The organism is Staphylococcus equorum (genome assembly GCF_029024965.1).
Classification (GTDB): Bacteria; Bacillota; Bacilli; order Staphylococcales; family Staphylococcaceae; genus Staphylococcus; species Staphylococcus equorum.
Genome location: NZ_CP118982.1, coordinates 2,652,886 through 2,698,219 on the forward strand (window position 1 = coordinate 2,652,886; position 45,334 = coordinate 2,698,219).

At 32.1% G+C, this 45,334-nt stretch carries 45 protein-coding genes and 2 pseudogenes (1 of these 47 cut by a window edge); 19 read left to right on the forward strand and 28 right to left on the reverse strand.

Annotated features, from left to right (window positions below):
• Both PYW44_RS12890 and PYW44_RS13415 read left to right on the forward strand, forming a co-directional pair.
• Positions 1 to 210: the 3' end of a hypothetical protein gene (locus PYW44_RS12890; RefSeq protein ID WP_002506166.1), read on the forward strand. Its footprint begins 411 nt before the window's first position; only the last 210 of its 621 coding nucleotides appear in the window; the start codon falls outside the window, past its left edge; it ends in the stop codon at positions 208 to 210.
• Positions 211 to 740: 530 nt separating this feature from the next.
• Positions 741 to 1,058 carry an FCD domain-containing protein gene (locus tag PYW44_RS13415; RefSeq protein WP_236582974.1) on the forward strand — a complete coding sequence of 106 codons (318 nt, stop codon included), beginning with the start codon at positions 741 to 743 and terminating at the stop codon, positions 1,056 to 1,058.
• A 133-nt stretch (positions 1,059 to 1,191) separates the two neighbouring features.
• On the opposite strand, the gene PYW44_RS12895 is transcribed toward PYW44_RS13415, so the two are convergent.
• Both PYW44_RS12895 and PYW44_RS12900 read right to left on the reverse strand, forming a co-directional pair.
• Complete coding sequence (locus tag PYW44_RS12895) at positions 1,192 to 1,287, reverse strand: type I toxin-antitoxin system Fst family toxin (RefSeq protein WP_021339293.1); 96 nt, start codon at positions 1,285 to 1,287, stop codon at positions 1,192 to 1,194.
• Positions 1,288 to 1,513: 226 nt separating this feature from the next.
• Positions 1,514 to 2,885: pseudogene (locus tag PYW44_RS12900) on the reverse strand (CitMHS family transporter).
• Positions 2,886 to 3,322: 437 nt separating this feature from the next.
• On the opposite strand from PYW44_RS12900, the gene PYW44_RS12905 reads away from it, so the two are divergent.
• Entirely contained in the window at positions 3,323 to 3,736 is a 414-nt protein-coding gene (locus PYW44_RS12905) for an NADPH-dependent FMN reductase (RefSeq protein ID WP_002506170.1), read from the forward strand.
• Between the two features lie 115 nt (positions 3,737 to 3,851).
• On the opposite strand, the gene PYW44_RS12910 is transcribed toward PYW44_RS12905, so the two are convergent.
• Positions 3,852 to 4,190 (reverse strand): MerR family transcriptional regulator, encoded by a 339-nt coding sequence (locus PYW44_RS12910; protein ID WP_002506171.1) that lies wholly within the window; start codon positions 4,188 to 4,190, stop codon positions 3,852 to 3,854.
• A gap of 102 nt (positions 4,191 to 4,292) precedes the next feature.
• Between PYW44_RS12910 and PYW44_RS12915 the strand changes: the two genes are divergently transcribed.
• The 6 genes from PYW44_RS12915 (at position 4,293) to PYW44_RS12940 (ending at position 8,822) form a co-directional block, all read left to right on the forward strand.
• On the forward strand, positions 4,293 to 4,499 hold the full coding sequence (locus PYW44_RS12915; RefSeq protein WP_021339295.1) for a hypothetical protein: 207 nt from the start codon (positions 4,293 to 4,295) through the stop codon (positions 4,497 to 4,499).
• Positions 4,466 to 5,296, forward strand: a complete 831-nt coding sequence (locus PYW44_RS12920) for an aldo/keto reductase (RefSeq protein WP_021339296.1) — start codon at positions 4,466 to 4,468, stop codon at positions 5,294 to 5,296. Before PYW44_RS12915 ends, PYW44_RS12920 begins: the two co-directional genes overlap by 34 nt.
• Positions 5,297 to 5,497: 201 nt before the next feature.
• On the forward strand, positions 5,498 to 6,646 hold the full coding sequence (locus PYW44_RS12925; RefSeq protein WP_046465660.1) for an alcohol dehydrogenase catalytic domain-containing protein: 1,149 nt from the start codon (positions 5,498 to 5,500) through the stop codon (positions 6,644 to 6,646).
• Between the two features lie 396 nt (positions 6,647 to 7,042).
• The gene (locus PYW44_RS12930; protein WP_021339299.1) at positions 7,043 to 7,435 is read left to right on the forward strand and encodes a hypothetical protein; all 393 of its coding nucleotides are present in this window, start codon (positions 7,043 to 7,045) and stop codon (positions 7,433 to 7,435) included.
• Entirely contained in the window at positions 7,425 to 8,132 is a 708-nt protein-coding gene (locus PYW44_RS12935) for a peroxiredoxin (protein ID WP_021339300.1), read from the forward strand. The genes PYW44_RS12930 and PYW44_RS12935 overlap by 11 nt, the downstream gene beginning before the upstream one ends.
• Positions 8,133 to 8,204: 72 nt before the next feature.
• Positions 8,205 to 8,822 (forward strand): flavodoxin family protein, encoded by a 618-nt coding sequence (locus PYW44_RS12940; RefSeq protein WP_021339301.1) that lies wholly within the window; start codon positions 8,205 to 8,207, stop codon positions 8,820 to 8,822.
• A gap of 53 nt (positions 8,823 to 8,875) precedes the next feature.
• Here the strand turns inward: PYW44_RS12940 and PYW44_RS12945 are convergent, their stop codons facing one another.
• The 11 genes from PYW44_RS12945 to PYW44_RS12995 all read right to left on the reverse strand — a co-directional run bounded on the left by PYW44_RS12945 (position 8,876) and on the right by PYW44_RS12995 (position 20,795).
• Entirely contained in the window at positions 8,876 to 10,252 is a 1,377-nt protein-coding gene (locus PYW44_RS12945; protein ID WP_031266008.1) for an MFS transporter, read from the reverse strand.
• Positions 10,253 to 10,360: 108 nt separating this feature from the next.
• Positions 10,361 to 11,161 (reverse strand): Cof-type HAD-IIB family hydrolase, encoded by an 801-nt coding sequence (locus tag PYW44_RS12950; protein ID WP_021339303.1) that lies wholly within the window; start codon positions 11,159 to 11,161, stop codon positions 10,361 to 10,363.
• A gap of 299 nt (positions 11,162 to 11,460) precedes the next feature.
• A complete protein-coding gene (locus PYW44_RS12955; protein WP_002506180.1) occupies positions 11,461 to 11,811 on the reverse strand; it encodes a PTS glucitol/sorbitol transporter subunit IIA in 351 nt (116 codons plus the stop codon).
• 21 nt (positions 11,812 to 11,832) lie between these two features.
• On the reverse strand, positions 11,833 to 12,849 hold the full coding sequence (srlE, locus tag PYW44_RS12960; protein ID WP_021339304.1) for a PTS glucitol/sorbitol transporter subunit IIB: 1,017 nt from the start codon (positions 12,847 to 12,849) through the stop codon (positions 11,833 to 11,835).
• A gap of 10 nt (positions 12,850 to 12,859) precedes the next feature.
• A complete protein-coding gene (gene srlA, locus PYW44_RS12965; protein ID WP_002506182.1) occupies positions 12,860 to 13,411 on the reverse strand; it encodes a PTS glucitol/sorbitol transporter subunit IIC in 552 nt (183 codons plus the stop codon).
• Positions 13,395 to 13,868: a transcriptional regulator GutM gene (locus tag PYW44_RS12970; protein WP_002506183.1), complete on the reverse strand. Its 474-nt coding sequence runs from the start codon at positions 13,866 to 13,868 to the stop codon at positions 13,395 to 13,397. Before PYW44_RS12970 ends, srlA begins: the two co-directional genes overlap by 17 nt.
• Positions 13,869 to 13,871: 3 nt before the next feature.
• A complete protein-coding gene (locus tag PYW44_RS12975) occupies positions 13,872 to 15,755 on the reverse strand; it encodes a BglG family transcription antiterminator (RefSeq protein WP_021339305.1) in 1,884 nt (627 codons plus the stop codon).
• A 22-nt stretch (positions 15,756 to 15,777) separates the two neighbouring features.
• Positions 15,778 to 16,572, reverse strand: a complete 795-nt coding sequence (locus tag PYW44_RS12980; protein ID WP_002506185.1) for an SDR family oxidoreductase — start codon at positions 16,570 to 16,572, stop codon at positions 15,778 to 15,780.
• Between the two features lie 521 nt (positions 16,573 to 17,093).
• The gene (locus PYW44_RS12985) at positions 17,094 to 17,876 is read right to left on the reverse strand and encodes an SDR family NAD(P)-dependent oxidoreductase (RefSeq protein ID WP_002506186.1); all 783 of its coding nucleotides are present in this window, start codon (positions 17,874 to 17,876) and stop codon (positions 17,094 to 17,096) included.
• Between the two features lie 20 nt (positions 17,877 to 17,896).
• The gene (locus PYW44_RS12990; RefSeq protein ID WP_002511887.1) at positions 17,897 to 19,144 is read right to left on the reverse strand and encodes an MFS transporter; all 1,248 of its coding nucleotides are present in this window, start codon (positions 19,142 to 19,144) and stop codon (positions 17,897 to 17,899) included.
• Positions 19,145 to 19,199: 55 nt separating this feature from the next.
• Positions 19,200 to 20,795, reverse strand: a complete 1,596-nt coding sequence (locus PYW44_RS12995; protein WP_002506189.1) for a xylulokinase — start codon at positions 20,793 to 20,795, stop codon at positions 19,200 to 19,202.
• Between the two features lie 402 nt (positions 20,796 to 21,197).
• On the opposite strand from PYW44_RS12995, the gene PYW44_RS13000 reads away from it, so the two are divergent.
• The 3 genes from PYW44_RS13000 to PYW44_RS13010 all read left to right on the forward strand — a co-directional run bounded on the left by PYW44_RS13000 (position 21,198) and on the right by PYW44_RS13010 (position 22,929).
• Complete coding sequence (locus PYW44_RS13000) at positions 21,198 to 21,419, forward strand: hypothetical protein (protein WP_021339306.1); 222 nt, start codon at positions 21,198 to 21,200, stop codon at positions 21,417 to 21,419.
• 416 nt (positions 21,420 to 21,835) lie between these two features.
• On the forward strand, positions 21,836 to 22,144 hold the full coding sequence (locus PYW44_RS13005) for a hypothetical protein (protein ID WP_002506191.1): 309 nt from the start codon (positions 21,836 to 21,838) through the stop codon (positions 22,142 to 22,144).
• 176 nt (positions 22,145 to 22,320) lie between these two features.
• The gene (locus tag PYW44_RS13010; RefSeq protein ID WP_021339311.1) at positions 22,321 to 22,929 is read left to right on the forward strand and encodes a stage II sporulation protein M; all 609 of its coding nucleotides are present in this window, start codon (positions 22,321 to 22,323) and stop codon (positions 22,927 to 22,929) included.
• A 79-nt stretch (positions 22,930 to 23,008) separates the two neighbouring features.
• Here the strand turns inward: PYW44_RS13010 and PYW44_RS13015 are convergent, their stop codons facing one another.
• Positions 23,009 to 23,656, reverse strand: coding sequence for an SdpI family protein (locus tag PYW44_RS13015; protein ID WP_002506194.1), 648 nt, complete (start codon positions 23,654 to 23,656; stop codon positions 23,009 to 23,011).
• Between the two features lie 16 nt (positions 23,657 to 23,672).
• Positions 23,673 to 23,930, reverse strand: coding sequence for an autorepressor SdpR family transcription factor (locus PYW44_RS13020; RefSeq protein WP_002506195.1), 258 nt, complete (start codon positions 23,928 to 23,930; stop codon positions 23,673 to 23,675).
• A 529-nt stretch (positions 23,931 to 24,459) separates the two neighbouring features.
• Between PYW44_RS13020 and PYW44_RS13025 the strand changes: the two genes are divergently transcribed.
• On the forward strand, positions 24,460 to 25,383 hold the full coding sequence (locus PYW44_RS13025) for an SMP-30/gluconolactonase/LRE family protein (RefSeq protein WP_002506197.1): 924 nt from the start codon (positions 24,460 to 24,462) through the stop codon (positions 25,381 to 25,383).
• Positions 25,384 to 25,540: 157 nt separating this feature from the next.
• Here PYW44_RS13025 and PYW44_RS13030 read toward each other — a convergent pair whose 3' ends face one another.
• A complete protein-coding gene (locus PYW44_RS13030) occupies positions 25,541 to 26,962 on the reverse strand; it encodes an APC family permease (protein ID WP_021339313.1) in 1,422 nt (473 codons plus the stop codon).
• A 257-nt stretch (positions 26,963 to 27,219) separates the two neighbouring features.
• Between PYW44_RS13030 and PYW44_RS13035 the strand changes: the two genes are divergently transcribed.
• The gene (locus PYW44_RS13035; RefSeq protein ID WP_021339314.1) at positions 27,220 to 27,318 is read left to right on the forward strand and encodes a type I toxin-antitoxin system Fst family toxin; all 99 of its coding nucleotides are present in this window, start codon (positions 27,220 to 27,222) and stop codon (positions 27,316 to 27,318) included.
• Positions 27,319 to 27,583: 265 nt separating this feature from the next.
• Positions 27,584 to 28,417, forward strand: a complete 834-nt coding sequence (locus tag PYW44_RS13040) for an aldo/keto reductase (protein ID WP_002506199.1) — start codon at positions 27,584 to 27,586, stop codon at positions 28,415 to 28,417.
• Positions 28,418 to 28,932: 515 nt separating this feature from the next.
• Here PYW44_RS13040 and PYW44_RS13045 read toward each other — a convergent pair.
• Positions 28,933 to 29,229: a hypothetical protein gene (locus PYW44_RS13045; protein WP_002506200.1), complete on the reverse strand. Its 297-nt coding sequence runs from the start codon at positions 29,227 to 29,229 to the stop codon at positions 28,933 to 28,935.
• 458 nt (positions 29,230 to 29,687) lie between these two features.
• Between PYW44_RS13045 and PYW44_RS13050 the strand changes: the two genes are divergently transcribed.
• From PYW44_RS13050 to PYW44_RS13065, 4 genes and pseudogenes are all read left to right on the forward strand, one after another.
• Positions 29,688 to 29,882: a FeoA family protein gene (locus PYW44_RS13050; protein WP_472548845.1), complete on the forward strand. Its 195-nt coding sequence runs from the start codon at positions 29,688 to 29,690 to the stop codon at positions 29,880 to 29,882.
• A pseudogene (gene feoB, locus PYW44_RS13055) lies at positions 29,875 to 31,871 on the forward strand (ferrous iron transport protein B). The gene PYW44_RS13050 and the pseudogene feoB overlap by 8 nt, the downstream one beginning before the upstream one ends.
• Positions 31,872 to 31,883: 12 nt before the next feature.
• Positions 31,884 to 32,024: a FeoB-associated Cys-rich membrane protein gene (locus PYW44_RS13060; RefSeq protein WP_002506203.1), complete on the forward strand. Its 141-nt coding sequence runs from the start codon at positions 31,884 to 31,886 to the stop codon at positions 32,022 to 32,024.
• Between the two features lie 12 nt (positions 32,025 to 32,036).
• Positions 32,037 to 32,357 (forward strand): CDP-glycerol glycerophosphotransferase family protein, encoded by a 321-nt coding sequence (locus PYW44_RS13065; protein ID WP_021339317.1) that lies wholly within the window; start codon positions 32,037 to 32,039, stop codon positions 32,355 to 32,357.
• 189 nt (positions 32,358 to 32,546) lie between these two features.
• Here the strand turns inward: PYW44_RS13065 and PYW44_RS13070 are convergent, their stop codons facing one another.
• The 10 genes from PYW44_RS13070 to rpmH all read right to left on the reverse strand — a co-directional run bounded on the left by PYW44_RS13070 (position 32,547) and on the right by rpmH (position 44,584).
• A complete protein-coding gene (locus PYW44_RS13070; protein WP_021339318.1) occupies positions 32,547 to 34,481 on the reverse strand; it encodes a right-handed parallel beta-helix repeat-containing protein in 1,935 nt (644 codons plus the stop codon).
• 14 nt (positions 34,482 to 34,495) lie between these two features.
• Complete coding sequence (locus PYW44_RS13075; protein ID WP_002511875.1) at positions 34,496 to 35,929, reverse strand: MFS transporter; 1,434 nt, start codon at positions 35,927 to 35,929, stop codon at positions 34,496 to 34,498.
• Between the two features lie 526 nt (positions 35,930 to 36,455).
• A complete protein-coding gene (locus tag PYW44_RS13080; RefSeq protein ID WP_115075882.1) occupies positions 36,456 to 37,016 on the reverse strand; it encodes a helix-turn-helix domain-containing protein in 561 nt (186 codons plus the stop codon).
• 231 nt (positions 37,017 to 37,247) lie between these two features.
• Positions 37,248 to 38,702: a carbon starvation CstA family protein gene (locus PYW44_RS13085; protein ID WP_002506208.1), complete on the reverse strand. Its 1,455-nt coding sequence runs from the start codon at positions 38,700 to 38,702 to the stop codon at positions 37,248 to 37,250.
• 204 nt (positions 38,703 to 38,906) lie between these two features.
• Complete coding sequence (locus PYW44_RS13090; RefSeq protein WP_064783314.1) at positions 38,907 to 39,746, reverse strand: ParB/RepB/Spo0J family partition protein; 840 nt, start codon at positions 39,744 to 39,746, stop codon at positions 38,907 to 38,909.
• A 41-nt stretch (positions 39,747 to 39,787) separates the two neighbouring features.
• Positions 39,788 to 40,507, reverse strand: a complete 720-nt coding sequence (gene rsmG / locus PYW44_RS13095) for a 16S rRNA (guanine(527)-N(7))-methyltransferase RsmG (RefSeq protein WP_064783315.1) — start codon at positions 40,505 to 40,507, stop codon at positions 39,788 to 39,790.
• 1 nt (position 40,508) lies between these two features.
• Positions 40,509 to 42,386 (reverse strand): tRNA uridine-5-carboxymethylaminomethyl(34) synthesis enzyme MnmG, encoded by a 1,878-nt coding sequence (mnmG, locus tag PYW44_RS13100; RefSeq protein WP_002506211.1) that lies wholly within the window; start codon positions 42,384 to 42,386, stop codon positions 40,509 to 40,511.
• Between the two features lie 16 nt (positions 42,387 to 42,402).
• Positions 42,403 to 43,782 (reverse strand): tRNA uridine-5-carboxymethylaminomethyl(34) synthesis GTPase MnmE, encoded by a 1,380-nt coding sequence (gene mnmE / locus PYW44_RS13105; protein WP_031266010.1) that lies wholly within the window; start codon positions 43,780 to 43,782, stop codon positions 42,403 to 42,405.
• Positions 43,783 to 43,943: 161 nt separating this feature from the next.
• Positions 43,944 to 44,288 (reverse strand): ribonuclease P protein component, encoded by a 345-nt coding sequence (rnpA, locus tag PYW44_RS13110; protein ID WP_002506213.1) that lies wholly within the window; start codon positions 44,286 to 44,288, stop codon positions 43,944 to 43,946.
• A 158-nt stretch (positions 44,289 to 44,446) separates the two neighbouring features.
• Positions 44,447 to 44,584 carry a 50S ribosomal protein L34 gene (rpmH, locus tag PYW44_RS13115; protein WP_000240855.1) on the reverse strand — a complete coding sequence of 46 codons (138 nt, stop codon included), beginning with the start codon at positions 44,582 to 44,584 and terminating at the stop codon, positions 44,447 to 44,449.
• Positions 44,585 to 45,334 lie beyond the last annotated feature (750 nt).

Sequence of the window (45,334 nt, forward strand, 5' to 3'; positions counted from 1 at the left end):
AGTGTGATACCTAATTATGAATTATCAACAACTAAGCCTGATAGTACAAGAATATCTTTAGAAGGCCAACGTAATAAATCAAGCATTGAATTTTATCAAGATATTTATAATATATTTCCTTTAGAGACTAGAGAAGAAGATATTGAATATTATACAAGTCTAAGAGCTGAAAAAATAAAAAGCTTTAATGAAAAGTTAAAAGCTATTTAGAGAGTTAACAGCAACTATCCGTAAGCATTGTTATTAAGTATAAATTTGATTTTGAAACAATTAAGAGACCCCATTAAAAAATGAACAATAAAATCAGGTGAAAGAGATTTTTAAAGGAAAGGTAAGAAAAGAACATGATGAAAGAGATAATAGCTATAATAGTACTGTCTTACGGCATCATTACAGGTGTATGGTATTTATACGTAAGTCATGGAGAATTAGAAGGCTTGAAGAAAAAGATAACCACTGCCCTTTCAATATTAAACAGTCTTATAGTAATTATATTTGGGGGATTAACGCTTTTAAACCTTTTATAAATAATAAGTTATGATCAACCTTTAATATTATCAGCACTATCGATGTTCCAACTGTCCATATTAGAAGAAAATAAAATTAGAGCGTTTTATATTTACTTTGGTTTAGCCCTCCTTATAATAAATCTCTTTATACGTTAGATGGAAAAGATAAAAATATTGATATTTATTTAGTGTATTACTTTTAATTCCTTCGATTACTTTTAAAATAAAATAATTGTAGCCCAAAAGAAACATCTAGAGCAAGGCGACTTATATCAATGGTCAAAAGAAGACGATGCATTCCATGAAAAAATCACTCAATTAGCTAATAATTCTAAACTTATCAATATGAGAAATATACATGGTGATCAACTTTTTAGAGTTCGTTTATACACTATTAATGAAAGACCTATACCTGAATTTTCAGTTGAAGAGCATGAAGCCATGTTAACTTGTATGAAAATTGGCGATGCAAAAACCGCAAGACAATTAATGGAATATCATAGAAAAAGAGCTTGGAAGGAAATAAAACAGGTTCTAAAACACTTATAGATATATGGCTGTATTTTGCATTTCCAACCCTTATGATGTTATAATTCACTTAACAAGGAATCCAATATGGATACACCAAGCCCCTCACTATTACGAGTAGTGAGGGGCTTTTTGTAGGTGTGGCTATTGTCGCCTATTTTTCATTACGTTTACGCAGCCAATGCGTAAATAACGCAATGATACAATCACTGATGACTGTGATCGTCATGTGAACAAGGAATTCCAACATAGATAACACCTCCTCTCTACGTCGGCTTGACGCCTGAGAGATAGGCTACTCAACTATTATACCATCTGTAAATACGCAAGCATATGGACTTCCGATAAGTTGAATTATGCTGAATAGATTTCTAACAAACTATGATACATTTATAATCAAAAAGCGTATTCGCATTATAGTGTCTAGTTGATTAAATTTGTTCAATTGCCCGTTCAATTGCCCGTTTAATTATCCATTAAACTGTTACTACACCCATTAGAATAGCAATTATCAACAGAATAATCGCAAATCCCCAAATCCAGAAAAATGCATATTTAATATAAGTACCCATATTCGCTTCTGCTAATCCAATAGCTAACCACAAGGCTGGAGAAAATGGACTTACAAATGTACCAATAATATTACCTATAACCATAGAATAGGCAGTTGAAATAGCGGGCACGCCAAATTGACTTGCTGTTTGTTCAACTATAGGTAAGACTGCAAAATAATAAGCATCTGTACTTGTGAGTAAATCAAGTGGCACACCAAAAATGCCAACAATAATATGTAAATAAGGGCCTACAGCGTTAGGAATAATATGAATAAAGTTAACTGCAATAGCTTCTAACATACCCGTTTCATTCAATACTCCTAAGAACATTCCTGCTGCAATAATCACAGCGGCCATCATTAATGCATTTGGTGCATGTGCTTTCAAACGACTCATTTGTTCATCTACATTGGGAAAATTAATAACTAATGCGATTGCTACACCAATCATAAAAGCAAATTCTGGAGGCGCGATGTTTGCTAACATTACTACGATAATTACAATTGTAAGTAAAGCGTTAATCCAATTCATCCATGGATTATTAATAGCTACACCACGTACCGGAAATTTTATATCTTGGTCACGCTCATAATTTTCAACTATCTTATTTATATCTAAGTGTTGTGTATCAGCTACTTCACCTTTATTAATAGCTTGATTAATACGTAATTTTTCTCTAAAACCTAAAAATACTGCGAAAAGTAACACCAGAATAAATCCTGTGATTTGTATAGGAATGATACCATACCATAACTCATTAACATTTTTAACACCTAAAACTGATGCAGTACGTGCCATTGGCCCTCCCCAAGGCACCATATTCATAATTGCAGCACTTAAAGCAAGTAGTAATAATAGTAGATAACGGTTCATGTTAAGTGCTTTATATTAAAGGTAATAAAGCAGGAATAGAAAGTAAGAAAGTCGTAGCTCCAGCACCATCAAGTTGAGCAAAAGTGCCTATTAATGCGGTTACAATACAAACAACAATTACATTGCCTCTTGTTAGCAAAATTAATTTCTTTACGAGAGGTTTAAATAAACCACTATCACTCATAATACCAAAGAAAATAATAGCAAAAATAAACATAATAACGACATTTATCACTTGATCCAAACCACTATTGAAAAACTCAACTAAATCTCCAATACTATAACCTAATACTAATGCCCCAACACTAGGTATTAAAATCATACCTACCACTGGACTAATACGTTTTGCAATTAACAAACCTACAATAGATATGATAATTATCAATCCAACAATTGTTAACCAAATACTATCTTGTTGCATAAAAATCCCCCTTTAAATTATAAAAGCGCTAACATTAAATGTTAGCGCTTTTATATAAACATAATAATATTTGTTGTTAATTGTAACAAAGAATCGGAATAATTACACAATTAACTATATTTTTATACAAATCTAAGAAATTTAATAGATTTTTAATGAAAAAGTTATTTTGCTATTATTTAAAAAATATTATCATTCTGCAATTTTTGTTTTCTATTTTCTAGATGCTAAAGTATCTGAAACAAATTTTTAGTGGAGTAAGATTAATTTTTGTATAATTTTAGTTAAGCTAATAATGGCTAAGGTATGAAATATAAAGCAGTTGTAATTGAATATGACCCGTTTTTTAGCATTATGTGGAAGTAAACGCAAAAATTCACTAAACAAAAAGTTATTAATTGATATAGCAGAACCTCTCAGATGAACACACTTTTGAAATGTATGATGAAATATATGATTTTCCATTATTTCATTCTGGTATAGAATACGAAGATTACCCGAAGATTATAAAAGAATATATAGCTAAATTAGACAAAAGTGATCATATTGTCATGGCAATACCTGAATATATTCGGGGTGTCCCAGCTACTCTAAAAAATGCAATTGAATGGCTATTAGCCTCAAATATACTTTATAAAAAGCCTGTTTCTTTTAAAGTAAGCAGTGCGCGTGGTGACGCATGTTATGATAACTTGATTACATTTTTAAAATTCCTCAACCCAAAACTTCATGAAGATGGCATGCTATTGTTATCAGGAGGAAAAAGATTACGTGATGAAAATGGTCAATTCTTTTATACAGAGACTAACAATAAATTGCAAAACTTTGTCCAACATTTAGAACAAAATTAAAATAAGATGTAGAGATACTTAAAACCTTTATTAAATTTAAGTGATGCTATTATTTGGAGCGAAGTAATTGATAAGTTTCTTATATTACCGCTAAATATAAAGTTTGATTATGAAATTAAAAAGAGGCTTCCTTTTTAAGGAAATGAACTCTCTCTTTTGCTTCTTCCAATTGTTTAGAAGCGATATCTTTTAAATCCAAAAACATGTCATAACGTTCTTGAATTGTACTATCCCCTTGTAGGGATAAGTGAACATAATCTTGGGTTTCCTTAATAGACATGCCACACTTCCTTAAATGTTTAATACCAATTAACCAGTTTATAGATTCTTGATTGAATAAGCGTTGATTATTTTTATTACGCATTAATGATGGAATAAGTTCACAGTCTGCATAATAACGAACTGTATGTTCACTTATATCGACAGCTTTCGAAACTTCTTTAACTGTTTTCATTTTTTCCTCACCTTTATCATTCTTGACTTAGAGTAACTCTCAAGTAGTAAAGTAAGCATATCATATGAATATGATATACATATTTCAAGGAGGTTATTTAATATGAAAACACGAAACGTTAGAAGCTTAGAAGTTTCTCCGATAGGAATGGGATGTATGGGGCTTTCTCATGGATATGGCGAAGTTCCTGAAAAAGATTATAGTATAGAGGCGATTCGAAAAGCATATAAAAAGGTTGCACATTTTTCGATACAGCAGAAGTTTATGGTCAAGAGATGTTTTACCTTGGTCATAATGAAGAAATTGTAGGCAAAGCTATAGAACCATTTAGAGAAAATATAATTCTAGCAACGAAATTCCATATTGATGAAGACGAGCTTTCAGAAGATAAGGATTTATATACAATTATACGTGAACACTTAAATATTTCACTTGAAAATTTAAAAACAGATTATGTAGATCTTTATTATTTACACAGAGTAAATGAAGAAATACCATTAAAAGATATTGCAATAGTTATGGGTCAACTGATTGATGACGGGCTTATTAAAGAATGGGGTCTGTCACAAGTTTCTATAGAGATGCTTACTGAAGCACATGAAATAACACCTGTAGGCGCTGTTCAAAATCTATATAATATGATGGAAAGAGATTGCGAGGAAAAAATCATACCCTATTGTATTGAAAATGGTATTAGTCTTATACCATTTTCTCCAACAGCTAGTGGCTTTTTATCAGGTAAAGTTACAACAGAAACTAAATTTGAAGGTGACGATGTGCGTAAATTTGTGCCACAACTATCTAAAGAAAATATTGTTGCGAATCAACCAATCTTAGATATTTTAGAAAAATTTGCAAATGAAAAAAATGCAACGAACGCACAAATTTCACTTGCATGGATGCTTCACAAATATCCAAATATTATTCCAATTCCAGGTTCAAAAAACCAAGAACGTATTTTAGAAAACCTTGATAGTTGGAATGTTGAATTAACAGATAACGAGTTTGAAGAAATTGAATTAGCACTCAATTCAGTTGAAGTTTATGGACACAGAGGACATGTGGAATCACATCAATCAGGGTTTGGAAATAATTGGAAAAACTAACCATTTTAAATATCGTCTGTCACCATTAATTTTTGTACTTAAATATAATTTTCAAGACTCAACGAATAGACTATAACCTTCCACTTCTTTATAATTCCATAAAGTTTAGTCATATAGGCGACGGGAATATATTGTAAAGAAACAGATTATATTTATGCCACTTGATCACGAGAAATTCTATGAAAATTGTGAGCGTTATTTATGAAAGCTGTTACTTTTCAAGGTCAAAAACAAATGGAAGTTAAGCAAGTCAGTGACCCAAAGATTGAAGATTCAACAGACGCTATTATTAAAATAACGGCATCAGGTATCTGTGGTTCTGATTTACATTTATATCATCAAGGTGATTTAATGATGGATCCAGGATTTGTCATTGGTCACGAGCCAATGGGCATCGTTGAAGAAGTTGGTAAAAACGTTAAAAAACTTAAAAAAGGTGATCGTGTAGTGATTCCTTTTAATATAGGTTGTGGTGATTGTTACTATTGCAATCACGAAATGGAATCTCAGTGTGATAATTCAAATCAAGAGCAAGCCAATTGGCAAATGGATAATGGTGGTTTGTTTGGTTTCGGCAGTATGCACGGTAACCATTGGGGCGGCCAAGCTGAATATTTAAGAGTCCCTTACGCAGACTTTTCTTCGTTTATTGTTCCAGACAATGATATGAAAGATGAGGACGTTTTATTTTTATCTGATGTCGCACCTACTGCATATTGGAGTGTAGAACATTCTGGCGTTAAATCAGGTGATACAGTTGTCATCTTAGGCTGTGGTCCAATCGGGCTTATGGCACAAAAATTCGCAAAGCTTAAAGGTGCGAAACGTGTCATCGCTGTAGATAATATTGAGCACAGACTACAACATGCCAAGGAATATAACCAAGTCGAAATCTATAATTTTGATAAAGAAAAAGAAATCGGTAAATTACTGCGTGATACCACGCATGGTGGTGCGAATATCGTGATTGATTGTGTAGGTATGGATGGGAAAGTCAAAGCATCCGAACGTGACTTGAGTTCAGATTCTGCACAACGTGGCACAATCAGTCCTATTGATACTGCCGCAGAAGCTGTAAGTAAATTCGGTACGATTCAATTAACAGGTATCTATGCGACGCCAGCCGATGATTTCCCACTCAATTTGATTTTCAACCGTAATGTCCAAGTTAAGACCGGCCAAGCACCAGTGATTCATCTTATGCCAAAATTATACGAGATGATTCGCGAAGGTACATTTGATCCAACTGATATTCTTACCCATACGATGCCATTAGATAAAGCGGCAGAAGCTTATGAAATATTCGATCAGAAAAAAGAAAATAATATTAAAGTGATTTTAAAACCTTAAACAAAATAAAAAATTAATAACACTATTAACGTCTCCCTAATTCACAAAGAATTTGGGAGATATTTTTAATTGTTACACAAAACAATAAATATAATACGTATTTATTGCGAAAAGTTTAATATATTAAAATTGTGGAATATATACACCATAGCAGTAATTTCTCTTAAGTGTTTGAAGATTTAAATCTCATTCACAGTATATAGTTTATTAAAAACAAATAATCATATTTCCTCAATCTTCAATATAACTATTAAAATTCATGTCTAATAAACAAACGACTCAATATATTCCTTTTGTATAAACGACTTTTTTAACCTTTTTAACAATTTCCATTACAGTTTTAAATTTTCAATTCCAAAGCTACGATATAAAATTCAAAGTTTAGGTGTGATAATTATGAAAATAGAACAATGTATAGAAGATTTTATAAAAAGTATTATTAAAAAAGACCCAGAGTTATTTTGTAGTTTATTATGCCCTAAAGATTTATCTCTTTTAAGAAAAAAACTATATATAAAAACAGGACACCTTGGTGTAAATCGTTATATAAAAGATAAATACTTAAAAAAACTCACACGTTTAGTAACTACTTTTTACAAATACGAGTATTTTAAAGATGGCGATAAATATATAGTGAAATATTCTTTTGATCAAAACAATTCTTATCTTAAGACAGAATTCAAAATCGTTGACGATCAAAATACGCCATTATTTAATTTGAATATAAATAAAATGCAAGTGAAATTTTTCAACCATCCTTCTACTGTAGGTGATGTACATGCCACTTAATTCAGATTTACATTCCGAAACACAACGTCTGCCACGCATTGGAGAAAAGGCTCCATTTTTTAAAGGTCAATCCACACAAGGTGAAATAACTTTAGATGATTATAAAAATGACTGGGTGATTTTATTTGCTCATCCAGCTGATTTTACGCCAGTTTGTACTTCAGAATTTGTAGCATTACAAAATCAATATTCGGAATTTCAAGATTTAGGTGTGAAACTGGTTGGTTTAAGTGTAGATAGTCTTGCCTCACACGTGGCATGGTTAAACAGTATCGAAGAGTCTTTTGATGTACAAATTGAGTTTCCACTTATTGCAGATGCCAACAAGGTAATATCAGAAACTTATGGTATGTTGGCGCCTGAATCAAATAATACAGAAAGCTCAAGAGCAGTATTTATTATCGATGATGATGCTGTGGTTCGTGCCATGATTTACTATCCAATGACTACTGGTCGTAATATCGACGAACTTTTACGTGTTACTAGAGCGATGAAGACCTCTGATGAAACAGGAGATAACACACCTGCTAATTGGAAAAAAGGAGATAATTTATTAGCCGCCCCACCAGAAACGCTTGAAGATGCTAAAAAACGAATGAAAGATTCCAATTATGACTGTAAAAATTGGTATTATTGTGAAAAAGATGATGAACAAAACTCTAAAAAATTTTATAACCCATTTTTATATAATAATTAGTCCTACTCCAATAAGATGAGTTATTACTTCTCTCTATTATTCAAAATTAAAAGATAAAATGGAGGCAAAGTTATGACCTTGAAAGCAATTATTTTAAATGCATCTCTAAAACACGGTGATGAACTATCCAATACAGAAGGGTTAGCGCAAGAAGTCACTGACATCTATCATAAAGAAAATGTAGTGAGTGAGATGATTCGATTAAGTGATTATAATATTTCTTATGGCATCTCTGATGATATGGGCGGTGACGACGAATGGCCCCTCATTTTAGAAAAAATTAAAAACGCAGATATTTTAATTATTGGTACACCTTTATGGCTAGGTGAGAAAAGTAGTATCGCAACGCTTGCCATTGAACGTCTTTATGGCAGTACAAGTTTAACCAATGAAGACGGTCAATCCATTTTTTATAATAAAGTGGGCGGTGCGATTATTACTGGTAACGAAGATGGCGCAAAAAATGCCGCGGCTTCAATACTATATGCCCTATCTCATATTGGCTTAACAGTACCTCCAAATGTTGACGCTTATTGGGTTGGTGAAGCAGGCCCAGGCCCTTCTTATTTAGACATCGAGCACGTAAACGAATTTACCAAAAAACACGTTGAAATGCTCGCTTATAATACAATGCACTTAGCTAAAATTTTCAAGGATAATCCAATTCCGAATAAGGGTAATCAATTATAAAAAACAATATTAAAAAGCCAGTTGCTTCATGCAACTGGCTTTTCGCGTAGTATTTAAGCTTTTATATTTTTCGGTATAATAATCTGCGCTAAAATCACACCAATGATCATTAACATTATACTTGCCATGAAAGACCAAGTCGCTGCCACGCTTGCACTATGTGTCACTTGTACCGCCGCAAATATTGTTGTATTCATTGCAATGCCAAACGCCCCACCGAGTGAAGAAGTCATTTTATACAGACCTGAAGCTAGGCCAATTTTTTCATCTGGAATCGTTAAAATAGCTACAGTTAAACCAGGTGTCGCACATAAACCATTGCCAATAGCAAAAATAACAAAACCAAATGTTACAGCTACAATATACCAGTCAGATGGCAATACGGTTAAACTGGCGAAAATAATGCCTATTGCAGGAAATAATGGTCCTACAAGTAACATTGGTTTACCTCCATGACGCAGTGATATTTTTTCCCCTAAGCGAACCATTAACACTGCCATGATGACATACGGCACTGTCACTAAACCTGATTGAAAGGGCGTTAAGCCCAATTCTGTCTGAGCATAGATATTAAATACTGTTGTTACCCCTATACCTGTATTAAGTACAAAGTTAACCAAAGATGACCCAACGAACCCACGGTTACGGAATAATACAAAATCAATAAATGGGGCACGCTTTCGACGTTCAAAAAAGTAAAATACAATTACAGAAATAATAAATACACTACCACAAGTAATTGAAAAAGGACTCGTCCAGCCTTGTTCAAAGCCTTGCGTTGCAAATAAGGTGATGCTCCCTATTAAAACGGCAAAGATTAACATACCTATATAGTCGAATGGTCGATTATCGATTACTTCCTTAGCTTCTTCTTTCGTACCAAGTAATAGTACAAATGCTATGATAGCGATAATAATAGACAAGATGAAGTTAGACTGCCAATTGATATATGTAGCGATAAATCCACCAACCAATGAAGCGATACCTACGCCTCCAACAGTACCAATCATTAAGTAACTAATCGCTTTACGTAAATCCTTACCTTCAAATTGATCTTTCAGCACACCTACTGTTGCAGGTAAGAGTATGGCTGCTGATATACCTTGTATGACTCTCCCTATAATAAGTAGTGCCGTAATATCAGAAATAATAATTAATAATGAGGCGATAATACTTAAAATGATGCCCAAATAGGTCATTTTAAGTCGCCCTATTTTGTCTGACACATCACCTGCACCCACCATAAAGATACCAGTTGCGAAAGATGTGATACTCACTGATAAATTAATAATACCAGGCGTTGTTTGATATGTTTGTTGCACTGGCGTAGATATATTTATAAACGATTGAGCAAACAGCCAATACGTTAATACACTTAATACAATAGCTAAAATTAATTTGTTGCCAGATTGTTGTTTCGTACTCATGATGTTCTATGCCTCCATCTTATATAATTCATATATTTAAAAAACATATGTACTAGATAGATAATATCACATAAACAACTACTTATTGTTAAAAACTATTATATATATTTATTATTTAAAATTTAGTAATAAATTCAATGTTTGTACTACGCTATCAGCATTATTATTTATAGCTATTAAATTGGCTTCTGCTTTCAACTCTGGGTATGCGTTATCCATGGCCACTTTATATTTCGCTGCTTTAAATAAATCAATATCGTTTAAGCCATCGCCAAATGCAATTGTTTCTGCTGGACTGATTTGAAGTAAACTTTGAATTCGGTTAATAGTTGTCCCCTTGTTAACCCCTAAATCTGCAATATCAATCCATTCTTCATCAGATGCGATGATATAAACCTCTGACTCATAGTGTTTAATCTGCTTTGCAGTCTCTTTACACTTACCTGTTGCATCGTGTACAGAAATTTTTAAAATATCTTCTTCAATTTCATCATAACTATTAATATAAATTACATTTTGGAATGAGCCATGTACCAATCTCTTCTCTGATTCTTGTGTATCTTGTAAGACATATGCACCAGATGCAGTACATGCAAGTACAGTTTGCGCTGGATCAATATCTTTAATTACTTGAATAATTTCTTTAGCTTTACTATTTGCAATCGTGGCATTATAAATAAAATCACCGTTAAATTTAATTCTTGTTGCGCTATCTCCTACGATAAACGTATCTTGTGCTAAATCCCCAATAATACTTTCGACACGCTCACACTGTTTCCCCGTACAAAACACAAACCGAATATTGTGTTTCTCGCAATTTTCTTTTAATAATTGAAACGATTCACTATTAAATTGACTTTCATTATTTAAAAATGTTCCATCCATGTCCGCAACAATCAGTTTAATATCCATTGTAAATTCCCCTTTAATCATAATTAATATAATTGTATCGGTTTATAAATGAAAACCATAATATTTATCTTTATTTGATACGTCAAGCCAAATAAAAAAGGTAACTCAATGAGCTACCTTAGACTGTCTATATTGATTTGTGCATAGTTTAGTTGGAAATAAGTTTCAACTATTTCTTTATTAACTAGTCAGGAATTGCCTCAAATTACCTTAAGGATTTAAATGACTCTTAACTATACTCAAAATTAACATAAACAAAACTATGAGTTAGTAGATTATTTCCCGGGAATTAATTGAAATTACTTAATTACTATCTCTGAACCTTCTTTAATAATTGGAATATCTTTATCTTCAACATATAGTGTGCCAGATTGCTCTGCCACTGTGCCGCCATCAAATTTCACCGTTATATGACCTAAATCATTTAAATTTTTATTAACTGCTGAACCTACTTTGGTAATATCAAATGCTGTATTATCTATATAAAAATTTTGTTCCTCAGTAATACTATCTTCAACAGATTGCACTTCAATAATATAGCAGTAATCTGCTAATTCTTCAGGGGCATTGTCTCCAAATAATATAATCATTTTTTCTTCTTCAAATGCTCCTGCATCTTGCCCGATTTTTTTTACTAACGTTTTATACAATTTTAAAACCCTTTCTTCAATTTATTTATATAATCCAAAACTTGCGATCCAAGCTACAAATACACGAGGCATACCATTCAAGAACCTTGAATATAAAACAGAGGGAACGCCTACTTCGATTGTTTTCGTTTCCGCTTCTGCTAATCCTAAACCTACAGGGATAAAATCAGCACCATTTTGTGTGTTAATTGCAAACAAAGCTGGTAATGCTAAATTCGGAGGAATGTTGCCTTTACCAATTTCCACACCTATTAAAGTACCTAATACTTGGCCAATAACCCCACCTGGGCCTAACAAAGGACTTAAGAATGGCAATGAACAAATGAATCCTATAGCTAATAGCCCCCATATATTTCCAGCAAGAGGTGACATAATTTGTGCGAAAAGGTCACCGATACCAGATCCTTGGATAATACCAATCAATAAAGCTACGAATCCCATAAATGGAAGTATGGTATGTAGCATTGTATCTACAGCATCACGAGCAGCTTGGTAAAAAGTGTTTATAACCTTTCCTGCACCCAAACCAATTTTAGTTAAGAATGACTTGTTTACTTCTCCTTCTCGTGTTTCCATAATTTTTTTATCTTTAGAATAAGTGCCATCTACCTTTTCAGCTGATGTATTATCTTTTTGAGTTGTACTCTCACTCAAAGATGTTTCTTCTGTTTCCGACACTTCTGATACTTGTCCTTCATCTACGTTAGAAACATAAATATCTTCCGTAATATATTGACGCAATGGTCCACTTTTGCCTGTAGCCATAATATTAATAGTAGGTATTCCTTTTTTAGGATAAATACCACATCTTAGTGTCCCACCACAATCTATAACAGTTGCCATTACTTCTTCATCTGGCACTGATGTCTCAAATCCATTAACAATTTCTGCTCCTGTAATATCAGCAATTTTATCCACAACTGCAGGTTTATGCCCACCAGTTATATAAACTAATTTATTCTTTTTGCCTGCTACAGCAATTTTCAGTGGACCACCAAATCCTCCAGAACCTTTTACGATTTCTACTTGTTTACTCATTTTTTTCACCTCAACCTTCCAAATTAATTTCTTTACTCAGTTTAACTTTCTGTTGCTTTTCTACGTAACTTGTTGTGAAATCAGTAATCCAACCACCAATAAAGTTCATAACTAAACCTACTAATAAGTAACGCACTGCTAAGTCAGCTGTTGGTAAACCTAATTGTTGTATTCCATTGGCAATACCTAAGAAAATAAATAATTCAGCTGGGTTTATATGTGGAAATATACCATTACTTGTATGAGCGAACTGTGCTGCAGATGCATAATAACTCGGTTTGTATTTTTCTGGCATAAATCTTCCTAATGAATGAACCATCGGATTTGCTAACATAAATGATCCTAAAAATGGTAAAACTAAATATCTCATAAATGGGTTACGTGCTGATTTTTGTGCAATAATATTAATACGGTCTTCACCTATCAGTTGAATTAGAGTATTCATAGCTATTAATAACATAAGTACTAATGGAACTATTGTCCCCATCCAATCAATAAATGTATCCGCGCCCGTTTGGAATAATTTTATAAATCCTTCTGCGAATTTAACGATGTAATCCATGTTTCATACCCCTTTCATTTTTAAATAATTTGTTTACCTTTTTAACTGCTTTCATCAAAGGCGATGGAATTTTTTCAATTTCTCCACCTTTATCAATAATATTGAGTGTGTGTTGAGCATCTAATATTGCTTTAACTAGTAATTTATTATAATTTTTCAAATCTTTATCAGTAACTTTATTTAATTTAAAACCTTCTAACCCTTCTAGCTTACGAAACTTAGAAAATACTGTTACCCCTTGCATGTAACGGCCTTCTTCAATTTCATTTTTTCCGTTTAATTGGAATAAAACCAATGTTCCTGCTTTAAATATTGAAGGTCTTCTCCCAATCGCCACGCGACCATTACTACGTAAATCTGTATAATTTTTCGTGAAATTTTTTATCTGCAAAAGTCCCAATAAATATTGAACAACAAAACCAACTGCAGCTAATACGATGAGTATTATGAAAAACATAACTTAATTCCTCATTTCTTGATTTAATAATTGTGCAAAATCAGCAAAGGTAGTTTTCTCAGAAAACTTATTAATTAAAAATGCATTTGTTGATAAATTCAATATTTCCTCATACGTTCGAATTAATAATGCTTCATTTACAACTCTTTCAGGAGTAGCTATAAGTACGACAATTTTTAATTCAGGATAATCAATACACCCTTTTTCTAAAATTGCGACCTTGATATATATACCTTCTCTATTTTGACTAGCATGTGGGAAACCTAGATTTTTATTAACTGTAGATTTTCTTTTTTCTCTTTCGATAATATGTGCTTTGAAAGTGTCCTCAACTTTATTTTCGTGATATAAAATATCTACCATTTTCCCAATTACTTCTTCATAACTAAGTAGTTCATTTATATAATGCAAATCGTTATCAGACATGCTGTCAACAATGACACTTTTGTTAAAAATAGTTTTACTTTTTAAATCTTTATAGATTAAAAATTGTTCTACTTTGAGTTTTAATAATTGTTCATCGAATGCATCTTCTATATAAATAACTCTATTGAAAAGTCTGTTTTCTTTAGTCGTTGATATGATTAGCTCATAGTCATTTACTACATGTTCATTAAATTCTACCTTTTCAATCGTAGTAATATTGATGTTCGATCCAAAAACTTTATACAAATTATTTTTCAACAGTTTAAGGGTACTTAATCCATAATCTGTCACTATTGCAATATTAGAAATTTCATTTAATTCTTGTTCTAATTGCTCCAAATAAATACTGAAGTAAATGGTTAAGAATCCTAATTCTTGTTCTGAAACATCCAAACCAATCTCTTTCGTGATATTTTCACCTAATACTTTTGACAATTCATAAGCAAAGGGAAAACGTTGTTTCATATCATAAGAAATTTCGTTATTAAGTCTAATGTCAAAAAGCATACGGTTGATTAAATGTTTTATATGTAACCGTATATCTTTGGTAAATAACGAATAATCTATTTCTATTGCAAAGTTTTCAATAACGTCATCTACTGTGTTTGAAATAATACGATTAATTAGTGCTTCATCTGTGGATGAAATTAATTCATCTAATATAGAGGCACGTCGTCCCATTAATTGTATGACGATTAAAATCATCTCTTTATCTACATCAATATTTGTATATTTTTCATTCAAATAATCTCGAATAAAAAGTATTTCCTTATAGTCATTTGAAGAGAAAATATGATTGTCTAAAGTGATATCATCATCTATGAGTTCACTTTCTTCTATTCGCTCTATTGTCACCAATATAGAAACAAGAAAACGATTATAAGATTGTTCATCAAGCTTTAACGTCTCGCGAAGTTTAGTTAGATGTATAGATAATTTATCCTCTATTTCAGTATTGTTATACCGATCCATGAATTTCTCAATAATTAATTTTCGAATATCATACTCAAACCCACCGATAGATAAACCTACATTGGTTTTACCAATGACTGAAACATCGTATCCATCTATTTCTATTTTGAGATTACTCAATAAATTATTCACGCTCGTTTTACTCATAAAATAATACTCTGCAAGATCATCAATAGTAATGGGATGATTTTTTAGTATTTGAAAAAATATATCAACCATGGCGTTATAATTAGAAAAGTTATTTTCCTCATTATTTCTCACTAAATCTTCAAAGTGATTAAAAAACGCTTGCTCTTTCTTAATATAAAGCGTTAGAGTTCTATGATATTTAGATATAACAACCAAACCATCAAAATAATGATTAATTTGTTTTATATAATTTAAAATAGTCTTTTCTGAAACTTCTATGTTAAATGATAATTTCTCGATAGAAATATTGTCATTGAGCAGTAATTCAACTATTTTTATATGTTTTTCACTTAATTTCATAATTTCCCCCTATTTTATGGGGTTACCCTCTGGATTTACCACCTGAAATGTTAATTGTTGTACCAGTGATATAACTTGATTTGGTAGAACTCAAATAACATACTAAATCAGCAATTTCTTTCAATTGCCCCACTCTTTTTAGAGGAATGGATTTAGAATAATCCCCATTTAATTTATCTACAGTTGTATTTCGACTATACGCTAATGCCTCTTCATATTGAGAGGTGCGTAATCCAGTTTCTTCAATTATTCCTGGTGCTATAGCAACAACACTAATATTGTGCTTGCCTAACTCCTTAGCCCAACTTCTAGTTAAACCAATTAATGCAGCTTTAGTTGCTGAATATATACTTTGACCCTCAGAACCTTCTTGTCCCGCTTCACTTGAAACATTAACAATGTGGCCATGTTCTTGTTGAATAAAATATTTAGCAACTGCTTGGCTGAACCAGATAGGACCTTTTAGGTTTACATCAAACATAAAGTCCAAATCTTTGTTATTGATTTCGTATTCAGGATGTTCTTCTTTCTCATCCACTAATACACGTGGTAAGTTAATACCCGCATTATTGATTAAAACATCTATCTTACCTTCTTTGGAATAAACTTCATCTACAGCATTTTGTACGATGTCTCTATTTGTTACATCTACTTGTAAAAAATTGTATTTTTCATTATTTACTTCACTATTTTTCAGATCTGCATTATAAACAACCGCGCCATTATCTAATAAGTTATTAACGATTTCATTGCCTATGCCTGAGCTCCCACCTGTAACAATTATAATTTTACTTTCTAAACCTAACCAACTATCCATAACTGATGTCCTCCTACTAAAATTGATTTGTCCTCATTATATTTGTAATCGTTTACATAATTAATACAAAGATTTGTGCATATTTAAGAAAAGTTACAAATAATAGAAGAATTGTTGATAGTGTTTTCAATAAATTAATTAAGTATAAGGCTATATTCTTTAGGAAAATTCAAATTATAATGGAACCATTGACTGAAAGTCATTAATAAAATCCAAATCAAAAAGGTAACTCTATGAGCTACCTTAGACTATCTATATTGATTTGTGCATAGTTTCCAATGGTTCCACTTTAGAATATATATCGCCATTATTACTTTTCGTATATGAGTTACAGATCTTGCATAAGAACTACTTGTATTCATAAATGAGGTAGTGATTCTTTAAAAGCTTAATATAAGTGCATTTTCAAAGCAGTCAGCTACCCCGACATAATAAATGAGGCTAAGACATGTATGATGTCTTAGCCTCATATTAGATACTTTGAAGTAATTTCTACTATTTAATAATTATCATATGTTGAATTAAAGTGCCGTATAACCACCGTCAATAGTAAATACACTACCTTGTGCAAATGAAGATGCATCTGATGCTAAATAAACAACAATACCACCTAGTTCGTCTGGCATACCAGGACGTCCCATTGGTGTGAAGCCCATCCAATCTTCGATCATTTCTCCACCTTGATCAAAGAATGGTTTTGTTAGTTCTGTTTTCATGTAGCCAGGTGCAATAGTATTAACTTTGATATTATATTTTGACCATTCCATTGCTAAACTTTTCGTTAACATGATTACTCCAGCTTTAGAAGCATTATAAGAACTTTGCTCTTGAGGTTTATTCGCAATTAAACCTGACATTGAAGATGTATTAATGATTGAACCATATCCTTGTTTAATCATGACACGACCAACAGCTTGTGCTACTAAAAAGATGCCATTTAAGTTTAAATTGATAACCTTATTCCAATCTTCAAATGACATTTCTTCTGCTTTTGCATTAATCGTCATCCCTGCATTATTTACTAAAATATCAACTTTACCAAATTGTCCTAAAACATCTTCAACCATTTTATTAACTGCATCAGGATCTGTAACATCAACTTTTAATCCAATTGCTTCAACATTTTCGTTTTTCTTAATTTCTTCTGCTGTTTCTTCAGCTACCGCTATATTTATATCTGCAATAACTATATGTGAACCTGCTTGCGCTAATGCTGTAGCCATTGATTTACCTAGACCCATTGCGCCTCCTGTTACGATTGCTACTTTTTCATCTAATTTAAATTGTTCTAAAACGTTTGTCATAATATATCACCTTTCTATAATTAATGATTAGGTTGGTTAACTTTCATAAAGAAAGTTAAAATAAATCCTATAAAATAAATAATTGCATATGTCCAAATAGTTAATTCAGGCCCTGCTATAGGAACTGTTATTGTTGCAATAGCAGGGCCAATGAAGTTACTTAAGCCTGCGGATAAATTATGAATAGATACCGCAGCACCTTTATGATTAGGTTCTAAAATAGGGAAAATCGCAGACATCGGTACAAAAGCTGCTACAGCAAAACCGAACATAACAGCTACACTGCCAGCAATCCAAATATTAGGTCCTGACCAAATAGGTAAGTAATAAAAGGCTAATGTTGAAATAACCATACCTATACACCCAAACCACCGAACTTGTCTAACCCAACCGATCTTATCACCAACAACACCCCAAAATAGATTAGTGAAAATAGTTACAATGTACATGAGACCCCATATACGTAACCATTCTGATGTTGTAAATCCTACGGTGTCTGTAAATACAATCGGCATAATAACGACTAAGCCAAAGAGGGCTAATTGATTAATGGTTCTAACAACACTTGCAATTGCTATTTGAGGATTTTTCAAAATGGTAATACCTCTAGCAAACTCAATTAACATTTCTTTTGCTGTTAATTTATCAGCTTCTTTGTCTTCACCTTTTTTATCTTTAACTAAGAACATCGCCATCAATCCACCGATTAAAATAAAGATTATTGATGACCACAATGTTCCCATAAAGCCAATCCAAGGAATGGAAAAGCTAGGTATATATGTTCCTAAGAAACCTATACCAACAGAGTACATGGCCCAAAACCATCCCATCGCAGAAGCTAAACGATGTCGTGGTGCTGAATAAGTAATCCACACAACGAAACTATAAATAAACATTGGATATGCGAAGCCACGGATACCATACATGATCAGCATCATTGTATAGCTATGCTGCTCTATACCTAAAGTTAAGAAACCAACATGAAAGACAATCCAAATAATGAAAGCTAATATCATAATTTTTCTTGGACTAAAAATTTCTGCTAAAATACCAGAAAGCCATGATGCGATTGCTACTACTAAGCCGTAAAGCGTTAAAACGGTAGAAGCTTGATGGGCTTCAAACCCAATATTAACAATGTACTTAGATAAAAAGGCCTGCTCTATTCCATCACCTGTCATAAAGATGGCTATTGCAACATAACCCCAAATCAAAGTTCTCGGTAAACCTAAAAATTGCTTCGGCTTATCTGCATTTAATGATTCCACACTAATCTCTCCTGTGTATTAAAATATGCTTTATTCACTGTAACTAACACTTACATTAAGCGTGTTCATCTACTTGTTGTTCCAGTTGAAGAGATGATTTGAAACGTTGAATGTATTTTTTAAAGCTCTTTATATCATTCTCGTTAGGCTCTATAGTAAATTGCTCAGTATGTTTAAAAGCGTGGATACTTAAATAATCGGTTAAATTATTATGCTGTTCTTCTACCAAATATCGTGCTAATACAGCTATCCCCCATGCGCCGCCTTCACTTGCTGTCTTCATCACACTAACCGGACTCTCTAATGCTGCTGCTAAAAACGATTGCGCTACTTTTTCTGTTTTAAAAATACCTCCATGACCTAACATGGTATCTATTTGAATATTTTCTTTTTCTTTTAATAAATCAATACCTATTTTCAAAGTACTAAAAGCACTAAAAATATGTGTTTTCATAAAGTTTTCTATATTGAAATCGCTATTAACATGACGTAAAAACATTGGATAACCTTGTTTTACATCTGTTATAAATTCACCTGAGATATATCCGTATGATAATAGCTTGCCTAGATCTTCGTCTCCATTAAAAGCGCTTTCAAACAACTTTGTAAACAACTCATTTTTATCGTATTTCACATTCATTATTCTAAATACATCTTCAAAAAGTCCAATCCATGCATTAATATCAGAAGTACAATTATTCGCGTGAACCATAGCAACATCATAACCATCTGGTGTTGTTACTATGTCTACTTCTGGATATACATTTTTAATTGGTTGCTCTAATACAATCATCGAAAAGATACTTGTTCCCGCTGAAACATTGCCTGTTTTAGGAGCGACACTATTTGTAGCAACCATACCAGTAGCTGCATCGGACTCAGGAGCACACATTGGGCAACCTGATTTCAGCTGGCCATTTGGGTCAATCAATTTTGCACCTGTTTCTGTTAAATATCCCGCTGACTCACCTGCTACAATTACTTCTGGCAGAATATCTTTAATATCTTGTTGATACCCTAATCCTTGAAATAGTGTGTTAAAGCGCTCCATTAAATCTTCGCGTAACTCTTTTTTATCAGTATTAATTGGAAACATACCAGATGCATCGCCTATACCTAACACTTTTTTGTCTGTTAAATACCAATGAACATAACCAGCTAACGTTGTCATATATTTTACTTTGGATACATGATCTTCGTTGTTTAAAGCTGATTGGTATAGTTGGGCAATACTCCAACGTTCAGGGATATTTACATTAAAATCATTTCGTAATAATTTAGCGGCTTCATTCGCATTGTTATTTCTCCATGTTCTAAAAGGTACTAATAAGTCATCATTTTTATCAAAAACTAAATAACCATGCATCATTCCACTAATGCCTAAAGATGACAAATTAGTGATAGGTATACCGCATAAATTTTTAATTTTTTGAGCCATTTCATTATAACTTTTTTGAATACCTACCCAGACATCATTCATTGAATAAGTCCAGTAACCATTTTCATATTGATTTTCCCATTCATAAGAACCTGTAGAAACTGTATTGCAATGGGGGTCAATTGCTACAGTCTTAATTCTTGTCGAACCAAATTCAATGCCTACTGAAAGTTGACCAGTGTTAACATAATCCTTCAAGACTTCAATATCCATTTGCTTACCTCTTTCTTTATAATATGTAAACGGTGTCAAAAACGTAGATTACGCTTAAATTTCTTGAAAGTCAAAGTTTTGCCCTTATAAAAAAATTAAAATTTAAAGTAGACTATATTTTTATTCATAAGTCCTATATGATATTAATTTTGAATTAAAAAGGAAATTTCAAAAAAATATATAGTATCTACTTTTACAAATCTGTCTTTTAGATGGAATAATATAGCAATATTTATATTACATAAGCAATTATTATTATCTTTTTAAGCATTATATTTCTAACAATATATGTAAAATTAAGTATTAAAACCAATAGATTCATGTTAATTTAATTATAAAGTGTTTTTTAATTTTTGTTTTGGTATTAATTGATAAAGTAATTGTTTGGAGGCAATTAAAAATATGAATAGAACTAAATTAAGATTTTACATGCATATAGGGCTATGTATATATGCCATCGCTTACGGCATATTATTACTGTCGACTGACTGGATTTCTTCTGGTTGGTCACTAGCATTCGTATTAAGCTTTGCTGCTATCGGTATCTTAAGTGATATTGTCGCTCCAAAAAGGCGTAATAACTCTGAGAATAGTCAAAAGCGTCAAAGAGATTATATAAAATGAAAATAATTGAGTTAATAACTATTATAGCCATGATTTTATTTACTATTTTAGTAGCTATTGCTGTACCCAAATTCATTGCAGATAAAGACTATATAGTACTTATATTTGTAAGTATTTCCTGGGTAATTTCTATCAATTATTGCTTTATCTTTTTAAAACCAGAAAATAACAATAATTAAAACAGTGACAATTAAATGAATCAGAGGAGTATATCATATGAACTTACTTAAATATTTTATATTTAATTTAATCGTATTCTTTATTATATTTAGCATACTGCTCCTAATTTTTATAAATGAATATAACATTATCAAAACTATTCTAACGACTATTTTATTCGCATTTATAATGACTGTTTATAAATATGCAGTAAATCAATATAAAAAGAAAAGGAAAAGAAGGAGATGATGAACGTAATGATAGAAATACTTGCACTAATTTATGGTATCGCCATAAGTTTGTGGTTTTTATTCATAGATCGTAACGAGTCAGAAGGATTAAAGAAGAAAATAACCGCTATGTTTTTAATGTTAAATAGCGTTTTATTAATTATATTTGCAGTCATAGGGCTTTTAAAAATTATTGAACTGTCAAATTTTGAAGGAACTTTAATATTATTAGGAATAGCAATGATTCAACTTTCTCTATTAAATAAAAAGAAAGTTAAACCGATTTATATTTACTTTGGTCTAGCTATGCTTGTAATAAATGTGCTTATTAGTTAAAAAATTTTGTATGTTACATGAATCAAAGGAGGAAGTCACATATGTTACCTAAAATGTTAGTCGTTTGTTTATTACTTTTTTATCCGATTTTTGTTAAAGCTATGAATAAGAAAAAGAAAGATAGCTATGAATCATTAAAATAAAAAAGTTAAATAAATGAAAAGAGAAAGGTTCTTATGCTGAATATCAAAGATTCTAATTATTTTAAGAGATCGATAAAAATTTATATTATAACTGTTATTATTTTTATCCTTACTTTTATTTTAGCCATTATTTTTAGCCCATCCTATGAAACTTTGAAAAGCTTAGGCAGTTCATCACATAAAGGTATATCTGAAGCTTATGGGTTAAATAAACTTTGGCAATACATAATAAATAACGGTTTTAGAGTGCCTTTACAAATGTTTATACTATCATTGCTCCCTATTCCTTTTCTATACTATGTAAACCTATTATCAACGACGATAATGACAGGTATTGTATTTGGTTTTGTTGTTCATTTTGATTTATATAAAGGCAGCACAATGGTTATTTCATCTTTTCCACACTCAATAATAGAAATACTAGCAATGTGTTTTGTTATCAGTGGATTATATAAACTGAACAAATCAATAATAAGAAAAATCACAAATATTTTCAGAAATAATAATAAACCAAATCTTTCTTTTAAAATAGCTATAACTAATTTATTGAAAGTTTATATATTAATTGCACTACCCTTATACATTATCTCAGCATTCATGGAAACTTATCTTACTCACTTCATTTATAATCTACTCAACTAGTTATAGTACATGGCACCATTAAAACGCTCGCTTACTATAATATTAGTAAACGAGTGTTTTTTATGGATAAATTTTCCAATTATTCAGCAACAAATTTTTGATATAAATAATATGAATAGCAAAATGGTAACAGAATTAAAATAATGCATAAAGCTATAGTTATAACTGAATTAATTACACTAAATAAACCTAAGATTAAAAATGCTAAACCAACACTGATATAAACACGCGAACTAAACCTTTGGGCCTTTTTCCAAACTGCTTCACTACTTTTAACCCATTTATTTTTAATACCAAACAAACCATTTCTAGGCGCTTTGGGTAAATAATTACCTACAATAATTAATAAAATACCTAAAAAAATTGAAACTAAAAATTCTACAGATACAGATTGTCCTAAAGCACTGAAAATCATAACCATCGAAATTATATATATAAATCCATGTACTAATGGATTAAGCAATCGATTCAAAGATTCGTTATTCGAAAAGGTCGTTTGATTTTTATCTTTAAATATTTTGATATTAGTAATGATATAACAAAAAATCATAATCCCAATCATTGTTATGAAAGCCAAAAATTTATTAGCTGACCAATTTACATCTCCATTTGAATTGTATTGCATTGGAATAGAATTAGGTAAAAATGGTAGTGCAATTAACCATGTTACAATTGCTAAAATAATGATAGATAAACTTGTTTTTGACTGTCTCAGTACTTCTTTCAAAAGCGTACCCTCCTATTTATTCTTTATTAAATTGAACAATCCATTTAATAACTTCCTCAAAAACGGATAAATTCAAGTGATAATAAATATACTTTCCTTGCCTTTCTGTATAGACTAAATCGTTAAACTTCAATACTTTTAAATGCTGTGACACACTTGCTTGACTCATATCAAAGTGATTCGCAATTTCACTTGCTGTTAATTTGTTATCTTTAAGCATTTCCAAAATATCTCTTCTAGTTTTATCTGATAACGCTTTGAAAACGTCTCTCATAAATCCCACCTTCAGCCTTTCATTTAATCATTTAAGTATATACTTAAATGATATATTTTAATTTTCACATTGTCAAATAGCATCTTTAATTAAATGAATAGAAATATATCAAAAGCGCTTAACAGAGTATAAACTGTTAAGCGCTTTTGATCGGATGTTGTTATGAAAATATATTTTTTATCACAGTGATTAAGCCTCTAATTATTGAAAGTAATATATCTAGAATAATAGTCATAATACTAAATTTATCTTCTTTATCAAATTTTCTTTTTTTGTCTTTATTGGTCATATAAATTCACAATCCACCTTTTAGAAAATCAAAGTACGCTTAACTATGCTTTCTTTACCTTTATTAATTAAATTATAAACAACTTTGCTATGTGCTACTTAGCAATATTGGTAATTCAAGATTAAATATTGATAGTATGAGATTAGAAACCTTTTAGGTAATTTCATTTATCAACAATCTGTTTACTATAAGATGCTTTTCCTATAAGACACTTTTGTAGAAAAAATTAGGAGGAACATCATGCAAGCCAAATTACTACAAGAAAGTGTACAATCAACTTTTGCAGAAGGTCCTTTATGGGACGATGAAAATCAAAGTTTATTTTGGATAGATAATGTAGAGAATAAAATTCGCGCATATTATCCTCAAACTAATCAATATACTTTTTACCAACTCGAAAAATCTCCAATGTCACTTGCAAAATACTCACAAAATGAACTTATAGTGATTATGAAAGATGGATTTTATCTGTATAATTTAGAAGAAGAAACGTTAAAAGAGATTTTCAAACCAATGGATTTAAATAACAAAATACTTTTAAACGATGCTAAGTGTGACCCTCTAGGTAGACTTTGGGCAGGTACAGTTAATGATGATTTTAGATTGTTTAAAGAAAGCCAAGATAGCACTCAAACTGAATTTCATGGACAAATCGCTAGGCTTTATCGCGTAGAAAAGGATTTTTCTAATATTGAAACAGCAAAAGAGAAAGTAACACTTTCTAATGGGCTTGATTGGGACCCTGTTCGAAATATTATGTATTATATCGATTCTGCTAACCAATCCGTGAGTCAATTTAATTATGATTCGAAAACCGGTCAAATTTCAAATGAAGAGACTGTTTATACTTTTAAAGAATCAGATGGCTTACCCGACGGCATGACAATTGATCAACAAGGCATGTTGTATGTTGCTTTATTCAAAGGCGGCGTAGTAGCAAAAATTGACCCTTTCCAGAAAAAATGGATAGACAGTATTACTTTACCAACTTCTACCGTTACATCTTGTGCATTCGGTGGAGAAAATTTAAAAACTTTATTTATGACTACGGCATTGGCACCATTAAATGATTATGAAAAATACCAAGAACCCATGGCAGGCCACATGTTCTCAGTCGATTTAGAAGTTGGTGGATATAAAACGAATATATTCAGAACAACTTAGAAAGTATTGCAGTTTATTTCACCAACATAATTTAGGATATGCTATCAAAAACTGATAAAATCCCCTTCACTTTAGCTACTAGTGAAAGGGATTTTCATGTATTTTATAAAGCCTAAAGGTATAATACGTATTTACACATTTACCAATAATTAGCTATCTATTTCTGCTGACCATTCATCTTAATGGCATAAAATAAATAATATACAATACCAATAATAAACCAAATCAATGTATAGAATTTAGCTTGTCCGCTTAATCCCCAAAACACTGCAAATACACAGATAAAAATAAATATCGGCATAACAGGATAAAATGGTAATTTAAATGCTGGTTCTGGTAAATCTTTACCTTCTCTTTTGCGTAATGCATAAATTCCAATTGTCACAAACATGAATGCGACGAGCGCACCTGCCGAAATCAATTCCGCTAAAAATCCAAATGGAAATACAGATCCGATAACGACTGCGACAATTGTTAATATGACTAAAGAACGGTTAGGTTGATTCTTGGTATTTAACTTGCCTATCCAAGCCGGAAGAATGCCATCACGGCCAAATGAATAAAGCAAACGTGAACCCGCAAGCATCATACCAATAAGTGCCGTAAACATACCTATAACTGAGACAGCCTGTACGATAACAGCAACTGTGCCGTATCCACTCATACGTAATGCCCAACCTACTGGTTCTGCGTTATCTTTGTATGCTGAGTAATCAAACATACCTACTAACACGAGTGATACAGCAACAAATAATCCAACTGCAATAAGTAGTGACCCTAAGATACCTCGAGGCATTGTTTTCTGTGGGTTAATTGCTTCTCCGGAATTGGCTGCAATAGAATCAAAACCGATATAAGCAATGAAAATAACTGAACTCCCTGCGTATATACCTTGCCAACCACCAAAGGCACCTGCTGCTGTTTCTTTATATTCAGGAATAAACGGTATGTAGTTTCCAAGATTAATAACAGATAAACCTACAATAAGAAATAAGAAAATCGCTAATATTTTTAACACAACAAGTATATTTTGTACGCGTGCTGTTTCTGATGCACCTCTCGCTAACAAGAGTGCTGTGATAATAATTACAATTGCTGCAATAATATCCATTATGCCACCGTTAGTTCCAAGTGAATTGGATAAAGCGTTTGGCAATGATATATCGAAGGGGTCTAAAAGCCCTCTTAAATTGGCTGAAAAGCCTGACGCTACAAAAGAAACTGCAATAATATACTCTGCTATGAGCGCCCACCCTACTATCCAACCAAAAAACTCGCCGAATAATATACTAATCCAAGTATAAGCCGAACCTGCAAATGGCATCACTGAAGCCATCTCTGCATATACGAAAGCTATGAGTGCCGCTACTATAGCTGATACTAAAAATGACAGTGTTACAGCAGGTCCTGTATGATCTGCAGCAACAACACCTGGTAGTGTGAAAATAGCAGTCGATACAATCGTTCCGACACCTAATGCTAAAAAGTCTCTCACACGAAGTGTACGTTCTAAATTTGAATCTTTATTTTGATAACGGGATAAATCTTCTTTCCGAAATACTCTTTTAATGATACTCATTTTGTCTAACTCCTTGTTGTTTTAAAAATAAACATGTTTTTAAGTATAATGATTTTCTAATACAATGTACATGTTGTTTTAAGAAGAAATTAAATAAATTGAGAATGATATTCGTTTTAATTTGTATAATTGAGGAAATATTTGAAGATAAAGTGACAAACTCAAACATATGATAAAAGCGTCGACTTTCTATTATATAATATGGATGTCGCCTATCTCTCAGGCGTCAATTTAGACGTTGAGAGGAGATGAGCTGAATGGGCATATTTTTTATAAATGTCTTAGCCACAATCATCAGTGGTTGCATCATTGCCATGTTTACGCAATGGCTTCGTAATCGTGGCGAAAAACAATAGGCGATAGCGTAAGCCACACCATAAAAAGCCCTCACTATTATAGCGAATAGTGAGGACTTGGTGAACTAAATGGTCATATTTTTTATACCTATATTATAATCACATCGATTTAAAAAATCAATTGAAAATATGATTATTCATAAAATAGATACCTAGGTTACTTTAAAGTGCGTACTTACATTTCTAATCAATCAACGGTAATATAATTAATATAAACATTATTTGAAAATAATTTTAAATCAAAAACAGAAAAGGGAGAACAACTATGCAATATATTGATTTTCATAATGGTAATACTATGCCTCAACTTGGTTTAGGTGTTTTTAGAGTAGAAAATGATGACACTGCAAAAGATGCAGTGAAGCATGCAATTATTAACGGCTATCGCAGTATTGACGCCGCATTAGTTTACGGAAATGAAGAAATGGTGGGCCGTGGTATACAAGAAGGTATGGCTGCAGCCGATATTCGAAGAGAAGATTTGTTTATTACATCAAAACTTTGGTTTGATAGCTTTGGCAAAGACAATGTAGAACAAGGGTATCAAACTTCTATAGATAACTTAGGTCTAGACTACTTAGATCTTTATCTTATTCATTGGCCGGGTACAGATGAGTCTGTCATGATTGAAACTTGGAAAGGGATGGAAGCTTTATATGAATCAGGAAAAGTTAAAAATATTGGTGTAAGTAACTTCAATATTGAGCATTTAGAAGTGTTAAAATCACAAACTTCTATTAAACCTGTCATCAATCAAGTCGAATTTCATCCCTACTTTACACAACAAGAATTAAGAACTTACCTAGATACTGAATCTATATACATGGAGTCATGGTCTCCACTAATGAACGCGGAGATTTTAACAGATGAAACAATCAATGCGATTGCAGCAGAAATTGGAAAATCTCCAGCACAAGTTGTTATTAGATGGAATATAGAACATGGTGTCGTAACGATTCCTAAATCAATTACACCTCATAGAATAGAAGAAAACATTAATATCTTTGATTTCTCATTAACAGCTAATCAAATGGAACGTATTGATGCATTAAATGAAAATAAGAGAATTGGACCTAATCCATTAGAATTAAATGGTTAACAAAAATACAAATATATTATGCTATAACAGAACATAGACAAATCAAATGTGTACAGAACTAAAAAGCTGTACTTTGGGTTAGTATATAATTTTAAAGGTTTGTCTCCTATATTTCGTAGGAGGCAAGCCTTATATTTTTAATTGATTTGTTCATTGTTATAAAAATGTTAGTGATTTAGACCGACTCCTGTGGAGAAAGCATCAGCCGAAGACTACACGCTAAAGCTGAGCTGCTGGAAAGCACGCACAAAAAAGTACCACCTAACAATTACACAGTAGCAGTCTGATATCTACTCAGTCTTATGGGAATAGGAAAACGAAATCAAATTTCAACTTTTGATTTCGTTTTCCCGTTCCTTTTTTATGTTCTCATTGATATTTCTCATCATTTTTAACATTATAGACGTACTTTAGACAGCCTATCATACTAAAAAGGCTACTGATATAGTTCTAATTACTCCCTATCAATAGCCTTCATATGCTCATTTTATTATTCAATTGTATGACTTTAATCACTATTTCATGCGGTCCAGTATCTCTTCTTGAATTATTTGCAACGCTTCATTATAATCCGTATTGGTATTTTCTTTTGCATTTACAACTAATAAATCTATAAGTTCAATGTCACTCTTTTCACGAACTTCATTTTCAAATTGGTGTAAATGCTCTTCTGAAGTTTCCGTGTTTTGCTTTTCTATTTGATAATATTGATCGGCTCCCAGTCCGCCTTCCTCAATCATCACAGAAATACCGCTAGAACGTGTTTCATTTAATCTTTTGACTTTGATACGTTTATTTTCACGAATAACCATTTGAATCCCTCCTACATTATGCGCATTTTACAAATCCTTAATGCCTATAAACTATTTACATATTACTACTGATTGGATTGAATACAAATCGTCTTGGTGTCTTTATTTTTATGTATTAAAAACTATATTTACGAATCAAAATATCTAAAAAACTGGACCGCTTCATTTCAAGTTTGATTCGAGTGTAATACCTTAAGTGTAAATATACAATGTTTTTGCTCACTTATCTATACCCTAAATTCAAGGTTAATATATATTTCTGATAAATTTTATTATAAGTTTATTGAAATCTATGAACATTGCAATATTTTTTAACAAAATGTCCACAAAATTAAACTCTAAAACTCTTTTATAGTACAAAACTAAGTTGTATAATTGAAAACGATTATTATTTACAATTAAGAAAGAGTGATGACTATGCTAAATATCGAGACAGCGACTTTGGAAAACGTTATAAAATTAAAGAGCTAAACATCAAAAATCAGCATATGTTACAACGTTTAAATGCGTTAGGTTTAAATTACGGGACAGATGTGAAAATTAAGCAAAAATGTTTATTTAAAGGACCTTGTATTTTAGAAGTTAATGATCAGTGTTTAAGTATACGTGGTTGTGATGCATGTCATATTTTTTTAGAGGAAGCACATGAATAATAGCTATTGTATCCTAGGAAATCCTAATGTAGGTAAGACCTCATTATTTAATGCGTTAACTGGCACTTACGAATATGTAAGCAACTGGAGCGGTGTTACCGTTGAGAAGAAGGTCGGCCGTCTAAAAGAGAATGCTGGTAGCCTTATAGATTTACCTGGTATATACGAACTATCACCTATTTCTAAAGATGAAACTGTAGTAACCGACTATTTATTAAACAATGAGTTCTTAGGTATGATTAATATCATAGATGCAAGCCAACTCAAACGAAATTTACAATTAACAGTTCAATTAATGGAATTAGGTGCACCCATTATTATCGGCTTAAATATGATAGATGTAGCCACAAAACGTGGTATTCGTATTAATCAAACTGCTCTAATGAAAAAATTAAAACTACCTTTATTACCTATCATAGCTAGAAGTGGTAAAGGCACGACTCATTTATTACATTCGCTTAAAGACCATTCATTATCAAAATCTAGACCTTTGAAAATAAATTATGGCGATAAATTAGAAGATACAATATCTCGTATTGAAAAATATTTATCTGAACATACTTCTTTCGATAAACAGCTTTTCAGATTTATCGCTATACAATTCCTTTTAGATAATCCTAAAATTCATGAATTACTCGATAAAACCGTGTTAGAAAAAATCATCCCATTACGTGAAACATTATCTGATTTACTAGACTGTTCTATTCGTGAATTAGTACAACGTAAACGTAGCGACTACATAGCTCAATTATTAGACGGTGTGATTGAATATCCTGATGAAGAACAACAATATCTTTCTAATCGTATAGATAAATTGCTAACACATAGAATATTAGGTATCCCTATCTTCTTAGGCATAATGTGGCTCATATTCCACATTACATTTACATGGGTTGGTACACCATTATCTGATCAGCTTGATGAATTTCTTGGTGGTACATTTACCGAAACAGTTAAGTCAGCCATGGACAACCTTGGTGTTGTAGCTTTCTTACAGGACTTAATTACTGACGGAGTTATCGCAGGTGTTGGGGGTGTATTAGTATTCGTCCCTCAAATTATCGTACTTTTCTTCTTTATTTCTTTACTCGAAGATTCAGGCTACATGGCACGTATAGCTATATTGATGGATAGAATTATGGAAACCTTTGGCTTAAGCGGTAAATCCTTTATTCCTATGATTATTGGTTTCGGATGTAACGTGCCTAGTATTATGGCTGCACGTAGTATTGAAAGTGAGAAAGAACGTCTTACAACAATTTTAATTGCACCATTTATGTCATGTTCTGCAAGGCTACCTGTATATGCATTATTTGTTGGTGTTTTCTTCGAGCAAAATCAAGCGCTCATTGTGTTAAGTCTTTATGTACTTGGTATTGTCATCGCATTATTAACAAGTTCTTACTGACTAAAACTGTATTAAAAAATGATGATTCAGTATTTATCGTTGAATTACCAACATATCGTTTACCTTCTATCAAAACACTTTGGAGAAGTACCTGGGAAAAAGCAAAAGGATTTGTTAAAAAAGCAGGAACATTCATCTTTGCAGGTTCAGTCGTTATTTGGCTATTAAATTATACAGGAGCAAGTGGTTTCAATGTAGATGTAAACGACAGCTTTTTACATTCTATCGGAAGTTTCTTTGCAGTTTTAGTTGCACCGTTAGGATTCGGAACTTGGCAAGCAGGTGCGACACTTATTCCAGGATTCTTAGCTAAAGAAGTCATAGTTAGTTCGATGGCTATTATTTACGCTTCAGATGAAGACGGATTAGTAAACATCGTTCAAGATCAATTTACGTCATTATCAGCCTATGATGCATTTATGATATTTATCCTATTGTACATCCCTTGCTTATCGACTGTAGCAACCATTCGCAAGGTAACCTATTCTTTAAAATGGACCATATTCGCAGTAGCCTACCCTTTAATTGCTGCCTATGTACTGACATTCATCTTCTACCAAGTTTGCCAATTTTTTATTTAAGGATGTGATTTTATGTCGATTATCATTAACATCGTTATATTTTCAGCAATTTTTGGCTACACTATATTTACATTAACTAAATTTATGAAAAAATCCAAAGAAGGAAAATGCAGTTCATGCGGTTCAAAAAATGGTTGTAATACAAAAGAATAACAGTGAACTAAATTGAAATTACGAATTAAAGAACTTTATATTATAGCTGATGCAATGATTACAGATTATTCATCGACAATATTTGATTACGCTCACTTAAGTAAACCTATATTTTTACTTCAAGAAGATGATAAAAATTATCAAAATGATGTTGGTTTTTACTTTGATATATTTGAATTAGGTGATTTCCCTGAAGTACCATCTGATGAAAGACAATTAGCAAATCAATTGAAGAACATTAAAAACATCCAATATTCTAAATTGATTAACAGACTTATGACAAAAGATAAGCATGATACCAGCAAAAATATATTAAAAGAAGTCTTTTCATGAACTTAAAAACCAAAATTAAAATAGTCAGCCTCTGAGCTAACAATGTTTCAAATAAATGAAAAACCCCCCTAAAATTTAGATTTTAGGGGGGCTTCAAATTGTGGTTGTATCACATTTATTAAAGATAGAGTACTTTAATTATCTTGTGCGTTTTATCTGTATCATAATGACTTAGTCCTTTAGATATTCTTAAATTTCAGCACGTTTCCAAATTAACACTTTGTTTTCACCAGCTTGTAAACTTTCAATTGGTCCTAACAGTGTAGTATCCGTTCTCATATTTTCTACTAAATCAGTATTAATACTGATTGGCATTTCGTTCGGACTTTCAAAGTCTGCATCTACTAGTCTTACTTTAGGTAAAGTATCACTTGATTGGGTTTCTCCTTTAATTTCAAAAAATGATGGTGGTAATGAAATGTTAAGATATAAACCTTCTGATTCTTCTTCTAAAGATAATGCAGGATTAAAGTTCTCATCTATTAAATTATTTTCTTCTTTTTCAAAGTGTTTGGCTTTATTGAAATAAGCATTATTGTTAATAAAAACAGGTTGTTTTATTTTATGATACGCTTGGTGATCTCCTTCTTCTTGAGAGACCAAATACTTATATTCTTCTAAAGATGTTGTATAACCATTATACAGTTCCGTTCCAATATTATTTACAGCATTTTTCCCTATAAATATATTATTGTAGAATCTATCGTCTCCTCCATAGACTGGAGCAAATCCAGCGACTAATGTACTATGTGGCACATGATAAGGCGTTGATCTATCTAGCATCAATCTATGAACCATTTCACCGTTAATAATATTATTAACGTAAGCACCACCTTGTGCATGATTATCTAAAGCGTAATCAGCAGTTAATATATTATTATCGACGAGATAAGGTCCGCTTGTCACTTCTACAAAAAGATCCCTTGTATTTTCATTAAATATATTTTTACTAATTCTTGTTCCTTGAGTTTGCCAATCAAACCACATACCTAAAGAGCAGTTATGAACGTAATTATTATAAACTTGTGTATCTAAAGCCGCATGTAGTTTAATACCGGCAATTTCATATCCGAAAAACGCTCTTCTATTACCAATATTAAAGATGTGGTTATTATATATTTCACTAAAAGCGCACCCTAAATGTCCCACAATAGCATTTTGTCCACAATCGCTAATTTTATTATTTCTAATAATGTGTGATCCTATTGTTTCTTTATTCCAATCAGCGTTAACAGCACTAAAAACTGTTTCTATTTGGTATTGATAGCCAGGTTTATCTTTTCTAATTGAACTAAAGTTTTGTCCGGTAGATATCTCTTTACCAATTGAAACACCACTACACATTGAATCATGTATATAATTATTTTCTACGATCCATTTTTTACTCCAATTCGTATCAATCAAACCAGTTTGTTTAGCTGTAGGTGGAGACCATTGTGTTGCAGCATGCGCTAATTCAAAATTACGAATCGTTATATAATTAGTATGTGTTTGATTTGGCGAAAATACATGTTCTCTGACGTTTATTTCTATTAATTCTTCATTTGGATTATTGTTTTGAAAATTAGCGTAAATTGTAGTACTATTTTCATTTACTTCCGCATACCATAAAAATGTCGATAAATCAGCGTAATCAAAATCAACTTCTTTTTCAGTCCAATGATCAAATACTTTTTCGATTTTTTGTGGATTTTTCAATCTCTCAAAAGTACTTACTTCAAATAGTGCATAACCATTTAAATATACTTGCCCTAAAGTCTGGTTATTATCAACCTCAAGCCAATCACCAAATAATTTCACTGAAAACGGATTAAATGTTTTGAATAATTGATTAGGCACTTCTACTTTCCATATATTTCCTTCTACAAGATGCCAATCGTTTATTTCTTCAGAGCCTTTTATAGTAACTTTTTCATTTTTTGCACTTTCAAATGTAATTCTGCAAGACTCGCTTAATCCTGAATTTATGTCGTTTATTTCTTCTCTATATACGCCTTCATGAACGATTACAGTATCCCCTGGTAACGCAAGCGAAGCCGCTTTGTTAATTGTTAATAATGGCTCATCCTCAGACCCTTTAGCAAAATCTGATCCTGTTTTAGCTACATATAATTTTTTTGACATAATATAACCTCCGCTTATTTATATATTTGTTTATTTCTCAATTCTCCCACTTCATTATTTCTTATTTGGTCCTTAACTTTACCTATGAATTTTTCATAATTTAAAAAGAATGTGACAATCATTATTAGTGTAACCATTAAAAACGGAAAGTATATTTGCATCGATTTTATGGCAAAAATAGTACTTTCAGATTGTATTGAAGCTCCTGCGACATAACCACCGATAGACAATGACCACCCTACAATAGCTGACTGTAGACCGGATCCGATTTTCATCCCAGCACTAGCCAAACTAAACACTGAGCCTTGTACTGGAACTCCTGTTTTCCAATATATAATATCGCCAATATCTGCAACAATACCACTTAGTGCAGCAGTAAATGGTACGATTCCTATACCATTTATAACTAAACCTATAACTAACATAGTTAAGTTTTCCGAGAACAAACTCATAATGATATAAGAAATAATTGATATTACTAAACCAATAATGATACTTTTCTTAATTCCAACCTTTTCTGAAAATTTAGCTGCAAGAAGTAAACCTAAAATTGTTGGGATTAAAGTAGAAAAACTTAAAAGTGCCATAACATTTTCATCGTTAAAAATATACGTAGCATAATATATTCTCATGCTATTATCTGTTTGACGTAAATACCATAGTAAATATAAAACAATAGTAATAAGAAAGTATTTTTCTGTTATTAATGTTTTTATAATTAATGTAAAAGGTATGCGTTTTTTTTGTTTTTTGACACCTTTTTTATCAACGTGGTCATATTTCTTAGTCGCAACGTTTCTTTCTGTTACAAAATATCCTGCAATCATTAATGGTATAGCACATAATGCCCCGTAAATAATAGATGTAACCGTCCAACCTTGTTGACCACCACCAAATCCATTAACTAAAAATGTGGTAAATGTCGTAATACACAACACACTTAAGTTAGCAAAAATAAAACGAATACTTCCCAATGAAACACGGTCAGTTTCATTCTTTGTCATAAACGACACAAGTGAAGAATACGCAACGTTATTAGCAGTGTAAAAAACGACTGATATCAAGGAGTATACTACGAATATATAAGTGATTTTTCCAGTATCTCCAAGTGATTGTGGCACGTTAAATAATAAAATTGTTAAAATACCTAATATAGGAGCAGTCCAAAATACCCATGGCTTGGCCTTGCCCATCTTTGTATTTGTATTGTCAATAATACTTCCCATAAACAAATCCGAAAAACCATCTGCAAATCGACAAATTAGAATGATAGTACCGATAACAGCACCAGCAATTCCCACTACATCAGTCATATAAATTATTATAAAAGATGCAATAAAGGTCCAACTATAATTTGCTCCAAAATCCCCGATACCAAAAGTAAGTTTTTCTGGCATTCCTAATCGTTCATTCTTATCACTTTGTTTAGAATCATAACTATCGGACATAACCCCACCCCATTAATTTTTAATGTATGTCTGCTCATAGATGATTAACAAAACAACTATTCATAAATTAGAATGTCCAAACCAGTAATATGTATAGTTATTTTTACGCGTTAACTTTTAGCAATTCCCCCTTATTTTAGTTGGTTTGTTAATTTAACTAACCAAATTAACGTTAATATATCACCTTATTTATTATTTGTAAACGCTTTCTTAAATTAAGGTAGTTTTTTACTCTTTTAAATCAAATGCAATTTAAATGTAAAAATTCCCTTGATATTAATGATACTTTTTTGAAATGAATACCGATAAGCATGCATGTATCTTGATTTTTAAGGTATTTCATTATGTACATAATCTACAAATATATTTATTAAATTGTAGGGAGTTGATTACTACTAAACTGGTCATTCAAATCTTTATTGCGATAATTCTTAATGGAAGTTATAAAAACACTAAAAAGTTCATTCAGTCCCGTTTACATAAAAAAGCATCTCTCAAAATTTGAAAGATGCTTTTACTATATTTTTTATTTAAAAAAATACATACTTAATAACATAATGATTAAAAAACCGCCTACGGTTAATACGAAGGTATATATAAATGTTAGGGTATTTCTTAGTTTTGTAGTATTAACCTCATTAGGATCTTCACCCTTCATAAAAGCTACGATTCGATCGTAAGTTTGCATATTATTAGACTTCTTAATTAAATCTATTTTGATAGAAGCGTACATCGCAATAATAAATAGCACAACCTCAATGACTATGCCAATCGTTCCCCAATAATAAATTGCTGGACCAAATAAAATCGCTGCTAATAACATCGGCCACACCATTAAATGTGACCACAAGTTAAAGTTCGTTTGCTTTAATTTCTGTTCCATAATCTCCACGTCTCCTTTGACTAAATCGTCTAAAGAAACATCAAACAATGAACTAAGCATAAGTAAATTATGAACATCTGGATAACTCTTATCATTCTCCCAATTAGAAATTGTTTGTCGTGAAACATATAATTTCTCTGCTAAATCTTCTTGAGATAAATAATCACGCTGTCTGAAATACTTAATTTGAGAACCTAAATTCATTGTCATGCTCCTTTGACTTGAGATTAATATGGAAATCATTATTAGACTACCAAAGTTCTTTGACATATGCACCTTTTCAATTGTCAAAATGCTTTTACACCTATGATATCAATGTTTTTAAGACTACCTTTAGACATCACAAAGGGAGCGAGATAGAAATCAAAATCTGATTCCGTATTCCGCTCCCTAAAGACTAACTAACTATCATCCAAATACTGCCAATATAAAAACTTAAGTTGTTTGTTGCTGATATTGAATTTGGTGATCTAATTCAAATTCTTCACCTGCAGTGATTTTCTTATATTGATAACCAAAGTACAGAATCCATAGTATCGTCAGGCCAAACGCTAACACATAGCTTAATGTAAGATCTAATCCTAAACCAATTGGCTGACTAAGAATATACGTAAATATATTCCATGTCATGAACACGGCTGGTATTGCTGCAACCCAGAAATTCTTTTTAGCCATGAGTAGATACATAGCCCCGACCCATAACGCAACAGTGGCAGTTGTTTGGTTAGCCCAAGAGAAATAACGCCAAAGTACTGTGAAATCTACTTGAGTCAAACCGAAACTAATTACAAATAATGGTGCAGCTACGATAATTCTTTTGACAACACTACGTTGACCATAATTTAAATAATCCGCAATAATCATTCTAGCACTACGGAAAGATGTGTCCCCACTTGTAATCGGTAAGATGATTACGCCTAACACTGCCATTGTTCCAAATACAGAACCTAATAATAGATGAGAAGCTTCACTTACCACTAATGCTGCCTCACCACGGGCTAATACATCACTAAGTCCATTGTAACCATTAAATAGACTCATGCCTGCTGCTGCCCAAATCATAGCGATAATCCCTTCAGCAATCATCATGCCGTAAAAGATAAAACGACCATTATTTTCTTTTTTCGTTGTTCTAGAAATAATTGGTGTTTGAGTCGCATGGAAACCAGATAATGCCCCACAAGTAATCGTGAAGAATAATAATGGGAAAATAGACGCCCCATCAGGATGCATGTTTTTTAAATTAATTTCTGGAATCGGTGCGCCCGTTTGAATAAGACGGAACCCTATACCAACCGCACTGATTAATAATAATGCCCCAAATATTGGATAAATACGACCAATAATTTTATCAATAGGTAAAATTGTAGAAAGAACGTAATAAATAAAGATAACAAAAATAATGATACCTAATGCAATACGTCCGTCTAATAAATTATGTAATAATAATGCCGGGCTTGTAACAAATACTGTCCCTGTTAAAAGTAATAATAAAATAGAAAAAATATTAACAAAGTGTTTCATCACTTTTCCTAAAAACTTACCAGCAAGCTCAGGTAAATGAGCGCCTTTATTTCTGATTGAAATCATCCCAGTTAAATAGTCGTGAACCGCCCCTGCAAAAATACAACCCACAACAATCCAAATAAATGCGACAGGCCCATAAAGTGCTCCCATAATTGGTCCGAAAATAGGACCAACACCAGCGATGTTTAATAACTGAATCAGTGAATTAGATGATGTCTTCATCGGTAAGTAATCGACATCGTCCCTTTGATGAAATGCTGGCGTCGGTCGTTCTACTTTTGTGCCAAACATCTTATCGATGTATTTACCATAAGTGAAATAACCTATAACTAATAAAATAATAGATACGATAAACGTGATCATATTATCATCCCCCCCTTTAGATAATGTGTAAGCGTTTTCTTAATTTAATCACAGTTTCTGATTTATCACAATATTACAATGGAATTTTTATATTAACTTAATAAAATTTAAACATAAAAAAGACTGTTAGATTTCCAACTAGGATTCTAACAGTCAGTGATTTAATCTAGGATCTATTTCCCAGATTGTTTTATTTTGGTTATATTAACGTTTGTATAATTTAATCTTTATTTCATAATAGTCGTCATGATCTTTAGCTTGATGTTCATACTTAATACCGCTTTTTTCAATACTTTCAAGACTTTTACCAACTGCATCACGTGCGTCAGTTAAGTCTTTTTCAAATCCAAATGTTTGAGCCGTCACCTTTTCAGGGCCAACTTTTTGTTTCACTCGTGCTTCTGTTTGTTTTACATTTAGCTTCTGGCTAATAACAGTTTCAACCATTATTTCTTGATTTTCTTCTGACAAACTTAACATTGCACGAGCGTGACGTTCAGTAATCTTACCTTCACGTAAACGTTCGATGACTTTAGGTGCTAATTTTAATAAACGCAGTTTATTAGCTATGAAACTTTGACTTTTACCAACACTTTTAGCTAATTCACTCTGTGTGGTATCCCCGATTTCCAATAACTTTTTATATGCTTCCGCTTCTTCAACGACAGATAGGTTTTCACGTTGAATATTTTCAATAAGTGCAACCACTGCAGTCTCTTCATCATCTAAATATCTAATAATGACTTCTGCGTGTGTTTTACCAAGTGATTGAAACGCTCTAAATCTACGTTCACCAGCAATAATTTCAAACATATCTTCTTCTATTGGACGTACGACGATAGGCTGTAACAAACCATGTTCTTCTATTGATTCTGCGAGTTCTTTTATCTTATTTGGCTCAAATACTTGTCTTGGTTGATAACGGTTTGGCACAATACGTTCGATATGAATAGATTCGACGCTATTATTATGATCTTCTTCAATATAACCAACAATGTCATCTTTGTTCTTTAAACCAAATAATTTAGAAAAAGGTTTCTTCATTTTCCATGCGCTCCCTCTAAATTAATTGTATTGATTTGCATTTACTTGTTAAGCAATGGAGACTTATTCGGTGTTCCTGGTTTTCTAGGATACTTCTTAGGTGTCTGACTTCTCTTGTCTATAAGGATCATTTGTCTCTCGCCTGCTTCTTCTGGCAATTCATATGAAATTGTTTCTCGAACTTTACCACCCAAGATACCTAAACCGAAACGTGCTTCTTCTAATTCTTCTTCACCTTTAGAAGATTTTAAAGCGATGAATTGACCGCCTTTCTTAACTAAAGGCAGACACAATTCACTTAATACTGAAAGTCTAGCAACAGCACGTGCAGTTACAATATCATAAGACTCCCTGTAGACTCCTTTGCCAAACGTTTCGGCACGATCATGCACGAAATTTACGTTTTCAAGGTCTAGCGCTTCCGCTAATTGATTCAAAAATTTTATACGTTTATTTAACGAATCTACAATTGTAACTTTTAAATTCGGATAAATAATTTTCAAAGGAATGCTTGGGAAACCAGCACCAGCACCTATATCACAGATTGTTAATTCTTTAGTCAAATCCGTATAAAAACTTGGCGCAATTGAATCATAAAAATGTTTCAAATACACTTCATGTTCTTCAGTGATACTTGTTAAATTTATTTTTTTATTCCATTCAACAAGCATTTGATAATACGTTTGAAATTGTCGTTGTTGTTCTTCAGAAAGTTCTATTCCTTGTGTACTGAGTTGCTTAGTTAACCATTCTACACTCATCTTAATTTTTCACCCTTTGGATTTTTCCTTGTTCAAGAAAAACAAGTAAAATTGAGATATCAGCTGGATTCACACCAGATATACGAGAAGCTTGCGCAATGTTTAATGGCTTAACTTCTGTTAATTTTTCACGCGCTTCAGTCGCTAAACTATCTACCACACTGTAATCTAAGTCTTCTGGAATTTTTTTCTCTTCCATACGTTTTACTTTTTCAACTTGTTGTAACGACTTGTTGATGTAGCCTTCGTATTTCGTTTGAATTTCTACTTGTTCTTCAACATCAGATGGAAGTACATGTGATTCATCCAGAATTTCAAGAATTAGGTCGTAAGTCATTTCAGGACGACGTAACAATTCTAATGCTAAAATACCATCTTTCAAGCGAGAACCACCTTGTGCTTCAATAATTTCTTGAACGCGATCATGTGGTTTCACTCGGATGCTAGCTAAACGTTCTTGTTCTGATTTTATCATGTCTCGTTTTGCATTAAAACGTGCATAACGCTCTTCAGAAATCATTCCTAATTCATGACCTAAATCAGTTAGACGTAAATCTGCGTTATCATGTCTTATTAATAGACGGTACTCTGCACGAGAAGTTAATAAACGGTAAGGTTCATTTGTACCTTTCGTAACAAGATCATCAATTAATACACCGATATATGCGTCAGAACGGCTTAATACAACTTCATCTTTATTTTGTACTCTAGCTGCTGCATTAATACCAGCCATAATACCTTGTCCAGCCGCTTCTTCATAACCTGATGTACCGTTGATTTGACCAGCAGTGTACAAGTTTTTGATTTTTTTAGTTTCAAGTGTTGGCCATAATTGTGTAGGTACGAGTGCATCGTATTCAATTGCATATCCTGCACGCATCATGTCTGCTTTTTCTAGACCAGGGATTGTTTCTACCATTTGTCTTTGTACATGTTCTGGAAGACTTGTAGATAATCCTTGTACGTAAACTTCATTCGTATTACGTCCTTCTGGTTCTAAGAATAATTGGTGACGTGGTTTATCGTTGAAACGCACAAATTTATCTTCAATTGATGGACAATATCTTGGACCTGTACCTTTAATCATTCCTGAATACATTGCTGATAGATGTAAATTATCATCAATCACTTGGTGTGTATCAGCATTTGTATATGTTAACCAACATGGTAATTGATCTAAGATGTATTCAGTAGTTTCAAAACTAAACGCTCTACCTACATCGTCACCTGGTTGGATTTCAGTTTTAGAATAATCAATTGTTTTCGCATTTACACGAGGTGGTGTACCTGTCTTAAATCTAACAACTTCGAAGCCAAGGTTTCTTAAATTATCAGCTAATGAAATAGATGGTAATTGGTGGTTAGGGCCACTTGAATATTTCATGTTTCCTAAGATGATTTCACCACGTAAAAATGTACCTGTTGTAATAATAACTGCCTCTGCCCAGTATTCTGTTCCAATATTAGTACGTACGCCTTTAATCACATCATCTTCAATCATTAAGTCATCTACCATGCCTTGCATAATATCAAGGTTTTCTTCATCTTCAATTACTTTTTTCATTTCTTGTTGATACAATACTTTATCTGCTTGTGCACGTAATGCTCTCACTGCTGGGCCTTTACCCGTGTTTAACATACGCATTTGAATGTGCGTTTTATCAATCGTTTTGGCCATTTGTCCACCTAAGGCATCTATTTCACGCACGACGATTCCTTTTGCCGGTCCACCAACTGATGGATTACATGGCATAAACGCGATATTATCTAAGTTAATTGTTAACATCAGCGTTTTTGCACCACGTCGAGCTGAAGCAAGTCCTGCTTCAATACCAGCATGCCCGGCTCCTATTACTATTACATCATATTCTTGAGCCATACTATTTTCCTCCTTATTATTTTCCTAAACAGAACTGACTAAATAATTGATCTATCAATTCATCACTTGCGGATTCTCCGATGATTTCACCTAATATTTCCCAAGTTCTCGTTAAGTCAATTTGAATCATATCCATTGGTATATCTGATTCTGCTGCATCTATTGCATCTTGAATTGTATTCCTAGCCTCTTTTAACAATGAAATATGCCTTGAATTAGATACATACGTCATATCTTGATTTTGAACATCGCCACCAAAGAATAAATCTCTAATCTGTATTTCTAATTGATCTATTCCTTCTTGCTTTAACATAGAAGTTTGGATTAACGGCATATCTCCAACCATTGCTTTAACTTCATCTATATCCAATTGTTTATCTAAATCCATTTTATTTACAATAACAATCGCGTCTTCATTTTTGATTACTTCATAAAGTTTACGGTCTTCTTCAGAGAGCGCTTCGTTATAATTTAATACAAATAAGATTAAGTCAGCCTCGCCCAATGCTTTTCGAGAACGTTCAACACCTATGCGCTCTACAATATCTTCAGTTTCACGAATACCTGCTGTGTCTACTAATCTTAGTGGTACACCTCGAACGTTAACGTATTCTTCTAATGTATCTCGTGTCGTTCCTGGCACTTCTGTAACAATAGCTTTATTATCTTGGATTAGATTATTAAGCATTGATGATTTACCAACATTCGGTTTACCGACAATTACTGTAGACAAACCTTCTCTCATAATCTTACCTTGCGTACCAGTTTCTAATAATTTATTAATCTCTTCTTTAATTTCACTTGATTTACCTAATAAAAATTCTGTAGTAGCGTCCTCTACGTCATCATATTCTGGGTAATCTATATTAACTTCGACTTGTGCAAGGATTTCGAGAATGGATTGTCGCTGTCGCTTAATCATATCACTCAAACGGCCTTCTATTTGATTCATTGCAACTTTTGATGCACGATCGGTTTTAGAACGAATAAAATCCATTACCGCTTCCGCTTGAGATAAATCAATACGTCCATTTAAGAACGCACGTTTCGTAAATTCTCCTGGCTCAGCCATACGTGCCCCATTACTCATTGTTAATTCAAGCACTCTATTAATTGTTAAAATACCACCGTGACAGTTGATTTCAACAATATCTTCACGGGTAAAAGTCTTCGGTGCACGTAGCACAGAAACCATTACTTCCTCTATAACTTCTTCTGATTCCGGGTCAATAATATGACCATAATTAATTGTATGAGATGTTACGTCTACAAGTTTTTGTTTTCCTTTAAATAACTTGTCAGCAACGTTAACTGCATCAGCACCAGATAAACGTACAATACCTATCGCACCTTCGCCCATTGGCGTGGATATACTCGTTATTGTATCTAAATCCATCATCCATCTCGCCTCCTTTATTGTCTAAATTTTATCATTATAATATTGTAAAGAGTTTCCTATCAAAAAGCGAACATCTTGATTGAAAAAATACACAGTTAGTCTTAGGTTTGTCTGAGGTTAGACTAACGATAGTCTAATTAACCGCTCCCCTACCCTACTTAGATACGCTTATTAAAAGCCTTGGCTATTTTCAATACATGTTCAAGACTCGCTTGAATTTGTAACGTATCCATATCTTTAGCTGGCTTCCTCGCTATTACTACAATATCTAATGGTATCATGTCTTCTTTGTGTACCTTGAAGTTTTCACGAATAGCTCTCTTAATACGGGTTCTGACTACAGCATTACCTATTTTTTTAGAAACACTTATTCCTAGGCGGAAATGTTCTAAATTTTTGTTGGGTTTTGTGTATACTACAAATTGTCTATTAGCGACTGATTTCCCTTTTTTATAAATAAATTGAAAATCACCATTTTTTTTAATTCGATACGCTTTTTCCACCAACCATCACTCACTTATCTCTTCATTAGATGTATTATGTTTTATATATGTTTAATCTATATCACTAATTTTCTTAAATTACTAACGAAAATTAACGTAATTTCCTGTCATTTTCCTTCATTAAAACCAAAAAAAAGACCACTGATGAGTCAGTGATCTTATGCTGATAGTACTTTGCGGCCTTTACGACGACGACGCGCCAAAACTTTACGACCATTTTTTGTGCTCATGCGTTTTCTGAAACCATGAACTTTACTATGTTTACGTTTATTTGGTTGATAAGTACGTTTTACCATGCAAAAACACCTCCATCTTTATTCGGTTATCTAACTATTATAATAGATAAATTAATATACGCTTCTGCTCTTAAGTCTTGATTTAACTGTTATTAATTTCTAGTCATAATTCAAGCAACTTCTACAATATAACAAAATATATTTTATAAAGCAAGCATCAATTTGAGTCTTTGCAATTTTATAGGCAAAATCAAAACACTTCCAAATTCAATTGCATATAAGGAAGTGTTGAATTATAAATTCCCTAACTTCACCCTATTATAGTAGAAATATCACTATCTAAAAAATAAACCGCATTACCTTCATTTTTCTTTATACATTTTTCTTTATACATTTTCCATACAATCTTTATAAATTATTTCCCAAGCTCACAAATGGCTAAATTTTTGATATACTGTTTGTTCCTCTAAGTTATCCACTTATGCACAGTTAAGTTTTCTATTTTTGTGGATAATATATATGTTATTAACAAGGTCATCTACGTTTTAACAACATATTCACAGCCATTTGACATTGGTCATTGTTAAAAAGTATAATTGTGTGGATAAGTCATGTAAATATTGATAGATACAGGGTTTACTTTATTGAATTATATACTAAACAGCTGTGTATAAATCATAGTTAGTAAATAGTTATCCACTGATTGTGTGTAACTTGTGGATAATTATCAACATGCTGTGATTAGTTTTATTTAAGCCTGTTGTTTTTGTGTATAACTTTTAAAATTTATGAAAGTTGGAGTTTAATCAT

Excerpts from the sequence above, each read along its gene's own strand:
- PYW44_RS12895 (WP_021339293.1), bottom strand. The coding sequence starts at position 1,287 with ATGTTGGAATTCCTTGTTCACATGACGATCACAGTCATCAGTGATTGT.
- PYW44_RS12905 (WP_002506170.1), top strand. The coding sequence starts at position 3,323 with ATGTATGATGAAATATATGATTTTCCATTATTTCATTCTGGTATAGAA.
- PYW44_RS12910 (WP_002506171.1), bottom strand. The coding sequence starts at position 4,190 with ATGAAAACAGTTAAAGAAGTTTCGAAAGCTGTCGATATAAGTGAACAT.
- PYW44_RS12915 (WP_021339295.1), top strand. The coding sequence starts at position 4,293 with ATGAAAACACGAAACGTTAGAAGCTTAGAAGTTTCTCCGATAGGAATG.
- PYW44_RS12920 (WP_021339296.1), top strand. The coding sequence starts at position 4,466 with ATGTTTTACCTTGGTCATAATGAAGAAATTGTAGGCAAAGCTATAGAA.
- PYW44_RS12925 (WP_046465660.1), top strand. The coding sequence starts at position 5,498 with ATGAAAGCTGTTACTTTTCAAGGTCAAAAACAAATGGAAGTTAAGCAA.
- PYW44_RS12930 (WP_021339299.1), top strand. The coding sequence starts at position 7,043 with ATGAAAATAGAACAATGTATAGAAGATTTTATAAAAAGTATTATTAAA.
- PYW44_RS12935 (WP_021339300.1), top strand. The coding sequence starts at position 7,425 with ATGCCACTTAATTCAGATTTACATTCCGAAACACAACGTCTGCCACGC.
- PYW44_RS12940 (WP_021339301.1), top strand. The coding sequence starts at position 8,205 with ATGACCTTGAAAGCAATTATTTTAAATGCATCTCTAAAACACGGTGAT.
- PYW44_RS12950 (WP_021339303.1), bottom strand. The coding sequence starts at position 11,161 with ATGGATATTAAACTGATTGTTGCGGACATGGATGGAACATTTTTAAAT.
- srlE (WP_021339304.1), bottom strand. The coding sequence starts at position 12,849 with ATGAGTAAACAAGTAGAAATCGTAAAAGGTTCTGGAGGATTTGGTGGT.
- srlA (WP_002506182.1), bottom strand. The coding sequence starts at position 13,411 with ATGGATTACATCGTTAAATTCGCAGAAGGATTTATAAAATTATTCCAA.
- PYW44_RS12970 (WP_002506183.1), bottom strand. The coding sequence starts at position 13,868 with ATGTTTTTCATAATACTCATCGTATTAGCTGCAGTTGGTTTTGTTGTT.
- PYW44_RS12975 (WP_021339305.1), bottom strand. The coding sequence starts at position 15,755 with ATGAAATTAAGTGAAAAACATATAAAAATAGTTGAATTACTGCTCAAT.
- PYW44_RS12980 (WP_002506185.1), bottom strand. The coding sequence starts at position 16,572 with ATGGATAGTTGGTTAGGTTTAGAAAGTAAAATTATAATTGTTACAGGT.
- PYW44_RS12985 (WP_002506186.1), bottom strand. The coding sequence starts at position 17,876 with ATGACAAACGTTTTAGAACAATTTAAATTAGATGAAAAAGTAGCAATC.
- PYW44_RS12995 (WP_002506189.1), bottom strand. The coding sequence starts at position 20,795 with ATGGATATTGAAGTCTTGAAGGATTATGTTAACACTGGTCAACTTTCA.
- PYW44_RS13000 (WP_021339306.1), top strand. The coding sequence starts at position 21,198 with ATGAATAGAACTAAATTAAGATTTTACATGCATATAGGGCTATGTATA.
- PYW44_RS13005 (WP_002506191.1), top strand. The coding sequence starts at position 21,836 with ATGATAGAAATACTTGCACTAATTTATGGTATCGCCATAAGTTTGTGG.
- PYW44_RS13010 (WP_021339311.1), top strand. The coding sequence starts at position 22,321 with ATGCTGAATATCAAAGATTCTAATTATTTTAAGAGATCGATAAAAATT.
- PYW44_RS13020 (WP_002506195.1), bottom strand. The coding sequence starts at position 23,930 with ATGAGAGACGTTTTCAAAGCGTTATCAGATAAAACTAGAAGAGATATT.
- PYW44_RS13025 (WP_002506197.1), top strand. The coding sequence starts at position 24,460 with ATGCAAGCCAAATTACTACAAGAAAGTGTACAATCAACTTTTGCAGAA.
- PYW44_RS13030 (WP_021339313.1), bottom strand. The coding sequence starts at position 26,962 with ATGAGTATCATTAAAAGAGTATTTCGGAAAGAAGATTTATCCCGTTAT.
- PYW44_RS13035 (WP_021339314.1), top strand. The coding sequence starts at position 27,220 with ATGGGCATATTTTTTATAAATGTCTTAGCCACAATCATCAGTGGTTGC.
- PYW44_RS13040 (WP_002506199.1), top strand. The coding sequence starts at position 27,584 with ATGCAATATATTGATTTTCATAATGGTAATACTATGCCTCAACTTGGT.
- PYW44_RS13045 (WP_002506200.1), bottom strand. The coding sequence starts at position 29,229 with ATGGTTATTCGTGAAAATAAACGTATCAAAGTCAAAAGATTAAATGAA.
- PYW44_RS13060 (WP_002506203.1), top strand. The coding sequence starts at position 31,884 with ATGTCGATTATCATTAACATCGTTATATTTTCAGCAATTTTTGGCTAC.
- PYW44_RS13070 (WP_021339318.1), bottom strand. The coding sequence starts at position 34,481 with ATGTCAAAAAAATTATATGTAGCTAAAACAGGATCAGATTTTGCTAAA.
- PYW44_RS13075 (WP_002511875.1), bottom strand. The coding sequence starts at position 35,929 with ATGTCCGATAGTTATGATTCTAAACAAAGTGATAAGAATGAACGATTA.
- PYW44_RS13080 (WP_115075882.1), bottom strand. The coding sequence starts at position 37,016 with ATGAATTTAGGTTCTCAAATTAAGTATTTCAGACAGCGTGATTATTTA.
- PYW44_RS13085 (WP_002506208.1), bottom strand. The coding sequence starts at position 38,702 with ATGATCACGTTTATCGTATCTATTATTTTATTAGTTATAGGTTATTTC.
- PYW44_RS13090 (WP_064783314.1), bottom strand. The coding sequence starts at position 39,746 with ATGAAGAAACCTTTTTCTAAATTATTTGGTTTAAAGAACAAAGATGAC.
- rsmG (WP_064783315.1), bottom strand. The coding sequence starts at position 40,507 with ATGAGTGTAGAATGGTTAACTAAGCAACTCAGTACACAAGGAATAGAA.
- mnmG (WP_002506211.1), bottom strand. The coding sequence starts at position 42,386 with ATGGCTCAAGAATATGATGTAATAGTAATAGGAGCCGGGCATGCTGGT.
- mnmE (WP_031266010.1), bottom strand. The coding sequence starts at position 43,782 with ATGGATTTAGATACAATAACGAGTATATCCACGCCAATGGGCGAAGGT.
- rpmH (WP_000240855.1), bottom strand. The coding sequence starts at position 44,584 with ATGGTAAAACGTACTTATCAACCAAATAAACGTAAACATAGTAAAGTT.